Raw genomic sequence first — 55,600 nt, forward strand, 5'->3', positions numbered from 1 at the left:
GTTCATCGAGCGCGGTCTGAGCGGCACGGGGTTCGCGCCGATCGAACCTGCGGAGAAGGCCCAGCTGTTCGAGAACGACACCTGGAACAACAGCCAGAACTTCAGCCGGTACCCCGACTTCCGCGACACCGCCGATGTGGTCTCGCGGCTGTGGACCGACGTGAGCGGATCCCCGGTGCAGGGCGTCATCAGCCTGGATCCCGTGGCCCTGTCGTACATGCTGCGCGTCACCGGGCCGGTGACCGTAGACGGCGAGGACGAGCAGATCACCGCGGACAACGCCGTCCAGCTGCTCCTGAGCGACACCTACGAGCGCTTCGGAGCGGACGGCCTGGCGGCCAGCTGGTACTTCGGCAAGACGGCATCGGCCATCTTCGACAAGATCTCGGCGGGCGGATGGGATCCCCTCGCGATGCTGGATCAGCTCAAGGCCGGCGCCGCGGAGCAGCGGATCTACCTCTGGTTCCCGGACGAGGCCTCCCAGGCGATGGCGCACGAGCTGAACCTCGACGGTGCCATCACCGGCGACAACTCGCAGACCGTCCAGACGGGCATCTACCTCAACGACACGTCGTACTCGAAGCTCGAGTACTGGCTGGGCACCACGATGGCGATCAGCTGCAACGCGGATGCCCGCACCGTCACCACCAGCGTGTCGATGACCAACAGCATCCCCGACTCGATCGGCAGCACCTACACGCTGGGACGGCGCAACACGCAGTGGGGCTACACCAGCAACACCATCACGCTGGACGTGCTGGGTATGGCGATTCCGGGTGGCGAGCTGGTCGGCACCGATCCGGGTGAAGGCGACATCAGCTACAACGACCGCTCCGGCGTGTACAACGGACGCCAGACGCAGAGCCTGACGGCGGCCATCCGTCAGGGGGAGACGCGCACGTTCTCCTTCACGTCCTCTGTGCCGGCGGATGCCACCACACCGCTCAGCGTGCGGTGGACGCCCACCACCTCCAAGACCCCGGTCACCATCGAGGAGAGCTGCATGTCGATGTTCCCGGGAACGACGACCCCCGCGGGCTGACTGTGAACCTGCTATGTCCCTCTGTGTCGGCTCTGTTGCTGAACGCCCTGGACGTAGCAGAATGAACGCGGCTCGCATGGGCCGTGAAACCAATCCGGAGGGGAGCACCCATGGGTATCGAAGACGTGGTGAACAAGGGCAAGGACGCCGTCAGCGAGGGCGTTGACAAGGCCAAGGACCTCTACGAGCAGAACAAGGAGAAGGTCGACGAGGCCCTCCACTCGGAGCAGGCCGAGGGCATCAGCGACTCGATCCTCGACGGTGTGGCGGGCTTCGCGAAGAAGGTCGCTCCCGGCGCTGCAGACAAGATCGACGAGATCCGCGACAACGTGGACAAGCAGATCGGCAACGACTGAGTCACAGACTCGGAAGAACGCCCGGCCCTGAGGGGCCGGGCGTTCTTCGTTGCCGGGGTCCGGCTGCGGGGCTTGCTGACGAACCTGGGAGGGCCCTGGGTGCAGGGTCGGGCGTGTCGGGTTAGGTTGGAAGACGGCCACCCGAGGCCGAAGCGCTTTACCCCAAGCAAGAGCCCCGATTCCGAACCGTGGGCTCGTCCCCCGGAGATATCCCCGTGTCTTTTGTGCGCTCGCATACCCCTGCCCCGATGACCCTGCGAACCTGGTTCGCGCGACTGGTGATGGTGGTGGTGACCGCACTGGTGGCGGGCCTCGCCATCGCGCCGGCCGCCTCTGCGACGGTGCCGGTCACGGTTCCGGGAGGGACCACCCCCACCACGCTGGGGCTCACGGTCGAGAGCGAGCAGCTCCTGGCCGGTGAGAAGGCGAACATCACCGTCACTGCGACGAACACCAGCGGGCCGGACCAGTACAACGCCACAGCGGTGGCCGTTCTGCCCCCGGGCGTGAGTTTCGTGGGCCCCGCCGTCGATGGACAGGGCCGGGAGCTGCCGGCACCCGTGTCCACGCCGTGGTGCGCGGTGGCGAACGACCCCGCCTCGTGTGGCGTCGTGCTCTCCTGGCCCAACATCTCGGACCTCGTGACCGGTTCCAGCCTGACCGTGTCGTTCGACGTCGCAGCCGATGACGCACGACACCCGGTGGGCTCGGAGTTCAACGTCGGCGTCGGGATCTACGCCAACGCCAATGAGCGCACGGTTCCGGCGGTGCAGGTTCCCGCGGTGGGCGCGCCGACGGTGACCGGTGCCACGAGCAGCGGCGTCAAGGACCAGCCCGTCATGGTGGTTCCGCTGAAGCTCACGAAGGCCACCACCAACACGCCCGAAGACGAGGCCCTGCGTGGTCAGCCGGTGAACTACCAGCTGACCGTCCGCAACGCCGCGGCGAACGCCGGCACCGAGAACGTCGTGGTGGTCGACAAGCTTCCGGGCGTGATGGTGTTCGACGGCTGCGGTGGCGCGTATCCCTGCACCACCGCGGTGATCGAGGAGAACGGCCAGGTCTTCACACAGATCACGTGGGACCTCGGCACGCTCGGCGCGGGCGACGAGATCGTGCTGGAGTACACCGCACACGTCGATCTCCGTCACGTGGCCGCAGACGGCAGCCTCACCGGCGGCGCCACGCGCCCGGTGGGGTCGGAGCCCGTCGATGGCTACTGGAGCGAGAACACGGCGCACGCCGCGGGTCGGTACCTCGGCAACGTCAAGGACGAGGCCTCGCGCCTGGTGGATGTGCAGGACAGCCACAGCGTGCAGGTGCTGGATCTCAGCATCCTCAAGAGCGGCGACAGCGGCGTGTTCCAGGAGGGCGCCGTTCGCGCGTACACCCTTACGGTGCGCACCAGCGAGTACGTCAGCGCCGCCGGCATCACCGTGACCGACACCCTTCCGGACGGACTGTGCCCCGTGATCCCGGAGGGCGGTCCGGCCATCAGCCTGCCCGCCTCGTGCGACAACGACGCGGCCCCGTACACACTGCCTGCCGGCGTGACGCTGACTTCCGTCACCACCAACGCTGACGGCCTCTACGTGCTGACCTTCACGCTGTCGGACATGGCCGCATCGTCGGAGACCACCTTCAGCTACCACGTGATGCAGCGCGCCGACTACGGCAGCACCGCCCGGGACACCCTCCCGACGGTGTCGGGTGACTCGTTCACCAACAACGTGCGCGTCGACGGCACCACCACCCCCATCGCGGGCAACACCGTGGATCAGGGACCGGTGGACTCCACCAACACCTCCTCGCACACGCTGGAGACCGCCGAGGTCACCATCGTCAAGCAGGCGTGGACCAACCCGAACCGCACCCCGATCGGAGACGCGGGCGACTGCGACCTGAGCGACGCCGCCAACTGGTCCTCGACCGGCGGCCCGGTCGCCCGCTTCGGTGACCTGATCTGCTTCCGCATCGCCATCGACTTCCCCGCGGGCGTCGACACCCGCAACGCGCGGCTCACCGACTTCATCCCGCCGCGTACGACCGCGGTCGAGGTGGTTCCGACCGCCGCGAACAACGTCGCCGTCCCCGGGGTGACCAACACCACCTGGCAGCAGGGCGACAGCCTGAACTGGCTGCTGGGCACTCCCGCCAACGGTGCGTCCTATGTGAAGCCGGGTGCTCACCTCGAGCTCCTCGTCGTCGCGAAGATCACCGAGACGAACCTCACCACCAAGCCCGACCTGCTCGGCAACCTCGCCAAGCTGCGCTACCAGAACACCGATGGTGAGGTGTTCTCGTCCCGCGCGTCGGCCGACTTCTCCATCGCCCCGGTCGTGCCGCTGAGTCTCGACAAGAACGTGGCCCCGGTGAGCGGCAACGCCGACGCCACGCAGGGCAAGGCGTTCCGCTACACGATCGACGTGAAGAACGAGGGCACGGCGGCGAACGCCACCGATCAGCCGGTGAGCAAGATCACCGTGCGTGACGCACTTCCGCCGGGAATCGCCATCGACAACGTCACGAACGTGACACCGGGCAACTTCGTCGCTGAGGTCGCGCCCGCGGGTGCGCCGTTCGCAGGACAGACGATCATCACGTGGGTGATCCCGGGCCCGCTCGCCCCCGGTGCGACGACGCGGATCTCGTATGACATGACCATGCCCGCCACCGTGGGCCAGGGAACGTCACACACCAACACGGCCGGCATGACGTCGTACTTCGTCGACAGCACGGACAGCGACACCACGCAGGAGCAGATGTTCCCGCAGAACAACCCGTTCGCGGACTCCAGCTACAAGCCCAACGCGCCGGCGGCCAACGACACCGCCACGATCACCACCCCGAAGGCGGACATCATCAAGTCCACCCTGGCAACGGGGATCACGGCGACAGGCAACAACCTCGCCTCCCAGGCGACGCCGGGCGAGTGGGTGAAGTTCGCGTACACGGTCACCGTTCCGGCGCAGACCACCATCTACGGCGGCATTGCGCGTGACACGCTCTCGGCCGGCCTGGTGCAGGATGCCTCGCAGCCGGTGAGCGCCACGGGCCCTGAGGGCGTCGTCGTCGCAGCATCCGACTCCGTCTGCGCCAGCGCGGTCGATGACGTCACACTCTGCCCGGACGGCACCCTGCGATTCCCCGAGACGTGGCGCAACACGTCCGACTCTCCGGCGACCTTCGTGGTCACATACTTCGCCGTCGTGAAGTCGGCCGCCGCCGCGATCGAGCAGAACACTGCACGACTGCTCGCGGCCCCGGCCGAGGGAGGCACGCCGGCCACCGTCAAGACCGCCACGGCGAACGTTCAGATCGTGCAGCCGACGCCCGAGCTGAAGAAGGCGATCACCACACCGGCGAACGGCGTCGTGGTCCCCGGCGGTACGGCGACCTTCACGCTCACCGCAACCAACAAGTCCGGCTCCGTGCTGTACGACTGGTCGGTGCTGGACTGCATCCCGAGTGAGCTGGTCGCCTCCGACCCGCAGTTCTCCACGTCCTCCGGTGCAGCCGGGGTGACCTTCGCCACGCAGGGCTCCTGCGCGGCGGGAACCACGGCGTACACCTGGAAGGGCGAGGCTCCCCTCACTGCCGGCCAGACCGTGACGCTCACCTACACGGTCCAGGTGCCGAACACGGCCGCGGCGGGAGCGGTGTACACCAACACCGCGAAGCTCACCGGCTTCAGCCACCCGGACGGTGCGGAGCGCCGCACCTACACGGCGGATGCCAACGCGACCGCCAAGGTCGCCCCGGCCTCGCTGACCAAGCGGACCACGCAGAAGAACGTGGTGGCCGGTGAGACGGTCGAGTGGACGGTCTCCGCCGTGCTGCCCGCCGATGCCTGGCTCTACAACGCCATCCTGACCGACACCCCGGCCGCCGGTCTCGGCGGTACCAGCGGGCTGGTCTGGGACGCGAACAGCCTGTCCTGCACGGTGCAGGGCACGGGCGCAGCCACCGACTGCGGCTTCACGCTCGGAGCGGTGTCTGCCGCCGGTGGCACCAGCACGGTGCAGCTCGTCGGCACGCACGCGTCTGGGCACATCGAGCCGTCCAGCGACATCCGTGTCGTGACGGTCAAGGTGCGCACCACCATCCCGGCGGGCTCCACGCTGGCGAACAACACGACCCTCGGCAACAGCGCGAGCATCGCGTGGAACTTCACTCCGAAGTCGGGCTCGGCACGTGACACCAGTGCCACCGCCACCGACACCACCGTCTTCCGTACCCCCATCGTGACGGTGCAGAAGAGCGTGAGCACGTCCACCCCGCAGCCCGGTCAGGTCTTCACCTACACCGTGCGCGCGAACTCGACCGGAGTGGTCCCTGCCTACGACGTCGTCCTCGAGGACACGCTGCCCGCGGGCGTCGTGCTGGTGAACGCGGACGGCAGCCCGATCACCGGCACCACCACCGTGAGCCCGAACGCGGGCGAGCAGGCGGGCCAGGTCTCCGGCAACAAGATCACGTGGAACGTCGGGACCGTTGCCCCGAACACGAACACCACCCGGACCTTCTATGTGAAGCTCGCGCCCTCCACCTCGCTCGGTGCCGGCGCGATCACCAACACGCTCCGGGCGGCGAGCTGGAACTCCCTCGCGGGCGGCGCGGGCAAGCAGTACGGCCCGAGCAGCAACGCCACGGCGAACGTGACGCCGCGCACTCCGAAGGTGAACGCGACGAAGACGGTCATCGACCCGGTGCCCACCATCGGTGCCGATGGCGTCGCGCTGCTGAACCAGCCGGTGACGTTCCGGGTGACCCTCACCAACAGCGGATCGGGTGACGCGCTCACCGCCGGTGCGAAGGACCTGCTGCCGTCCGGCTGGGCGTATGTCGCCGGCTCTGTGCAGGGCGCCGGTGAGCCGGCCGTCGCCGGTGCTGCGCTGACGTGGAACAGCATTGCCCTGCCAGGTGGCCGTCTCACCCCGGGCCAGAGCGTGACGTTCACGTACCAGGCGAAGCCGGTGCGCAGCGTGCTCGTCAACAACGCCGACAACCTCGGCCTGAGCGTCCGCCACCTCAACACCGCGAGCCCCATCGCGGTGACCGACAACGCCGGGTACGACCACTTCGGCTCCGACCAGAACGCGTATCTGGGAACGAGCGGCACCGCCGGTGTGCGCATCCCCAAGTCCGACCTGTCCGTGGACAAGGCCGTAGCCGACGTCCCGAACAACTTCGTCGCCGGGGGCACCGGAACGTGGACCGTGACGGTGACCAACAACGGCCCCGATGCGGTGAGCGGCGTGCTCCTGCAGGACACGCTGGACAGTGTGCCCGGCGTGACGCTGCGCAGCCTTCCGGATGCCGCGGCGCAGGGATGGAACTGCACGCTCGATGGCAACACCTACTCCTGCACGCGCACCGACGGTGCCGCGCTGGGCAACGGTGAGAGCTGGAAGCTGACGGTCGTCGCGGACATCGCCGCCGACGTGACCGATGGCACGGATGTGCGCAACACCGCCACGGTGTCCACGCCCGCCGCGCCCGGATCCGACATCTATCCCTACGACCCGAACCCGGACAACAACACGGACTCGGCGACGGGGACGGTGAGCACGAAGGCAGACCTCGCGATCACGAAGACGGGTCCGGCTTCGTCGACCGCCGGACAGGCGGCCACGTGGACCATCACTGTCACCAACCAGGGCCCGTCGGTCTCGCGCGGTTCGGCGGCTCAGCCGATTCGCGTGACGGACGCTCTCCCCGCGGGCCTGACCATGGAGAACGTCGCCACGGTCAGCGGCGTCAGCTGCGAGAACTCGACCGCGACGAACCTGACGTGTGACATCGCGCGGGACCTGGCCCCGAACGAGTCGGTCACGATCACGCTTCAGACGCGCGTGGCGGCCTCGGTGACCTCGGGCACCACGATCACCAACACCGCGACGGTGACGGCGGGTGTGACCCCCGACCCGAACACCGGGAACAACACCGGCTCCGCGCAGACCGTCATCGGCACCGCCGACAAGCTGAGCATCAGCAAGAAGATCACGGATCCCGCCGAGGCGAACGGTGTCGTCACGGTCACCCCGGGCGAGACGATGACGTACGAGGTCACCGTGCGCGCCCAGGGACCGTCCGACTCGCGCAACGTGGTGGTCACGGATGTCCTTCCCGAGGGCACGACATTCGAGAGACTGAGCACCGGGATGGACCACTGGTCCGCATCCGCCAACGGCCGCAACGTCACGTTCGTCTACGGCGACCTCGCCGCGAACAGCAGCGCGACGCTGAGCTACGTGGTCAAGATCGACCCGGCCACCACCGGTACGATCACCGACCCCGACACGCTGGCGAAGATCGTCAACTCCGCGCAGGCACGTTCGGATGGCGACCGCACGAACGTCGTCGAGGCGCCCGCGGGCGTGCAGGCGAAGATCGACATGTCGGTCACCTGGACCGATGTGCCCGAGAAGGCTGTGCCCGGCGGTGACCCGTTCGATGTGACGCTGAACATCGCGAACGCCGGCCCGTCCACCTCGCACGACGGCGTCACCGTGGTCACCCTGCCCGCAGGGACTACGCTCGCCGGCGACGTGAAGGACGGCGACGTGGTCGACGGCTGGACCGTCAGCACGGTCGACGGCAAGCAGACGCTCACGCGTCCCACGCCGTACGCGCCGGGGGAGTCGCATGACTTCACGCTGACGCTGCAGGTGGCACCCGACGCGAACGGCACGATCGAGCTCGCCGCCGAGGTGTCGACCTCGAACGACACGAAGCTCGAGAACAACGTGTCGTTCGCGCCCATCGAGCTGACGCCGAAGGCGACGCTGTCCGTCGCGAAGACGCCGGACGCCACCACGGTGGTGTCGGGGACCGACGTGACGTGGACCATCGTCGTCACCAACAACGGTCCGTCCACCGCGTACGACGCACAGCTCACCGATCAGATGCCGTTCGGCCTGACCATCACGGACGTCGCCCTCGGCGATGCACCCGCCGGCAGCCGCGTGATCGGCTTCGATGCCGCCAGCATGGACGTCTCGTTCGCTGACATTCCGCTGCACGGCACCGCGACCGTCCTCGTGACCACGCGCGTGAGCGCAGGCATCTCCGATGCCACCAGCATCACCAACACCGCCGTCGCCACCACGTCGTCGTCCGTCGACGACACCACGGGCGAGCGCGTTCCCTACCCGGGCAGCGGAACCATCGTGACGGATGCGGTCAGCGGCCTGGAGATCCACAAGAAGGCCGTCACGCCGACGATCGATGCGGGTGACTACGCCACCTGGCAGATCGTGGTGGAGAACCACGGTCCGTCGGACGCGGCCGTTCCGGTCACGATCACGGACGTGATCCCTGCCGGCCTGGCCTTCGTGCGAGCCGACTCGGGTTCGGGCCCCATCTCCTGGGACTGCCAGGTGACCGACGGCACCCTCACGTGCGTCCTGCTGGGCGTCGACGGGCAGCCGACGCCCCTCCCGGCCAACACGTCCGCTCCGTTCCTCACTCTGGTGACTTCGACGGCGCCCAGCCTGGACGCCCAGACCATCACCAACACGGCATCGGTCACGTCGCCCAGCGACGTGGGTGACGAGGATTCGGACGACGTCACGGTGATCACGCGTGCAGATCTGCGGATCAGCAAGACGCACGATGCCGATGCCGAGGCGATCGCCGGTACCCCGTTCACCTGGAACCTCACGGTCACCAACGAGGGCGTCAGCGACTCGCGTGCCGATGCCGCGACCCCGATCACCGTCACCGACGTGCTGCCTGCGGGCGTCACGCTGGCGCCGGAGGCCGAGGGATGCACCGTCACGGGTGACCAGGACGGCCGGCAGATCGTCACGTGCCTGATCACCTCGACCATGGCCCCGGGCGACTCCGTGTCGTTCGAGCTTCCGGTGCTGCTGGCAGCCGGTCTGGAGGGTGAGGTCGTGAACACCGCGTCCGTTACTCCGGGCATCACCCCGCTGCCGGATGACGAGCCGCGTGAGAGCACGGACACCATCACGGTGGCAGCTGAGGCCGATCTGTCGGTCGTGAAGTCGGCGAACGCCGAGTCCGCCGTTGCGGGCGAGGAGTTCTCCTGGACGATCGCCGTCACCAACCACGGTCCGTCCGTGTCCCACGCGGACGCGGAGAACCCGATCACGATCACCGACCTGCTTCCTGCCGGAGTGTCCTTCGTCTCCGCGACGGGCGAGGGCTGGAACTGTGACGTCGATCTGCTCGGTCTGCTGGTGTGCAAGCTCGCTACGGACCTGCCGGTGGGCGATGCCGCGCCGATTACCGTCACGGGACTCGTCGCGAGCGACGTGACCGCCGACATCGTGAACACCGCCGCCGTCGCGCCGGGCCGTACGCCGCAGCCCGCGGAGAACACGCAGCCCGACTCGTCGACCGTCACCACGCCGGTGGAGACGATCGCCGACCTGTCGATCGTCAAGACCGTACTCGAGTCGTTCACGGCCGGTGTCGACGGGGCGTACCGCTTCGTCGTCAGCAACGCCGGTCCGTCCGACGCGGTGAACGCGGTCATCACCGACGAACTGCCCGCCGGTCTCACCTTCGCCGGTTCGGACGCCGACTGCTCGGCCAAGGGCCAGCTCGTCACGTGCGTGCTCGGCACCGTCGCCGCCGGGGCGGAGGTCGTCGTGGACATCACGGTGAGCGCGTCCGCGTCCGTCACCGGCGACATCGTCAACACGGCCACCGTCGGCTCCGACACCACCGATCCCGACCCGTCGAACAACACCGACACGGTCACGGGCAACGTGGCAGAGGTCGCAGACCTGCAGATCGTGAAGTCGCACGATCCCGAGGCTCGCGTCATCGCCGGGCAGCCGTTCGCGTGGACGCTCCAGGTGACCAACAACGGTCCGAGCGATTCGCGTGCCACCGAGGCCCACCCCATCGTGGTCACCGACGTGCTGCCCGCCGGGGTCACGCTGTCCCCGGATGCCGTGGACTGCGCCGTGACGGGTGAGCAGGACGGTCGTCAGATCGTCACGTGCCCGATCACATCGACCCTCGTTCCGGGGGCCTCGGTGTCGTTCACCGTTCCCGTGCAGCTGGCCGCCGACCTCGAGGGCGACATCGTCAACACCGCATCGGTGGTTCCCGGAATCACCCCGCTGCCGGACGACGAACCCCGCGAGAGCACCGACACCGTCACGGTGTCCGCGGAAGCTGATCTGTCGATTGTGAAGACGGCCACTGCCGAGACCGCGACGGCCGGTGAGGACTTCTCGTGGACCATCCAGGTCACCAACCACGGGCCTTCCGTGTCGCACGCCGACGCCGAGCACCCGATCACCGTGACCGACGCGCTGCCCGCGGGCGTGACGTTCGTCGCGGCGGAGGGTGACGGCTGGACGTGCACGACGACGGCCGACGGCACGATCGTCTGCGAGCTGGCCCAGGACCTCGCCGTCGGCGCTGCGGCGCCGATCACGGTCACCGGCCACGTGGCCGCGGGCGTGACGGGTGAGCTGGTCAACACGGCCAGCGTCACGCCCGGCCGCACCCCGCAGCCCGAGGGCGGCGAGGGCCCGGATTCGTCCACGACGGTCACCCCGGTGATCACGGTGGCCGACCTCTCCATCGTCAAGACCGTCTCCCAGAGCTTCACCGCGGGGACGGAGGGCGCGTACCGGTTCACCGTGACCAACCTCGGTCCGTCGGACGCGGTGGGCGTGGCGATTACCGACGAGCTGCCCGCGGGACTCACGTTCGTGAGCTCCGACGGCTCCTGCGACGCGGACGGCCAGCTGGTCACCTGCGCCCTGGGGACGCTGGCGAGCGGGGCGGTCGCGGTCGTCGAGATCCGCGTGCAGGCATCCGCATCGCTGAGCGGCGACGTGGTGAACACGGCCGTCGTCAGCTCCGAGACCACCGATCCGGACCTGTCGAACAACACCTCGACGGTGACGGGGACGGTGGCCGAGGTGGCCGACCTGTCCATCGTGAAGACCGCGACCGACGCGAAGATCGGTGAGCGCATCACCTACACGCTCGAGGTCACGAACGCCGGTCCGTCCGTTGCGCGCGGCGTCGTCGTCACCGACGCGGTGCCGGCGTCACTCACCGGGGTCAGCGCCGCGGGCGAGGGCTGGAGCTGCGTGGTCGGCGATGGCGGTGTGGTCACGTGCCAGCTGCCGGAGCTCGCCGTCGGCGCGACCGCCAGCGTCACCGTGACGGCCACTGTGTCGGCCGCCGCCTACCCGTCGGTGGAGAACACCGCGACGGTGACCTCGGCCACGCCGGAGGACCCGAGCACGCGGGGCGACAACACCTCCACGGTGACGTCGCCGGTGCCCGCCCTCAGCACGCTCACCATCGAGAAGCGTCTCGTCGGTCAGCTGGTGACCGGTCGCACCGCGACTTACGAGATCACCGTCGGCAACAGCGGACCCACCGAGGACCTCGGTCCCGTCACGGTGACCGACGAGCTGCCCGCGGGCCTGACCTTCGCGTCGGCGTCGGCGGACGGCATCACGGACGCCTGCACCGCGCAGGGCCGCACGATCACCTGTGTTCTTCCGGGCCTCGCGGTCGGGGAGGAGCGCGTGATCACGGTCACCGCCACGGTCGACCGCGGAGCGCGCGGCGAGCTGGTCAACACCGCGACGGTGTCGTCCGACTCGATGAGCAACGACAAGGCGCCCACCGCCTCGGCTCGCGGCACGGTCACGGTCGAGGAGCTCTCGGTCACCGGTGTCTCGCTCGGCTACGGTGCCCCGATCGCCCTCATGCTGCTCGCCGCCGGCGCCGCCCTGCTGGTGCTGCGCCGCCGCACGCAGGCACGTCGATGAGGTGAGCCGCTTCACGGTGTGAAGTAAGTCAATGCCCCTCCGGAGCCCCGCTGCGGAGGGGCATTGCGGCATCATCCTGCTTTCGGCCACCGCGAAACGAGGACATTTCACCCAACGGAGGATCAAAACGTCGAATGCGAGCCGCGGAGCGTGAAATCTCCTCCGTTCGGATCACCCCCGCGGTGGCGTGGATTCCCGTCCCGGCTCAGCGGGGTCGGACGTGGCGTCGTTGGGCGACGGCGCGAGCCACGGTCCGGTAGACCGCCGGCCAGTCGTGGAGGACCTGCGCGTAGGTGAAGCGGAGGACGGTGTAGCCCCGCAGCGCCAGCTCGGCGTCGTGTCTGACGTCACGAGTGCGCGCCGCCGATGACGAGTGGAACTCGTGGCCATCGACCTGAACGATAAGCCAGTCGCCGAGGAGCGCGTCGACCCGGTGGCCGGCGACCAAGGCCTGCGGCCGCAGGCGACAGTTGAGCGGGGCCAGGCCGCGCATGAGGACTGTCTCCAAGCCGGAATCGGCGAGACCGGTGACCTCTGTAGCCAGTCGTCGCGCCGCCGGCGCCGCCCACGCGATGAGCCGCAACGACGCCGCTGACAGATTCTCGGTGCGGCACGCCGATTCCCAGATGATGAGTGCGCTCTCGGGGCTGCAGCACGTCGCGATGTGCTGCAGTGAATCCTCGACCGACTCGATGAGTGCGCCGCGAGGTACTGCGACGAGCGGCCGATTGCGATGCAGGTGGGCGGACGTTTCGGCGGGGGAGGAGTGAGGATTCACATGGAGGTGGCGACCCCGTGGGATCGAATCGGGCAGCCACCAGCCGCGCAACGCCGCCGCGGTGACGCAGGCCGCGCGCCCATTCGCCTGCGCTGCGGCGATGAGGTCGGCACCGGTCTCCCGCGAAGCGACCCAGTTCCGCCCTATGGTGGTCACCTCGTGCATAGCCACTGCGTGCCGGATGCGGCGGGCGTCGAATCCAGCCTCCTGCGCTTGCTTCCGATGCGCGATCCCGCCCCGCTGCCGGAGCCATGTCAGGAGGTTCATGGCCGAATCCTCCGCATGCATCCGGGCGCCGCGGGGTCGCGCGGGCAATGTCGGGGTGAATCCGCCTGTGGCCGGCCATGTGGAGGAACGGACGACAGCTGCGGAGCGCGGCAAATGGCTGTCTCGAACGGAGGACATTTCACACTGATAGGACCTATTCGGCAGACCTCGTCCTCGTCTGGCGGAAATGTCCTCGTTTGGCTCCAACTCCCTGCCTCCATACTGCGAGCCATGGAGGAGGCGCACGCCCCGGGATCACGCCCGAAACCGGGAATCACCCGAGCGCGACACGCCCGGGTTTGCAGTCACGTTCCCGGGGTGGCAAACTAGTCAGGTTCCACATTTCTGCGTGCCGTCATGTCCTCATGACCTGCGCGGGATCACTACCACGGCAGTGCACAGGCGGCGCGACAGCGTCAGGTTCTGGGCCGCGGGTAGCAGAACGCAATCCGATACTCGCATGAGGGCCCTGCTTTCGTGCGGCCATCGGAGGCCGGCTCACGCCGGTGATGACAGCAGAACAGTGGTGCAGCATCGCACGGTCACCAACCGTGTGCGAGTGCCAGAGGCGCAATCCGCGCCCCGTGCGTCCAATGCCCCAGAGGTACGACGCGGAAAGAGAGACAAAGATGGCGGGACAGAAGATCCGCATCCGACTGAAGTCGTATGACCACGAGGTCATCGACTCTTCGGCGCGCAAGATCGTCGACACCGTGACCCGGGCGGGCGCTACCGTCGTGGGTCCGGTTCCACTCCCCACGGAGAAGAACGTGGTGGCGGTCATCCGCTCGCCCCACAAGTACAAGGACAGCCGCGAGCACTTCGAGATGCGCACCCACAAGCGCCTCATCGACATCATCGACCCGACGCCCAAGGCCGTCGACTCGCTGATGCGCCTCGACCTGCCTGCCGATGTCAACATCGAGATCAAGCTGTAAGGCCGGTATCGAACATGACTGACATCAACACCAAGGTTTCCAAGGGACTGCTGGGCACCAAGCTCGGCATGACCCAGGTCTGGAACGAGAACGGCAAGCTCATCCCGGTCACCGTGATCGAGCTCGCACCCAACGTGGTCACCCAGGTCCGCTCGGCCGAGCGTGACGGCTACAACGCCGTCCAGATCGCCGCCGGCCAGATCGACCCGCGCAAGGTCACCAAGCCCCTCACCGGTCACTTCGAGGCTGCCGGCGTCACGCCGCGTCGTCACGTGACGGAGATCCGCACCGCTGACGCTGCCGAGTACACGCTCGGTCAGGAGCTCACGGTCGACGGCGTCTTCGAGGCCGGTCAGCTGGTCGACGTCGTCGGCACCAGCAAGGGCAAGGGCACCGCGGGTGTCATGAAGCGCCACAACTTCAAGGGCGTTTCGGCATCGCACGGTGCTCACCGCAACCACCGCAAGCCCGGTTCCATCGGTGCTTCCTCGACCCCGAGCCGTGTCTTCAAGGGCATGCGCATGGCCGGTCGTATGGGTGGCGAGCGCGTGACCGTCCTCAACCTCACGGTGCACGCCATCGACGCCGAGAAGGGACTCATGCTCGTCAAGGGCGCCGTCCCCGGTGCACGTGGCCGCATCGTCTACGTCCGCAACGCAGTGAAGGGCGCGTGAGCATGGCTGACACGACTCTCAAGCTCGACGTTCAGAGCGCTGCAGGCAAGAAGGCCGGTTCGGTCGACCTGCCCGCCGAGCTCTTCGACGTCAAGACCAACGTTCCGCTGATCCACCAGGTCGTCGTCGCGCAGCAGGCTGCCGCGCGTCAGGGCACCCACTCGACCAAGCGTCGCGGTGAGGTCTCCGGTGCCGGCCGCAAGCCGTTCAAGCAGAAGGGCACCGGTAACGCTCGTCAGGGCTCCATCCGTGCTCCTCACATGACCGGTGGTGGCATCGTCCACGGACCGAAGCCGCGCGACTACTCGCAGCGCACCCCCAAGAAGATGATCGCCGCCGCCCTGCTGGGTGCGCTGAGCGACCGTGTTCGTGGCGAGCGCGTGCACGTCGTGGACAGCTTCGGCATCGAGGGCACCCCCTCGACCAAGAAGGCTGCCGCGCTGCTGGCTTCGTTCCCCGGCAAGAACACGCTCGTCGTGCTCACCCGTGACGACGAGATCAGCGCCCTGTCGGTTCGCAACCTCGCCAACCTGCACGCGCTGTACTTCGACCAGCTCAACGCTTACGACGTGCTCGTCTCCGACGACATCGTCTTCACCAAGGCCGCTTTCGACGCGTTCGTCGCTTCGAAGTCCGCCGCTGAGGAGGTCTCGGCATGACCGCGATCAACAAGGACCCGCGCGACATCATCCTGAAGCCGGTCGTCTCGGAGAAGTCCTACGGACTCATCGACGAGGGCAAGTACACCTTCGAGGTGGACCCCCGTGCGTCGAAGACCGAGATCAAGCTGGCGATCGAGAAGATCTTCTCGGTCAAGGTGGCGTCGGTCAACACGCTCAACCGCGTCGGCAAGGCCCGTCGCACCCGCTTCGGCACGGGCAAGCGCAAGGACACCAAGCGCGCCATCGTGACCCTGAAGTCCGGCACCATCGACATCTTCACGGCTGTCGGCTGAGGACCGGAGGAGTAGAGAAACATGGCTATTCGCAAGTACAAGCCCACGACCCCGGGTCGTCGCGGTTCGTCGGTGGCCGACTTCGCTGAGATCACCCGATCGACGCCCGAGAAGTCGCTGCTTCGTCCGCTGTCGAAGACCGGTGGCCGTAACAACCAGGGCCGCATCACGACCCGTCACATCGGTGGTGGCCACAAGCGTCAGTACCGCGTCATCGACTTCCGTCGCAATGACAAGGACGGCGTGAACGCCAAGGTCGCTCACATCGAGTACGACCCCAACCGCACCGCTCGTATCGCGCTGCTCCACTACGTGGACGGCACCAAGCGCTACATCCTGGCTCCGAACAAGATCCAGCAGGGCGACATCATCGAGTCGGGTCCCTCGGCTGACATCAAGCCGGGTAACAACCTGCCGCTGAAGAACATCCCCACCGGTACGGTCATCCACGCCATCGAGCTCCGTCCCGGCGGCGGCGCGAAGATCGCGCGTTCGGCTGGTGTCTCGGTGCGTCTCGTCGCCAAGGACGGCCCCTACGCCCAGCTGCGTATGCCCTCCGGTGAGATCCGCAACGTCGACGTCCGCTGCCGCGCGACGATCGGCGAGGTCGGCAACGCCGAGCAGTCGAACATCAACTGGGGTAAGGCCGGCCGTATGCGCTGGAAGGGCGTTCGCCCGACCGTGCGTGGTGTCGCCATGAACCCGGTCGACCACCCGCACGGTGGTGGTGAGGGTAAGACCTCCGGTGGACGTAACCCTGTGACCCCGTGGGGTCAGAAGGAAGGCCGTACGCGTCACGCCAACAAGGAAAGTGACAAGTACATCGTCCGTCGCCGCAATGCTGGCAAGAAGCGTAAGTAGGAGTCAAGAAGATGCCTCGCAGTCTTAAGAAGGGCCCCTTCGTCGACGAGCACCTGCTTCGCAAGGTTGTCTCGCAGAACGAAGCTGGGACGAAGAACGTCATCAAGACGTGGTCGCGCCGCTCGATGATTGTGCCGAACATGCTCGGTCACACCATCGCCGTGCACGACGGCCGCAAGCACATCCCGGTGTTCGTCACCGAGTCGATGGTCGGTCACAAGCTGGGCGAGTTCGCGCCCACCCGCACCTTCCGCGGTCACGTGAAGGACGACAAGAAGGGCCGTCGCCGCTAAGGCGACGCAGAGGAGAGAAAAATGGTGGAGTCCATCGCACGTGTGCGACACATCCGCGTGACCCCTCAGAAGGCTCGTCGTGTCGTTGCACTGATCAAGGGCAAGCAGGCCGAAGAGGCGCTGGCGATCCTCAAGTTCGCAGCGCAGTCGGCTTCTGACCCGATCTACAAGCTCGTCGCGTCGGCTATGGCCAACGCACGGGTCACCGCCGACAAGAACGGCGAGTTCCTGGACGAGCGCGACCTGTACGTGAAGAACGCGTACGTCGACGAGGGCACGACGCTCAAGCGTTTCCAGCCCCGTGCACAGGGTCGCGCCTTCCAGATCAAGAAGCGCACGAGCCACATCACGGTCGTGCTCTCGACGCCGGAGGCCGCTGACACGGCTGCCGGCTCCAGCAAGAAGGCGAGCAAGTAATGGGACAGAAGGTCAACCCGTACGGCTTCCGCCTCGGAATCACGACCGACCACGTGTCGCGTTGGTTCTCGGACTCGACGAAGCCCGGCCAGCGTTACGCCGACTACGTCGCCGAGGACATCCGCATCCGCAAGCTTCTGCAGACGCAGCTGGACCGTGCCGGCGTCAGCAACATCGAGATCGAGCGCACCCGCGACCGCGTGCGTGTGGACATCCACACCGCGCGCCCGGGTATCGTCATCGGTCGTCGTGGTGCTGAGGCCGAGCGCATCCGCGCTGACCTCGAGAAGCTCACCGGCAAGCAGATCCAGCTGAACATCCTCGAGGTGCGCAACCCCGAGGCCGACGCTCAGCTGGTCGCGCAGGGCATCGCCGAGCAGCTCTCTGCTCGCGTGGCGTTCCGTCGCGCGATGCGCAAGGGTCTGCAGGGCGCTCAGCGCGCCGGCGCCAAGGGCATCCGCATCCAGGTCTCCGGCCGCCTCGGCGGCGCCGAGATGAGCCGTTCGGAGTTCTACCGCGAGGGTCGTGTGCCGCTGCACACGCTGCGCGCGAACATCGACTACGGCTTCTACGAGGCGAAGACCACCTTCGGCCGCATCGGCGTGAAGGTCTGGATCTACAAGGGCGACCTCACCAACAAGGAACTCGCACGCGAGCAGGCCAACGCGCCCAAGTCTCGTCGTGACGACCGTGGCGACCGCCGTCGTGGCCCGCGTAACAACGCAGCCGCTGAGGCACCGGTCGCGGAAGGAGCTTCGGCGTAATGCTCATCCCCCGCAAGGTCAAGTACCGCAAGCAGCACCACCCGGGTCGCTCGGGTCACGCCACCGGTGGCACCAAGGTGTCCTTCGGTGAGTTCGGCATCCAGGCGATCACCCCGGCCTACGTGACCAACCGTCAGATCGAGGCAGCTCGTATCGCGATGACGCGTCACATCAAGCGTGGTGGAAAGGTGTGGATCAACATCTACCCCGACCGTCCGCTGACCAAGAAGCCGGCCGAAACCCGCATGGGTTCCGGTAAGGGTTCGCCCGAGTGGTGGGTCGCCAACGTCAAGCCGGGTCGCGTCCTCTTCGAGGTCGCGGGTGTGAACGAGGAGCTCGCACGCGAGGCCCTCACCCGTGCCATCCACAAGCTGCCCCTGAAGGCACGCATCATCAAGCGCGAGGAAGGCGACGCATAATGGCGATCGGTACCAAGCAGCTCGCCACGAGCGAGCTCGACACTTTCGAAGACCAGCGCCTCCTCGAGGAGGTCCGTAAGGCCAAGGAAGAGCTGTTCAACCTGCGCTTCCAGTCCGCCACGGGTCAGCTCGAGAGCCACGGCCGCATCCGCGCCGTCAAGCGCGACATCGCGCGTCTGTACACCGTGATCCGTGAGCGCGAGCTCGGCATTCGTGCCACGCCCGCTCCCGTCGAGGCGGCCCCCAAGGCCAAGAAGGCGACGAAGGCGAAGAAGGCTGAGGCTGACGCGCCGAAGGAGGAGGCCGAGTAATGGCTGACAAGAAGGACGAGACGGTGGCCCCCGAGCTCGAGCGCGGTTACCGCAAGGCTCGTCGTGGCTACGTCGTCAGCGACAAGATGGACAAGACCATCGTCGTCGAGGTCGAGGACCGCGTGAAGCACCCCCTCTACGGCAAGGTCATCCGCCGCACCTCGAAGGTCAAGGCGCACGACGAGACCAACAGCGCCGGCATCGGCGACCTGGTTCTCATCAACGAGACCCGTCCGCTGAGCGCCACCAAGCGCTGGCGCCTGGTCGAGATCCTCGAGAAGGCCAAGTAAGCCCTCGGCTTGCTTGGAATCCAAGGAGTAACAAGTGATTCAGACTGAATCCCGCCTCAAGGTCGCCGACAACACCGGTGCCAAGGAGCTGCTCACCATCCGCGTTCTCGGTGGCTCCAGCCGTCGTTACGCGGGTCTCGGTGACATCATCGTGGCCACCGTCAAGGACGCCATCCCGGGCGGAAACGTGAAGAAGGGTGACGTGGTCAAGGCCGTCGTCGTCCGCACGAAGAAGCAGACGCGCCGTCCTGACGGTTCGTACATCAAGTTCGACGAGAACGCTGCCGTCATCCTGAAGAGCGACGGGGAGCCCCGCGGCACCCGCATCTTCGGACCGGTCGGTCGCGAGCTTCGTGACAAGAAGTTCATGAAGATCGTCTCGCTGGCACCGGAGGTCATCTGATCATGGCGAAGATCAAGAAGGGTGACCTGGTTCAGGTCATCACGGGTCGCAAGCAGGACAAGGGCGGCGACCGCGGCAAGCAGGGCAAGGTCCTCGCGGTCCTGGCCGAGTCGAACCGCGTGGTCGTCGAGGGTGTGAACTACTCGACGCGCCACACGCGTGTCGGCCAGTCGCAGCGCGGCACCAAGACGGGTGGCATCGAGACCATCGAGGCCCCCATCCACATTTCGAACGTCGCCCTCGTGGACCCCTCGACGAAGAAGCCGACCAAGGTCGGTCACCGCGTCGAGGAGCAGACGAAGGACGGCGTGAAGCGCACCGTTCGCGTGCGCTACGCAAAGAAGAGCGGTAAGGACCTCTGATGGCAACGGCTGAGCCCCGCCTGAAGGCGAAGTACAAGTCCGAGATCGCACCGGCACTGCAGAAGGAGTTCGGTTACGCGAACGTCATGCAGATCCCCGGTCTGGTCAAGATCGTCGTCAACACCGGTGTCGGTGAGGCGGCTCGCGACTCCAAGGTGATCGAGGGTGCGGTCGCAGACCTCACCGCGATCACGGGTCAGAAGCCCGTCGTCACCAAGGCCCGCAAGTCCATCGCGCAGTTCAAGCTGCGTGAGGGCCAGGCCATCGGTGCTCACGTCACCCTCCGCGGTGACCGCGCCTGGGAGTTCATGGACCGTCTGGTCTCGCTCGCCCTGCCGCGTATCCGCGACTTCCGCGGCCTCTCGGACAAGCAGTTCGACGGCAACGGAAACTACACGTTCGGTCTACAGGAGCAGTCGGTCTTCCACGAGATCGACCAGGACAAGATCGACCGCGTTCGCGGTTTCGACATCACTGTCGTCACCACCGCGAAGACGGATGACGAGGGACGCGCGCTGCTGAAGCAGTTCGGGTTCCCGTTCAAGTCGGACGACGCTCAGGCGTAATCCGGCGGGAACGCCCACCCGAGATCACCTCTCTGCCGACTCCCTGCGTTTTGTGCGCGGGGAGTCGGCATGAGAGGATGACTCTTTGGGTATCTCCACCACAGGTCGGCCCGCTTTGCCGCGGCGTCGAAACCTGGTGAACGAAGGAAAATTCATATGACAATGACAGACCCGGTCGCAGATATGCTGACCCGTCTGCGCAACGCCAACTCGGCGCACCACGACTCCGTGTCGATGCCGTCGAGCAAGCTGAAGACGCACATCGCCGAGATCCTCCAGAAGGAGGGTTACATCGCCGGATGGAACGTCGAGGATGCACGCGTCGGCAAGACGCTGACCCTCTCGCTCAAGTACGGACCCAACCGTGAGCGCTCCATCGCCGGCATCAAGCGCGTGTCGAAGCCCGGTCTGCGCGTGTACGCACGCTCCACCGAGCTGCCCACCGTCCTCGGCGGCCTGGGCATCGCGATCCTGTCCACCTCGTCTGGCCTCCTCACGGACCGCCAGGCCGACCAGAAGGGCGTGGGTGGGGAAGTCCTCGCCTACGTGTGGTGACCCGCGATGTCTCGTATCGGTCGTCTTCCCATCGACATCCCCTCGAACGTCACTGTGACCATCGAGGGCTCTGAGGTCGCCGTCAAGGGCCCCAAGGGTGAGCTCGTGCTCTCCGTGGCCAGCCCCATCGAGGTCAAGGTCGAGGAGAACCAGATTCTGGTCACTCGTCCCGACGACGAGCGCGCTTCGCGCTCGCTGCACGGCCTGACGCGCACCCTCATCAGCAACAACATCATCGGCGTGACCGAGGGCTACACCAAGGGCCTCGAGGTCGTCGGCACCGGTTACCGCGTGGCGCAGAAGGGCAGCTCCATCGAGTTCGCCCTCGGCTTCTCGCACCCCGTCCTGGTGGACCCGCCCGCGGGCATCACCTTCACGGTCGAGGGCAACAACAAGGTCACCGTGTCGGGTATCGACAAGCAGGCCGTCGGTGAGACTGCTGCCAACATCCGCAAGATCCGCAAGCCCGAGCCGTACAAGGGCAAGGGTGTGCGCTACGCCGGCGAGGTCGTGCGTCGCAAGGCCGGAAAGGCTGGTAAGTAATCATGGCTGTGAAGAGCAAGTCCGACGCCCGCGCGCGTCGTCACGCCCGTCTTCGCAAGCGCATCGTTGGCACCGCCGAGCGTCCGCGCCTGGTCGTGACGCGTTCCGCCCGCCACGTGTTCGTCCAGATCGTGGACGACAGCAAGGGTCACACCGTTGCCTCCGCTTCGACGCTCGAGGCGGACTTCCGTGCGGCTACCGAGGACAAGACCGCCAAGGCGCGCAAGGTCGGCGAGCTCGTCGCCGAGCGTGCGAAGGCAGCAGGCATCACCGAGGTCGTTTTCGACCGCGGTGGCAACCGCTACGCGGGTCGCGTCGCAGCTATCGCTGACGGCGCCCGTGAGGGAGGTCTGAGCCTGTGAGCGACAACAAGGAGACCGAAGTGACCGAGACCGCAGCCCCCGCGGCTGAGGCGGCGACCACCGAGCGCGAGCGCGAGCCGCGTCGCGGTGGACGCGAGCGCAACCCGAACCGCGACCGCGGTTCGCGTGACCGCGCCGAGAGCCAGTTCCTCGAGCGCGTCGTCACGATCAACCGCGTGTCGAAGGTCGTCAAGGGTGGACGCCGCTTCAGCTTCACGGCCCTCGTGGTCGTGGGCGACGGCAACGGCCTCGTCGGCGTCGGCTACGGCAAGGCGCGCGAGGTTCCGCTGGCGATCTCGAAGGGTGTCGAGGAGGCGAAGCGCAACTTCTTCCGCGTTCCCCGCATCCTCAAGACGATCCCGCACCCCGTTCAGGGTGAGGCCGCTGCAGGCGTCGTCCTGCTGCGTCCGGCTGCTGCCGGTACCGGTGTTATCGCCGGCGGTCCGGTTCGCGCCGTCCTCGAGTGCGCTGGTATCCACGACGTCCTGTCGAAGTCCCTCGGTTCGTCGAACACGATCAACATCGTGCACGCGACCGTTGCGGCACTGAAGCAGCTCGAGGAGCCGCGCGCCGTGGCCGCCCGTCGTGGCCTGGACTACGACCAGGTCGCTCCCGCGAAGATCCTCAAGGCGGAGGCCCAGGCCGCTGCCGATGCTGCAGCTGAGAAGGTTGGTGCCTGATGGCCTCGCGTCTCAAGGTGACCCAGATCAAGTCCAAGGTCAGCGAGAAGCAGAACCAGCGCGACACGCTGCGTTCGCTCGGTCTGAAGCGGATCGGCGACTCGGTCGTCCGTCCGGACGACGCGCAGACGCGCGGTTACGTCAAGACCGTCGCTCACCTCGTCAAGGTTGAGGAGATCGACTAATGGCAGAGAAGAAGGACGAGACCGTGGAGACGGTCGACGCCCCGAAGAAGGCTGCCGCCAAGAAGCCGGCCGCCAAGAAGGCTCCCGCGAAGGCCGAGGCTCCCGCCGCGCGCCCGCAGGTGCTGAAGGTCCACCACCTGCGTCCCGTCCCGGGCGCTCACACCGCCAAGACCCGTGTCGGTCGCGGTGAGGGCTCCAAGGGTAAGACCGCGGGTCGCGGTACCAAGGGTACGAAGGCGCGCTACTCGGTGCGTCCCGGCTTCGAGGGTGGCCAGATGCCGCTGCACATGCGCACCCCGAAGCTGCGCGGGTTCAAGAACCCGTTCCGCGTGGAGTACCAGGTCGTGAACCTGGACAAGCTCTCGGAGCTGTACCCGGCCGGTGGCGATGTGACCATCGCCGACCTGGTCGCCAAGGGTGCCGTGCGCAAGAACGAGAAGGTGAAGGTTCTCGGCAACGGTGACATCACCGTTAAGCTGAACGTCCAGGTGGACAAGGTCTCGAGCTCTGCTGAGCAGAAGATCGTCGCCGCCGGTGGTTCGGTAGGCTGAGGCTCAGAGCCTGAGTCGTGAAACGGGCGGCCGGGGTCGAAACCCCGGCCGCCCGTTCCCGCTTATAGACGTTTCGTCAGGAGGACGAGTTTGTTCAGCGCAATCGCGCGGATCTTCCGCACCCCGGATCTTCGGCGCAAGATCGGCTTCACTCTGCTGATCATCGCCATCTATCGACTGGGTGCGCACATCCCGGCGCCGTTCGTGGACTTCCCGAACGTGCAGGCGTGTGTCGCCAGTGCATCGACCTCCGAAGGTCTGCTCTCGCTCGTCAACCTGTTCTCCGGCGGCGCGCTGCTCCAGCTGTCGATCTTCGCCCTCGGCGTCATGCCATACATCACGGCGACGATCATCACGCAGCTGCTGCGCGTGGTCATCCCGCACTTCGAAGCGCTCTACAAGGAGGGCCAGGCCGGTCAGGCCAAGCTCACCCAGTACACGCGCTACCTGACGATCGCACTCGCCCTCCTGCAGTCGACCACCCTCGTCACGGTGGCGCGCACCGGCCAGCTCTTCGGCACCGGCGGTCCCGCCGCGTGCGAGAACCTGCTGACCAACACGGCCTGGTGGGCACAGCTGATGATGATCATCACGCTGACCGCCGGCACCGGCCTGATCATGTGGTTCGCCGAGCTCGTCACCGAGCGCGGCATCGGCAACGGCATGTCGCTGCTCATCTTCACCTCCATCGCCGCCGGCTTCCCGGCCTCGATGTGGGCCATCTGGACCGCCAAGAGCCCCGAGGTCTTCTTCCTCGTGCTGGCTGTCGGCATCCTCGTCGTCGCGCTCGTGGTGTTCGTCGAACAGTCCCAGCGCCGCATCCCGGTCCAGTACGCCAAGCGCATGGTGGGCCGTCGCACGTACGGCGGCACCAACACCTACATCCCGATCAAGGTCAATATGGCCGGTGTCGTGCCGGTCATCTTCGCCTCGTCGCTGCTGTACATCCCGGCCCTCATCGCGCAGTTCAACCAGAACCCCGACAAGGACGGCAACATCCCGGGCTGGGTCGTGTGGATTCAGACGTACCTCGTCAAGGGCGATCACCCGCTCTACATGATTCTGTACTTCCTGCTGATCGTCGGATTCACCTTCTTCTACGTGGCCATCACGTTCAACCCCGTCGAGGTCGCGGACAACATGAAGAAGTACGGCGGCTTCATCCCGGGCATCCGCGCCGGCAAGCCGACCTCGGACTACCTCGAGTACGTGATCAACCGCATCACCACGCCGGGCGCCATCTACCTCGGTCTCGTGGCTCTGCTTCCGCTCGTCGCACTGGCGACCGTCGGTGCCAACCAGAACTTCCCGTTCGGCGGCGCTTCGATCCTCATCATCGTCGGTGTGGGTCTGGAGACCGTCAAGCAGATCGACGCGCAGCTTCAGCAGCGCCACTACGAAGGGCTCCTCCGATGACGAACTCCTCTGCACGCTTCCTGATCGTCGGCCCGCAGGGCTCCGGAAAGGGAACGCAGGGGGTCCGCATCGCGGACGCGTTCGGCATCCCGGTGGTCTCCACCGGAGACATCTTCCGTGCCAACATCAAGCAGGGGACGGACCTCGGCAAGAAGGTCCAGGCCATCACCGCCGCGGGCGACCTCGTTTCCGACGAACTCACCGGCGAACTGGTGAGCGACCGGCTCTCGCAGGAGGACGCGGCGGGCGGGTTCCTGCTCGACGGGTACCCGCGTAACCGTGCGCAGGTCGGCCACCTGGATGAGATCCTGAGCGGTCAGGGGGTCGCGCTCGACGCCGTGATCGCGCTGGACGTGCCCCGTGAAGAGTCGATCTCTCGTATCGCCCTGCGCGCGCAGGAGCAGGGACGCGAGGACGACACCCCGGAAGCCATCGCGCATCGCCTGGACATCTACGAGCGCGAGACGGCGCCGATCCTCGCCGTGTACGAGGAGCGCGGGGTGGTGGACACCATCGATGGCGTCGGCACGCTCGATGAGATCACCGAGCGCATCTTCGCAGCGCTGGCCGCTCGCGGTCTCGCGCCCGTCGCGGTCTGATGCGGCTCTTTCCCCGTTCGCAGTACAAGACGCCCGCCCAGCTGCGCCAGATGGTCGTGGCTGGGCGGATCACCTGCGCCATGCTGGACGCGGTCGCCGCGACCATCCGGCCCGGCATCACCACCCTCGACCTCGACGCAGCCGCGGAAGCGGAGATGCTCCGGCACGGGGCGAAGAGCAACTTCAAGATGGTGAAGGGGTATCACCACACGACGTGCGTGTCGGTGAACGAGCAGGTCGTGCACGGCATCCCCGGGTCCCTGGTTCTGCAGCCGGGCGACATCGTCTCGGTCGACGTGGGGGCGGAGTTCGACGGATGGAACGGCGATTCCGCCCGGACGTTCGTCATTCCCGACCCGTCGCGCCCGGAGCTCGTCGCTCATCGCGAGGAGCTCTCGCGGGTGACGGAGGCTTCGATGTGGGCGGGAATTGCCGCCATGGCGACGGCAGCGCACACACGCGACATCGGTGTGGCGATCGAGAAGTACATCGTCGAGCATCCCCTGTCGGAGCACGGCCGTCCGGCCGGCATCCTTCGTGACTTCGTCGGGCACGGCATCGGGCGCAAGATGCACGAGAAGCCGAGCATCTTCAACTACGAGACCGGCGGTCTCGGCGCCGAGATCGAGCCGGGACTGTGCGTGGCGATCGAGCCGATGATGACCGCAGGCACCGAGCAGGTCGTGGTCGAAGAGGACGATTGGACCATCAGCACCACAGACGGCTCGATGGGATCGCACTGGGAGCACTCCGTCGCCGTTCACGACGGCGGCATCTGGGTGCTCACGGCGGCAGATGGCGGGGCGGCGGGCCTTGCCCCCTTCGGTGTGGTGCCGGTTCCGGTTCCCTGAGCGTTACGTCATCGTTCCCTCTCACACCGCAGGCTCAGGCAGGTGCAGGGCAAAATGGATTCCAGCGCATTGAATGCGGCTCCGCTCTGGAGCCCACGGCCCTGAACAGAGGAAGACATGGCGAAGGCTGCTGCCCGCAAGACGAACTGGTTCGCAATCTGGACCAGCGTGATCGTCGCTGTCATCGTGATCGGCGCCGGAGTGGCCGTCGTCGTCGGTAACAGCGTCGCGACGAGCTCCGGTACGGCACCGGCCGCCTCGAACCTCGACAAGGACACCGGCGCCCTGCTGTTCGGCGAGGGCGAGAACCGCGTGGAGACGTACGTCGACTTCCAGTGCCCGGCGTGCAACCAGTTCGAGGGCGCTTACGGTGAGCAGCTTGCTGAGCTCGCCGACAACAACGACATCACCCTCGCGGTGCACCCGGTCGCGATTCTGGATCGCTTCTCGATGGGCACCAACTACTCCAGCCGCTCGGCGAACGCCTATTACTGCGTGGCGGACACCGACAGCTCGAAGCTGCAGGACTTCGCCACCACGCTGTTCGCCAACCAGCCCGCCGAGAACACCGAGGGACTCACCGATGATCAGCTCGTCGGCTTCGCGAAGGACCTGGGCGTGGACATCGCGACCTGCCAGCAGGAGGCGAAGTTCTCCAAGTACGTGACGTGGTCGACGAAGAAGCTGCCGACCAACCCGGCGACGGGATCCAGTGCGACGCCGACCATCGTGATCGACGGCGAGTACCAGCAGCTCGCGACCATCGGAGCATCGGCCACCTTCTTCACCGACAAGTTCGGTGCGGCCACGCCGACCGAGTCCCCGGCACCGGACGCGTCGGCCTCGCCGGAGTCCTCCAGCACTGCCACGCCGCCGACCGCGGCCAAGTAACTCATCCCGGCGCTTTGCGCGTGAAGAACGGGTCCGCGCCATCGGCGTGGGCCCGTTCTTCACGCGTCTGGGCGTAGGGTGAGGACACCTGAACGAAGGAGAATCATGACGTCTCCCACGCTGTATCTGTGGTTCCCCGGCACGGCCAGCGATGCACTCGACTTCTACCAGTCCGTCTTCGGCGGAGAGGTCACCCGGTACTCATATGCCGACTTCAACCGCGTTGACGGCCCGTCAGATGCTGTAGCGCACGGCCAGCTGGTCGGAGCCGTGACCATCTACGCCACGGACGCCACGGGGGAGGAGGACGCCCTCGACATGCGCGGCGCGGCCATCGCGCTGCTCGGCACAGCCGATCCGGCCACTCTCACGCGCTGGTTCGATCAGCTGGCGAAGGGTGGGACCGTGCTGGATCCGCTGCACGCGACGGCGTGGGGGTCACACGACGGTCAGGTACGGGACCGGTGGGGTGTCCGGTGGCTCATCGGTTATGAGGGCGATGCTCCGGAGCTCACCCCGTGATGGCGGCAAGTTCCGTCGCGAACCAGCGAACGTAGCGATCCCACGGGTCACGGTCACCGCGAAGCCGGAGGGCGTGCGCTCTGAGCGTCTCGTCGGCGGAGAACCACTCGCCCCCGAGGCGCAGCGGCGCGAACTGCTCGTGCCGTTCCCGCTCGAGGATCCGGTCGCCGCGTTCGAACGCCAGCAGTTCCTCGTGCGTGATCGCGGCCAGCCGCTGGCGCGGATTCGCGCTGGTGCCGATCTTGATGCGGTCCCGCCAGCGCAGGTAGTAGACCACGTCGACGCGCGGGGGAGGGAGGTCAGGGTCAGGGGCATCGCCGAACCGCCAGCCGCAGCGGGCGCACCGGAGCGAGCCGTCGGCGCGTTCCGAACGCCGCCCGCGGCACAACAGGCAGGGCGCGGGCAGCTTGGGCATGCGCTCACGCTACGCCCCGTCTCGGACATCGCCGATCCGCACCGATGCCCCCGCCCGTCCGAACCGACTCAGCGGCCGGCCCCGGCGGAGGGGCGCCGCTGTCGTGTTCACCCTGTACATCGGCGGTCCGGTCGTCCTGGTGGCGCCCGTCGTCCGCGGACGGCGCCACAGCGGTCGTGGCGAGATTCTCGGGAAGCGCTCGACGCGGCGTCTGCCCGGAATCAGATCCGCGACCGCCGCGCGAGAAGCCCCTTCGCCTGCGGGTCGGCTGGGAGAGCGCCGAGGGATCTGGCGACACCCGGCATCAAGCGATATATCGGTATATATCGCTTGATGCGCCGACGTCATCGGCGCGAAGGAGGACGATCATGAACGCGAGCAACTCGATGCCCGGATTCGGCAACCCGATGAACGGTCTGTGGGATGCGATGGAGCAGCTGCGTGACGGCTTCGAGCGCCGGTTCGCGCCGCCGCGGATGGCGCGCGGCGACGTCCGCGCGGCGATTCTGGCGCTGCTCGCCGAACAGCCGATGCACGGCTACCAGATCATCCAGGAGATCGCGGATCGCAGCGACGGCGCGTGGAAGCCGAGCCCGGGGTCCGTCTACCCCACGCTGCAGTTGCTGGCCGATGAAGGCCTGATCGAAGCCGACGAGGCGGAGGGCCGCAAGACGTACTCGCTCACCGACGCCGGACGTGAAGCAGCGGAGGCGAGCGAGGGCGCAGCGCCATGGGAGGGCTCGACGGCCTCGTCCGGTAGCTCTCACCACCTGGCATTGCCGAAAGCCGGTGCAAAGCTGGCGCAGGCCGCCGCTCAGGTCGGCCGCGACGGCAGCCCCGCTCAGGTCGAGGCGGCGATCGCCGTGCTGGAAGACGCCCGGCGCAAGCTCTACGCGATCCTCGCGCAGGAGTGATGGCCGAGGACCGGCGCGATCCTCCCGCAGGATCCGCCGCGGACGCGGTGATGCAGCAGCTCGGTGTGGTGAGCACGGCGACACCGGTGCCTCCGTCGCGCGTTGATCCGGCCTTGCGCGGGCGATACCGCCGCATCATGCGCTTCGCCACGCGGGTGCTGGTGCAGTCGTGGTGGTACGAGCTGGTGCTTCCCGCTGTGGGGTTGCGAGCGCTCGCGAATCGCACGCGCACCCGCCGCATGGTGGGCATCGCCCGCCGCTTCCACCCGCTCGCTGTCGAGCTCGGCGGCCTGATGATCAAGGTGGGCCAGTTTCTGTCCTCCCGGCTGGACGTGCTTCCGCCCGAGGTGACGGCCGAGCTCGCGGATCTACAGGACGAGGCGCCGCCGGTGGCGTTCGACGACATCCGCCGCGCGGCGGAGGTGAGCCTGGGTGTGCCGCTGGAGCGCGCCTTCGAACGCCTGGATCCGATCCCGCTCGCCGCCGCGTCGCTCGGTCAGGCCCACCGGGGAGTGCTGCGGGCCGAGGACGCCGAGATCGCGGGCTTCGCGGATGTGGTGGTGAAGATCCAGCGGCCGGGCATCGATCGGATCGTGGACACCGACCTCGCCGCTCTGGCGCGCATCGGACGGATCCTGGCTCGCGTTCGCATGGTGTCGCGCCGTGTCGACGCTCCCGCTCTCGTCGCCGAGTTCGCGGCGGTCAGCCGTGATGAGATCGACTATCTGCACGAGGCCGCCAGCGCGGAGCGTTTTGCGATGGACACCGCGCAACGGCCGGGAATCAGCGGTCCGCGTGTGGCGTGGGAGCGCACCACACGCACCGTGCTGGTGCTGGAGGACGTGTCCGCCATCAAGATCAGCGACGTTCCGGCGCTGCGCGCGGCCGGCATCGACCCGTCGGCCGTCGCCCATGCCTTCGCCACGGCGATGCTGGACCAGGTCTTCCTCGACGGACCCTTCCACGCCGACCCGCATCCGGGCAACGTGTTCGTCACCCCGGACGCGAGCGTCAAGGGCGGATTCCGCCTCACGTTCATCGACTTCGGGATGATGGGTGAGGTCTCCGGCCAGCTGCGCGAGCATCTGCAGGCAGCGGTGATCGCGGTCGTCTCCCGTGACGGGGCCGGTGTCGTGCGCGCCTTCCGCGATGTGGGAATGCTCCTTCCCTCCGCGGACACCGTCGAGCTCGAGCGGGCACTGACGGCACTGTTCGAGCGCTTCGGGGGAATGGGCTTCGCCGAACTGCAGCAGGTGGATCCCCGGGAGTTCCGCGACTTCGCTCGGGAGTTCGGCGACGTCGTGCGAGAGCTCCCGTTCCAGCTCCCGGAGAACTTCCTGCTGCTCATCCGTGCCGTCTCCCTCACGTCGGGCGTCTGCAGCGCACTGGATCCGGCGTTCAACATCTGGAACGCGGCGGAGCCGTATGCGACGGGCCTGATGAGCAGGCAGGCTGGGGGAGCACTGCGGGGTCTCGGAAAGCAGGCGGCGGAGGTGGCGGGCGTGCTGTCACGGCTGCCCCGCCGTGCGGACGAGCTCATCACCACCTTGGAGCAGGGACGGCTGGTGGTGGACACCTCCCGGCTGGAGCGACGGGTGGATCGGCTGGCTCGCCGGGTGATCGCCGTGGTGATCTTCGCCGGGCTGATCATCGGCGGCGCCGTGGTGCACTCCTCCGACGCCGTGCTGGGTGCGGTGCTGATGATCGGATCGGTCCCGGTGGGCGCGTTCGCCCTCTTCGCCCGCTCCCGCTGAGGGGCTTGCGGGGGCGGCCCGGGCGGAGTGGACTGTGCGCATGAGCGAAGCAAGCGCGCGCGGGCGCATCGTGATCGACCTCTTCAGCACCCTCGACGGTGTCGTGCAGGCACCCGGAGGGCCGGAGGAGGACCCCAGCGACGGATTCCGTTTCGGGGGATGGCAGGCGCCGTTCGAGGATGAGGAGATCGGTGCGGACATCGTCGCCGGACTGCAGTCGATGGACGCGCTCCTGCTGGGCCGGCGCACCTACGACATCTTCGCGGCGTACTGGCCGCATCACGCCGAGGGCCCGGAGGGGATGATCGGCCGCATCATCAATGCGGTGCCGAAATACGTCGCCTCACGGGGGGAGTGGGAGCCCGCCTGGGAGAACACGACGAGGATCGGGAGCGACGTCGCGGCGGAGATCGATGCCCTGCGGGATCGTCACCGCAGCATCCACGTGATCGGCAGCGCCGATCTGGTGCAGACGCTGTTGTCTTCGCAGGTGTACGACGAGCTGAAGCTGTGGACGTATCCCCTCGTGCTGGGCCACGGCAAGCGGGTGTTCCCCGCGGGGAGCACACCGGCGAACCTCCGGCTCCTGGCCCCGGCGACCAGTTCGTCGCGCGGGGTGCTCACCCTCCGGTACGGCCCCGTGGACCTCGCGCCGCAGACCGGAACCGTCGGCGAATAGCGACGCGGTGTCCGTGCCCCGTGCCAGGATGTCCGCATGCACACCACGAACTACGTCGACACCTTCATCGCCGTAGCGCCCGACAGCCGCGCCGTGGCGGCAGAGGCTCCGCCGAGCGATCCCGACAACCCCAGCATCGCGGCCCGGCAGTTCGCGCTGTTGCACGAGCATCCGTATGAGTTCACCTCGGACGATGTGATCTTCACCGTCTATGCCGATCGTGCGGGTATCGCCGAAGAGGATCGCGAACGCGCACGCGAGGAGTTCTTCTCCCGGGGGCAGGCCTGCCTGCGCTCGAGTGCTCTCGGGAAGCGCTACGGCTGGGGCACCCATCACGACGCGCAGGGTCGCGTGGCGCTCGTGCCGATGGGAAGCGACGAATACGCCGAACTGTCGACCTCGCCGCAGCTCAGGCAGACCGCGGCGATGAGGTCGCGTCGCGGCTGAGCGTCACCCTCCGGTGAGGAAGGCCCGCACGACGCTCGAGATGCGCGCGTGCGCCTCGTCAGCCGGCATCGTCGGCGTCCCGTCGCCCGCCTGCGGTCCGTAGGCGCCGAAGGAAGCGTGGCTGCCGCCATCGAGCACGAAGGCCGCGGCATCCGCGGGCAGCAGCGGCCAGGCGGCTTCGATCTTCGCGGGAGTCGACAGCCCGTCCGCGGTGCCCGAGATGCTGAGCACGTCGTACCCGGTCTGGGAGATGTCGTCGGAGCAGTAGCTGGCGAACAAGATCAGACGCTCGACGCCGGCGCTCCCGACCAGCTGGCATGCCTTCACACCGCCGAGCGAGTGGCCACCCACGGCCCAGTCCGACACTTCGGGAACCAGCTCGGTGAAGCGCGACAGCGGACGCAGATCGAGGATCGCGAGGTTCAGCGGGGGCTTGGTGATCACGACGGTGGTGCCGTCGTCCACCAGAGCCTGGAACGTCGCGGCGTATGCCTCGGGCGCGACCTTCGCGCCCGGGATGAACACCAGACCTGTGCCATCGGAGGCGTCGGTGGGGCGCATCACCCAGGCTGTCCCCTCGTCGGCCAGCTCGATGCCGGAGTCGGCGCGAACAGCGGCGAGAGGATCGGGCTGTGCCGCCATCACACCCGTGTTCGCCCAGATCAGGAAGCCGGCGCCGGCGCCCACGAGGAGGGCGAGGATACCGCCGGCTCCCCAGGCGAGTACCCGCCGAACGCGGTGCGGGCGTGAGGAACGCGGGGCGAGGCGCGCGTCGCGGCGCGACGCGCGTCGCTCCGCTGCCGTCCCGGATTCGACCGCAGCGTCAGCGGACGTGGGGGCGGCGTCGGGTGCGGACGAGGCGGGATCGGGTGCGCTCACTCCTCCAGCGTAGACGCGCGGGAGGAGTGAGCGCGGAGGAGATCAGAAGTTCTCCCAGGTGAGCTTCCACTTCTCATCGGACATGTCGACGAGCACGCGGTAGAAGTCGGGGGCGCCGTACACCTCGCACGGTGCGGTGGCGCCGTCCTTCGTGCAGGTGGCTGCGAAGTCCACCGACCCGAAGTCGGTCACCTCCACGCCCACCGTGTCGTAGGAGATGGTGATCGTGGGATCGGCGAGATCGCTGAGCGAGTCCTCATCCATGCTGCGGGTGATGCCGTTCTCGGCCAGGGTCTCTCCGGACGCGGACTCGAGCGAGAGCCCGCAGCCCGCCGCGATCGTCTTCTCCTCCAGGCAAGCCGTGACCGCATCGCTCACGGCCTTGATCACCTTGGCGCGAGCTTCATCGGTGAGCTGGACGTCGCTGGCGCGCGGTAGCTCTGCGTTGAGCGGAGTGACCGCGAACTTCCCGTCGCCCGGGAGCGTGAAGTTCTTGTTCACGCTGCTCAGCTGATACATCCCGAAGAACACATCCGCGGTGTCGCCCGTCACCGGCACCCCGTTGAGCTCCAGATCGAACTGGCTGTCGGACAGGTAGAGGCTCTGCACCGCGTTGTAGGAGGCGAGCTTCGCGCGTCCCTTCTTGTCGACGGAGACGAGGAAGTCCTCCGACACGGCGTTGTCGCCCACCATGAAGTCGACCGTGGCGTACCCGCCGTAGCTGGACACGTCACTCGCGTCGACCTCGACATCGGTGATGGGCGAGAGCTCGTTCGAATACTTCAGCACCTCGTCGGTGAGGAAGGTCTTGTCCAGCCCCGCGGTGTCATCGAGATAACTCAGGGCCTTCTTCGAGTCGGAGGCGATGAGCGCGTCGAAGTACCCCTGAACCGCTTCGGACGCCGCGGACGACGGGTCGCCGTCGCCGGATCCGTCGACCGGGGTGCCGTTGTGGGCCGCGCCGCGGATCGCACCGATCGCCAGCGCGATGATCACCACGATGATCGCGAGCACCGCGACGCCGCCGACGATCAGCCCGATCAGCAGGCCCTTGCCCTTGGGCTTGTCGGCCACCACGGACGAGCCGTATACGGGTCCGCTGGGGCCGGCCGGGCCGGCCGGGCCGCCCGGGTAGCCTGCCGGTGCGCCGTAGGACGGGGCGGGCTGGTTGGGTGCGCCGTAGGGCGGGGTGGGCTGGTTGGGTGCGCCGTAGGGCGGGGTGGGCTGATTGGGTGCGCCGTAGGGCGGGGCGGGCTGGTTGGGTGCGCCGGAGGGCGGGGTGGGCTCGTTGGGTGCGCCGTAGGGCGGGGCGGGCTGATTGGGTGCGCCGTAGGCCGGCGTTGCCTGGTTTGGCGCTCCGTAAGATGCCCCGACCGCGCCACCGGTGTACCCCGGCGCGCCGGAGGGTGGCGTCGGCTCTGCGGGCTCGACGGGAGCCGTCGTGCTCCAGGTGGCGTCCTCGCCCGTCGCCGCGGGAGCTGCCTCCGCAGTCGCGCCGGACGAGTCTGGTTGCGGAACGGACGCCCCCGCCGCGGGCTGGGCCGCACCGTATGCGGGCGGCTGCTGTTCCGGACCCCCGTAGGGGGCGGCCGGCGCATGGTACGTCGGCCCCTGCTCGTAGGCGGGCGGCGGCGTGTAGGTCGGCTGCTGTCCGGAGGACGGCGGCTGCGGTGCCGTCGCCGGCGCGTCCCCGAAATCAATCGTCGGGTCCGGCAGTGGCGTCCCGGACGGATCGGGTGCGTTGTTGTTGGTCGGCTGGTCAGCGCTGTTGTCGCTCATGGCGGGTCCCCCTCAGGACGGGCCGAGCAGCCCGTCGATCGTTGAGGAAGATGGTACAGCGGCTGTCGCGCTCATTCCGAGGGCGAAGTGCTGCCACCCTCGCTCGCGCGCCGACGGCGGTCGAGTTCCTCACGCAGCCGCCACTCCTCGATCTCGCGTTCCAGGTCGGCCATCTGCTGCTCGGTCGTACGTGTATCCACCACCCGCGGGGTCGGGTATCCGGGGCGGTCCGTGGCGCGCTGGGCGCGGGGCGCGGGCATGCGCGCGCTGTCATACTCGCGGCCGAGTATCCACCACAACAGGCTTCCGATCAGGGGAAGAAAGATCACGATGAGGATCCAGACGACCTTCGGAAGGTGCTTCACCTTGCTCGAGTCACGCAGGATGATGTCCACCAGGGACGTGACGAACAGCGCCACCGTGAGCAGGGTCATCAACGGGATCATGGTTCTCAATCTATGTGCTGGCCGGGCGGGCGTCGATGGGGTGACGCCTCTGCATGAGAATGTCCTCATGAGGGCTGAACGCCTCACTCTGCGTCAGCAGGAACTGCTCGGGTGGCTGTGGCACGCTGACGGGATGAGTGACCTTCGCGCTGCCCGACCGCGACCTGCGGTGTGGATTCCGGTCGCCCTCGCCGTCGTCCTCGTGGTCGCGGTCGTGGGCGTCCTCGTGCGGGACAGCGCGGCGGTGAACGATGCGGAGCTCTCCTTCCTGCACGACCTCAGCGCGATGCACACCTCGCTGCTCACGCCGATCGCGCTGGCCGTCAACATTGGGTTCGGGCCGGTGGGCGCGGTGATTATCTCGCTCATCGTCGCCGTGGTGATCGGGATGAGCGCACGGGCGGCGTGGCCTGCGGTGCGATTCGGACTGCTGGTGGCCGTGCCCTGGCTCGTGGTCGACGTCATCAAGGCGGTGGTCTCCCGGCCGCGGCCGGATGCCGGCGTTCTGGTGGAGCAGCTCATCCGCGAGCCCGCGTCGGCCAGCTATCCCAGTGGTCACACCGCATTCGCCGCCGCACTAGGGGTCGCTCTGGTATGGACGGTGGTGAGCCGGACCCACCGTGCGGCACCGGTCGTCGTCGCCGCCGCGGTCGCCGCCGTGCTGGCTCTGGTGACTGCGTGGTCGCGCATGTACCTCGGGGTGCATCACCCCACGGACGTGACCGCGTCTCTGCTCGTGGTGCCCGTGGTCTCGACCGCGGTGTTCGCCGTCGCCGAGCGCGCGGTCTCAGCGCGCGGACCGCGCTCCGTGGCCGCTGCGGACGACCCGCTGTGATGACCGCCGGTGACTTCACGATCTGCTGTTCCCCAGGTGGGGGATGCATAATGAGGGACATTCAGTCGTTCCGCGGTCGCGCGAAACGACGGGGCGATCTGGTGATCGCCCGCATGGACTGCTGCCGTCGTCGTGGGGGCGATCGCAGCAGCAGCGGTAACGCTGCAGGCGCCGGAGCTCATCGAGACCGCGCGGGGTGGTCGTCAACGCCGGGGGGCACAAGGCGACCACCCCACTTCCGGCCACGTCCCCGCAACGCTTGGAAGGAGCCGGCATGACCTCGACCCGTGCGGATCGGCACCCGGAGCACGGCGACGGCACAGTACCGGAGCCCGAGCTGTCCGAGTCGGGGAGCAACGTCACGACCTTCTCCCTCGACGGGCGGGAGCTGATCGCCGAAGAGCTGGCCGGACCGGAGTCGCTCACCTTCATCGTGGTCCACGGCTTCGGCCTCGGTCGCTCCGCCTACATCGAGATCGCGCACGGCCTGACAGCCGCCGGACGCGTGATCGCGCTCGACCTGCCGGGGTTCGGAGAAGCGCCCGAGCCGGCGCGGACGCCCACCATGGAAGAACTCGGTGACCTGGTTGCCGCGTTCGTCAGCGACCGCGCACTCGATAACGTCGTCCTCATCGGCCACTCGATGGGCACGCAGATCGTGGCTGAGGCGGTCGCCCGTCATCCCGGGTCCGCGGTGACCGCAGCTGTTCTCGTCGCACCCACCACCGACTCCGGCGCTCGCGGACTCCTGCGGCAGACGCTGCGTCTGGCGCGGGACATCGTCGCGGCCCACCCGCTCACGTTCTACCGGGGCGCGGCGGAGTATCTGAAGGCGGGGCCGCACCTGATGCGCAAGGCACGGGCTACGGTCGTGCACCGGCCCGAAGCGACATACCCGCGCATGGAGATCCCGGTGCTCGTGCTGCGCGGGGCGAACGACCACGTCGTGCCGAAGAAGTGGAGCGAGAAAGTGCTCGCCCTCCTCCCGGACGGCGCGCTCACCGAGCTTCCGGGTCGCGGGCATGCCGCGCTGATCGTGCGACCGGAGGCGTCGGTCATCCGCATCGAGCAGTTCCTGCTGGAGCGCAAGCTGCGATGATCGCTGGTCAGCTCCGGGGGGAGAGGATGCCGGAGCGCTCCGGGTGGTCACGGAACCAGTCCGCCACATACCAGCACACCGGAAGCACCACGCGGTCGCCCTCGGCCTCCAGTTCCGCCACGGCCCGGTCGACCAGCACCGCCGCATAGGCGTGACCGCGATGCGCGGGGAGCGTGTACGCCCGTGCGAGGGCGACGGTGCGCCCGTCGTCGCGATAGTCCAGCACGCTCAGCAGCTCATCGCCGCGGCGCAACGCGAAGCGCGCCGCATCCCGCTCGCGTGCGAACTCCAGATCGGTCATCGGCACAGCGTACGCCTGTCGCCCGCCTGCGGTGGTCCGCTGCGCGTGATACGCAGCGGACCGTCAGCGGAGGTCCCCGATCCCACCCTCGTCGACGACCCGGCACGCGGTGATGCGCTGTCCCGGTGCACCTTCACAGGTGCGGTGTGCTGAGCGTGCACCGTGGTGATGGGCTGCTCAGACCCGGACAGTGAGCACATATACCCGTGCTCGTGGGTTGTGTGCCCGCTGCCGTCGACTACCGACTCCGCTCACTCCTCCTGGCTGATGGCTCCCGCCTCGTCCCGGAGGTCGTTCAGCCAGTTGGCCTGCTGGATGCGCCCGTCCAGCTCGCGCAGCCGGCGCGCGACGTCATCCGCGCGGGTGCGAACGACGGCGACATCGAAGGCGGCGATCTGTCGCAGTTCGGAGCGCATCTGGCGAAAGCTCGCGGGGCTCGCGGCGTCGGCTGCGGCGGTCAGCACGGAATGCTGCAGACGCAGCGTGTCCCGGGCGGCCAGCGCCTCGGTCATCGTGCCATCCGTGCCCAGATCGATCGCGGCGTTGGTGGTGTTGATGGCGGAGATCAGCAGCCGCAGCCGCTCCACACACCTCTCCGCCTCCGCCAGCAGCGCGGTGGCGTCCTCGGCGGGCGGCTCGCCCTCCTGGTACCGCGCGTTCTGAACGATCCGGCTCCGCAGCTGTTCGATCCGCCGCTGCAGATCTGCGCGCAGAGCCAATGCTTCAGCGAGTTTCATGCTCCGACCCTAGCCGCCATGCCGGGGCACTGCCACGCGGTCACAGCTCGCTCATAGCATGTCTCAGTTTGACATGGAAGGACTTGTCTCGTCATAATGCCCACATGACCAACAACGCATATCCTGTGTCCGCCTGGGAGGCGAACGGGAGTGCCGGCATGATGATGGCCGGCCGTGTTGGCATGTGTTGCCGAATGTGCCGCTAAACCTGCAGCTCTCGCTCGGTCCGACTCCACGCTCCAATCTGGCGTGAGACGTGTGGACCCCGCGTCGCCGCTCCGCCCCACACCAGGAGGCCCCGAGCGATGGCGCCGGCCGATGACGGCCCCACCTCGCAGCAAGCTCACTCGCCTTTTCGGCAACCCCTCCAAGGACTCCTCATCATCATGTCGAACCTCGCTTTCATCGATGCACCCGCCCGCACCGCCCCCGTCAGCCAGCCGCACCTGCGTGCCGTCTCCCGCACGGAGAACGTCGTGACCACCGGTCCCTCGCCCCGCGGCTTCGCCCTGTACGTCGGCATCGACGAGCTCAAGGCCGCCGCTGACGGTGTCAGCCTGCCGTTGCTCGTCGACGCCCTTCGCCGCACGCTCGCCGAGCTGTCGCCCTCCGCCGAGACCTACGCCACCGTCGCCCTCGCGCCCACCAGCGCAGGCGGACGCGATGTGGACGTGGTCCGTCTTGCTCTGCACGAGCCGAGCGCCGTCGCACGCAACCGTCCCGCCGCCGCAGAGGACGACGAGGCCAGCCGCGTCATTGTCGACATCTCCCGCAAGCGCGTCGTGATCGACGGTGAGTCCGCCGGGTTCACCTACAAGGAGTTCGAGCTGCTGCAGTACCTGGTGCTGCGCGAGGGGCGCACCATCGAGCGCAGCGAGCTGGTCTCGTCGCTGTGGAGCGCCGGGGATGCTGATGCCCCGGGCGAGCGCACGATCGATGTTCACGTGCGTCGGCTGCGCGCCAAGCTCGGCCGGTACGAGGACATCGTGCGCACCGTGCGCGGCGTGGGTTACCGTTTCGACCGGCACGCCGACGTCGTGATCCGCTACGGCTCGGGCACGCCCTCTCCCGACCGCTTCTGAGCGCGCCGCGGTCGTGCAGGCCGTTGTCGGAGGTGCCGCGTAGCGTGAGCCTATGACCTTCTCGCCGGCGCGGACCCTGCCACGCAGGCCCGTCGCGGACCGGTCCGTACGCGTCCCCCCGCGCGTGGAGACACGCTATCGGCCGGCGCACGAGCTGGACCTGATGCGCACCGTGGGTTTTCATCGGCGTGGCGGAACCGACCCCACCATGCACATTGCGGGCGGAGTGATCTGGCGTGCCTTGCGCACATCGGCTGGACCCGCGGTCCTGGCACTGCGCCAGGGCGCCGACGGCGTCCTGGCTGCCGCGTGGGGGAGCGGCGCGGCGGAGGCGCTGGATACGGTGCCGCGTCTGTGCGGCGCGGAAGATCATCCGGAGCGCTTCGATCCCGGCGACAATCCGGTCATCGCCGAGGCCCACCGGCGCCACCCCGGTCTGCGCATCGGCTCCAGCGAAGGTCTGACCGAGGTCATCGTCAGTGCCGTGCTGGAGCAGAAGGTGACCGCCATGCAGGCATACGGCGCCTGGCGCTCCCTGGTCACGCGGTTCGGTGAGACGGTGCCGTCCCCGGCACCGCGTCCCCTGCGGGTGGCACCCACCTGGGACCAGTGGCGGCGGATCCCATCCTGGGCCTGGCATCGTGCGGGAGTCGAGCCCCCGCAATCGCGCACCATCGTGTCGGCCGCATCCCGCGGATCATCGCTGCTCGACGCGGTGCGCAACGCACCTGATGCAGCCGAACGAGAACGCGTCCTCACCTCGCTGACGGGAGTCGGCCCCTGGACGTCGGCCGAGATACGCATCCGGGCTTTCGGCGATCCCGACGCGGTCAGCGTCGGCGATTTCCACCTGGCCCATCACGTGGGTCATGCTCTGGCCGGCCGACGCACGGATGATGCCGGAATGCTGCGTCTTCTCGCGCCGTGGGCGGGACAGCGTCAGCGCGTGATCCGCCTGATCGGCGTGGCCGGTCTGGGCGAACCGCGGCGAGCACCCCGCCTGCATCCGGAGGATCACCGGGGCCGTTGACGGCGGTACCGATGAATCGGCCCGCGGCTCTTGCCGACGAGACGCCGCGGCTCCACACTGTCCTTCGTGCGCATCAGGTCGGTGCGCGGATGGGAGCCTCCTATGTCCACCCTCAACCCCTATCTCTCGTTCCACGACAATGCGCGCGAGGCGATGGAGTTCTACCAGAGCGTCTTCGGCGGGGACCTGCGGGTGATGACCTTCGCCGACATGGGCGGCATGGGGATGCCCGAGGCCGAACAGGGGCTGGTGATGCACTCCCAGCTCACCACGCCGGACGGGTTCGTCCTGATGGGATCCGACACCCCGAGCCACATGGGATGGGTGGCGCCGGCGGGAATCTCGGTCTCCGTGTCGGGGGCGGACGCCGATTCCCTGCGCAGGTACTGGGACGGCCTCGCCGACGGCGCGACCATCACGCAGCCGCTGGAGAAGGCGCCGTGGGGAGGCGAGTTCGGGATGCTCGTCGATCGCTACGGCATCAGCTGGATGGTCTCCATCGACGACGATTTCTGAGTCTCCGCCGCGCTTCCCGTGACGGCCGGTGCCCGCAGGCGCCGGCCGTTCAGCGTGTCCGGGCTGTTGTCGGCTCGCCGCCGCAGCAATGTCGGAGGCCCCTTCTACGGTGAAGACATGCGAATCCTGCACACCTCTGACTGGCACATCGGGCGTACCTTCCACGGCAACCCGACGCTGGCCGCGCTCGGTGAGGTGCTGGAGGCGCTGGTCGAGCAGGTCCGGGTCAACGAGGTCGATGTCGTCATCGTCGCCGGAGACGTCTTCGATTCGTCGACGCCGGCCGCTCCCGCCTACACCCTGCTCACCGACACGCTGCGCGCACTGGCTGACACAGGCGCATCGGTCATCGTCACCAGCGGAAACCACGACTCGGCGGCACGACTCGGATTCCAGTCGGCACTGCTTCGCGAGGGGATCCACGTGGTCACCGATCCGCTCGCGCTGGATCTTCCGCTCACCATCCGGGACGAGCACGGGGAAGTCGACTTCTACGGCATCCCGTATCTCGAGCCGACCATCGTGCGCAACACGTGGGAAGGGGCCGATCTACGTTCCCAGGCGCAGACGATCGGGCACGCGATGAGCCTCGTTCGTGCCTCCATCCAGCGCCGCGGCGTGAGGTCTGTCGCGATCGCGCACTGCTTCGCCGTCGGGGTGGAAGCCACGCCGGGTGTCGAGCGTGAGGTGCGACAGGGAAGCCTCGACATGGTGCCGTTGTCCGCCTTCGACGGGCCCGACTACGTGGCGCTCGGGCACATCCATGGCCGCCAGCAGCTCTCGGACCGCGTCCGCTACAGCGGCGCCCCGCTGCACTACAGCTTCGGGGAGCGTGACAAGCCGCGCGGCTCGTGGCTGGTGGATCTCGACGCGGAGGGCCTGGCGCAGATCGAGTGGCTGCCGCTGCCGGTACCCCGGCGACTCGTCGTGCTGCGGGACACCCTCGAGGCCCTGCTGACCGATCCCGCCTACTCCGGGGTGGAAGACGCCTGGGTGTCGGTCGAGTACACCGACCGCACACCGCAGCGGGACACCATGCGGCGACTGCAGCAGCGCTTTCCGTTCTGCGCGGTGGTTGTGCACGTGCCCCACGGTGCGAAGGTCCAGACGACGGCCACCTATCGTGACCGCCTGCGTACTGCCACCTCGGATGAGGAACGCATCGAGGCATTCCTCGTGCATGTCCGGGCGGAGGAGGGGGCCAGTGCGGCGGAACGCGCGCTGATCCGGGAGATCCTGGATGAGCACGCACGCGCCGAGGCGCTGGTATGAGACTCCACCGGCTGGAGATCGAGGGATTCGGCCCTTTTCGCGAACGGCAGTACGTCGACTTCGATGACTTCGCGGCGGATGGTCTCTTCCTGATCTCCGGTCGGACCGGTGCGGGCAAGTCCAGCATCCTGGACGCCATCACCTTCGCACTCTACGGCTCGATCCCGCGCTACTCCAGCGGTGAGAAGCGGCTGCGCAGCGACCACAGCGCACCCGAGGAGCCGACGGAGGTCGTGCTGGAGTTCAGCGCAGGAGAGCACCGCTACCGGGTGATCCGCAATCCGGAGTACCTCAAACCCAAGCAGCGCGGTGAGGGGATGACCACTCAGGCGGCCGCGGTGCAGCTGGCCCGCTGGGAGGATGGCGAGTGGCGCGGGATGTCGGCGCGCGCTCGCGACGTGGGAAACGACCTCGACGAGATCCTGCAGCTGTCCCGGGAGCAGTTCCTGCAGGTGATCCTGCTCGCACAGAACCGTTTTGCCGAGTTTCTGCTCGCCGGCAACGACGAACGGCGCAAAGTGCTGCAGACGCTGTTCGGCACGCGTCGGTTCCAGGACTACGCCGATGCCTTCGAGGCACGCCGACGAGCCGCGGAGGCCGAACTAGCCGGCCGAGGTACTGCGACGGATGCCCGGCTGGACGCGGCGGAGCGGATCATCCGCGATCTCGGTCTCGACGAGGAACCGGCCGGCACGGAGGCCACGCCGACGCCCGATGACGTGGCCGACGCCGGGGCCTCTGCGGCCGTCGAAGGGTCGCCCGCGCCGGGTGCGACGGCCACGCCGCTGAGCCGTGCTGAACGTCTGGACGTGATCCGAGAAGCGCTGCCGCGCGCGGAGTACCGCCGAGACGTGGCCGCTGAAGAAGCCCAGCGGCTGGTGGCGGAGCAGGATCGACTCGCGAGCATCGCCGCCGAGCTGGAGGTGCAGCGCCAGGCACAGCGGCGCCGCGACGATACTCGCGCACCACTGGCGCGGGCGGAGTCGGCTGTGCCGGAGATGGAACAGGATCGCGCTCGACTGCTTGTGGCTCAGCGGGCGGAGGAGGCGCGCGCGACCCTGGACGCACTGGCGGCGGCGGAACGTCGGCAGCAGGACTGCGATGCCGCGGTGGTCGCCGCGCGCTCGCGCTGGCAGGTCGTGGCGGATGACGAGGCGAGCGGTGCCGCCTCGGCGGCGGAACAGACGGGGTTGGCAGCCGAAGGCGAAGCACTGCGGGCGACGGCATCGCGGGCGTCGGAGATGCTCGGAGCCCTGGCCCACGCGCACAAGCTCGAGCAGGAGGCCGATGAACTGGCCGCCCAGCAGCGTCGAGCTCACGAGGATCTGACGGCCGCCGACGAGCGGATCGCGCAGCTCACCGCCCGCCTCGCGGACATCCCCGGCGAACTGCAGCGGCTCGGCGAACGGCATACGGAGGCCGTGGCCGCCGCCGCCGCGCTCCCCGCGGCCCGAGCCGAACAGGAGCGTCTGGAAGCGGCCCTCACCGCGGCCCGCCTGGTCGACACGATCCGTCCGGAGCTTCGCAGCGCCGAGGAGGCGCAGGCAGCGGCCTCCGAAGCTCGCACCCGGACGAGCGCCGCACTCACGGAGCTGATGCGTCGCCGCCTCGACGGACACGCGTCCGAGCTCGCCCGCGATCTCCAGGACGGGCAGGCCTGTCCCGTGTGCGGCTCGCTCGATCACCCGGCACCGGCGCCCGATGACGGGACCCCCGTGTCGGAGGCGGACATCACGGCCGCGGAGGACGCCGCGGAGCGCGCCGCGACGGCTGCGCAGGCGGCGACCGACGCCGCACGCACGGTGCGAGACAGGCATTCTGCTGCGCTCGCCGCCGCCGGGGGACACGAGACTGCCGCTCTCCGGGAACTCGCCGCCGCTGCACGCACCGCCCGTGAGACGGCCGATGCGGCGCAAGCGCGTGCTGCCCAGCTCGCCGCGCAGATCCAGAACCTCACCGACGTCCGTAACGAACAGCAGGCCGCACTGGCAGATCTCATGCGGGAGCGGACCGAACTGCAGTCGGTCCGCAACGCCATCGACGAGCGGGCCCGCGCGGCGGTTGAGACGATAACCCAGGCGCGCGCCGGAGCGCACAGCGTGGCGGATCGGATCGTGCGGCTCACCGAGGTCCGAGATGCCGCCACGATCCTGGCGGACGCGCTCGATGACAGCGCCGAGCGGCGGGAGGCGCTCACGGAGGCGCGCGCCGTCCTGGCGGACGTGCTCGAGCGCACGGGCATCGAATCGGCGGACGCTGCGCGCGCCGCCCTCCTCCCGCGCGCGGATCGTGACCGTCTCGAGGCGGCGCTGGCCGCCCACGACGCCGCACTCCGGGACCTGCGCGCGGTGCTCTTGCAAGCGGAGCTCGAGATGCTCCCGGAGGAGCCGATCGACGTGCAATCCGCGCACACCGCCGTGGCCGAGGCTCGGGCGGCGGCAGGGAGAACCGCCGCCGAATCCGCTCGCGCGGAATCGGCCGTCCAGCAATTGGCGCGCGCCACGGAGGACGCCGCGGAAGCGCTCCGGGAGATGGGCGATGCGGAAGCGCAGCGCGCAGTGATCGTCCGCCTCGCCGACACCATCGCCGGTCGCGAGCCCAACACCCGCAAGATGTCCCTGGAGACCTTCGTGCTGGCCGCTGAGCTGGAGGACATCGTCGCTGCCGCCAATCTCCGCCTCGCCGAGATGTCCTCGGGCCGCTACACGCTCGCCCACACCGACGAACGGGCGGCGCGCAACGCCGCGTCAGGCCTGGGAATCGAGGTGGTCGATGCCCACACCGGCCGTTCGCGTCCGGCGACGTCGTTGTCCGGCGGAGAGACCTTCCTGGCGTCCCTGGCACTCGCACTCGGCCTGGCCGAGGTCGTCACCTCGCGAGCGGGCGGGGTGCAGCTGGACACGTTGTTCATCGACGAGGGCTTCGGCTCCCTGGATGTGGAGACGCTCGATGTGGCCATGCGCACACTGGACGAGCTGCGTCAGGGCGGTCGCACCGTCGGGGTGATCAGCCACGTGGAGGCGATGCAGGATCAGATTCCCGCACGGCTGCGCGTGAGCGTACGCTCGGATGGCTCCAGCGTGGTCTCTCGCGAGACCGGTGCCCCGCCCGTCTGACCTCCTCGCCGTCCGGGCCTCTCGCCGTCCGCGCTGCGTGCGCGTCCGAGACCGCACTCCCGTCTGCGCCCGTCTGCGCCCGTCTGCGCCCGTGTGCCCGTCTGTGCCCGTGTGCCCGTCTGCGCCCGTGTGCCCGTGTGCCCGTCTGCGCCCGTCTGCGCCCGTGTGCCCGCCCGTGTGCCCGTGTGCCTGTGTACCTGTGTACCTGTGTGCTCGGCCCGCCTGTGCCCGCCGGTGTGGGCAAGCGCTCGGGAACGGGCGATACGGTGAGTGCATGAAGTCTTCGCTCGGAACCTGGATCACCGTGATCGTGGCGGTCGTGATCGCCTGGTTCCTCGTGAACGCGTTGTTCTCCCTCGCCTGGCTGATCGCGAAGATCGCCATCGTGGCGATCGTCGCGGTCGTGGTCTACGGCGTGATCCGCACGATCACCGCGCGCCGCGACGGCTGACCGCACGCGGGCCGATGTCCGAACCCCGCGATAGCGTCGTGGGCAGGAGGAAACATGCGAATTGCTGATGGCGGCCGGGTCATCTGGAGTGCGACCGATCTGAAGAAGGCTGCCGACTGCGAATTCGCCTGGGTGCGCGGCATCGACGCGAAGCTTGGGCGCATCGAGGCCATCGAGGAACCGGAAGACGCCATGATGCGTCGTGCCATCGAGCTCGGCCTGGCGCACGAGAAGCGCGTTCTGGCGGACTACCACCGTCGTTTCCCCGGCGCCGTGGTCGAGATCGAGGACGTCAGCCAGGGCGGTGCGGAGGATCGCGATGCGGCCTTCGCGCGTACGCTCGACGCGCTGCGCGGGACGGACGCGCAGGTGGTCTACCAGGGCGCGTTCACCGCCCCCGACTTCATCGGGTTCGCGGACTTCATCGTGCGCACCCCGGACGGCTGGCTCGTCCAGGACACCAAGCTCGCCCGCACAGCGCGCGTGACGGCGCTGATGCAGCTGGTCGCCTACGTCGACCGTCTGGAGGCCGAGGGCATCCCCGTCGCGCCCACCGTCGAGCTCATCCTCGGCACCGGCGAGATCAGCACGCACCGCATCGAGGACATCCGTCCCGTCTTCCGCCTTCGCCGCGAGCGGCTGCGGGCCCTGATCGCGGATCGCCAGGTGGCCGCAGGCACAGCGGTCGAGGCGGTGGCGTGGGCGGATGAGCGCGGCGAGCTGGGCCTCATCGCCTGCGGCCGCTGCGCCACCTGCGAGTCCGAGTCCGTCGCCCACCGGGATCTGCTGCTCGTGGCGGGCATGCGTCCGCAGCAGCGCCGCCGGCTCCGGGCCGCGGGCATCGTCACCATCGACGATCTCGCCGGGGCCGAGCACACCCCCGACGACATCGCGGCCGACGTGTTCCACGCGCTGCGGATCCAGGCGCAGCTTCAGCTGGCCAGCCCCGCCGGAGTGCCGGTGGTGGGGGAGGACGCACCGGCCCACCCGGTTCCCACCTACGAGGTGATCCTTCCCTCAGCGCTGGCCATCCTGCCGCCGGCGGATCCCGGCGACATGTTCTTCGACTTCGAAGGCGACCCCCTGTACACCGAGGGCGCTGGTGAGCACTGGGGGCTCGATTACCTGTTCGGCTGGGTCGATGACGCAGAGACATACTCGGCCATCTGGGCGCACGACTTCGCGGCCGAGCGGGCGGCGCTGGAGACGTTCCTGCGGACGGTCTCGCTGCTTCGTTCACAGCACCCCCAGATGCACATCTACCACTACGCTCCGTACGAGCCCACGCACCTGGCGGCCATGGCCGCCCGTCATGGGTTCGGTGAGGCCGAGGTGGATCGCCTCCTCGCAGAGGGCGTGTTCGTGGATCTGTATCCGATCGTCAAGCGCGCCGTGCGAGTAGGGTCCCGTTCCTACTCCATCAAGAAGCTCGAACCGCTCTACATGGGTGACGAGGTGCGCACTGCCGAAGTGCAGAAGGGTGACGAGTCGATCGAGCGGTACGTCGAGGCGCGCGCTCTCGCGGCAGACGGCCACACCGCAGCGGCGCAGGACATCCTCGACGATCTGGCCGACTACAACCGGTACGACTGCGTGTCCACTCGGCGCCTGCGGGACTGGTTGCGCGCCCGCGCCGCCGAGGCGGGAGTGGAGCCGGGCCAGCAGATCGAAGCGGAGACCAACGCCTACCACCCCTCGGAACGCTCCACCGCGCTGCTGCATGACGCCGAAGCACTCGCCGCACGCACCCCGGGAACGGAGCGCACGGCCGAGGAGACCGCGTTGCGGCTGGCGGCAGCTGCCATCGACTACCACCCGCGGGAGAGCCGCGCCTTCTGGGCGGGGCACTACCTGCGCCTGCGCGAACCGCTCTCCAGCTGGAACCAGGGACGAGACGTGCTCACCGTGGATCCCGCTCGCTCCTTCGTCGCCCAGCCCTGGTATCTGCCGGAGCGAGCCCACTCGCCCCAGCGCGAGGTCATGCTGCGTGGTGAGATCGCCCCGGGCTCGAGTCTGCGCGATGGCTCCGAGGTCTTCACGATCTATGAACGCCCCGTCCCGTTCCCTGCGCTGAAGTCCTCCCGCTGGATCAACGTTCCGGTGCCGGCGCACATCATCGAGGTCCGCGACGACGGCCTCCTTGTCGCCGAGCGCGGGATGCCCGAGGTGGAGTGGGAGCGCGCGCCGATCGCCGTGGTCCCCGGCCCACCGCCGTCGACGAAGAACATCCAGGAGCGCATCGACCTCTGGGCCGACGGCGTGCTGCGCACCGCGCCCGCTCTGCCGCGCGATGCCGCCACCGATGTGCTGCTGCGCCGGCCGCCGCGCACTCGGTCAGGGCGGCTCACACCGTCCACCGGAGACGACGTCGCCGCTATCGTCGCGAGCATCCGTGACCTCGACTCCAGCTACGTGGCCGTGCAGGGTCCTCCCGGCACCGGGAAGACCTTCGTCGGCTCGCACGTGATCGCCCGTCTCGTTGCAGATCACGGCTATCGCGTCGGCGTGGTGGCACAATCGCACGCCGTGGTGGAGAACCTGCTGACCCGCGTGGTGCAGGCGGGGCTTCCGATCGAGCGGGTGGGCAAGGCGAGCGCCGACAAAGACGCCGAGGACGAGCGCTTCACGCCAGTGCCGCGCGACCGCATCGCACAGTTCCGGGAGGAATTCGATCGGGAGGGGTTCGTGATCGGCGGCACCGCGTGGGACTTCTGCAACGGTCGTCGGGTGCCGCCCGGAAGCCTGGATCTGCTCGTCATCGACGAGGCGGGCCAGTACTCCCTCGCCAACACCATCGCCACCTCCGTGGCGGCGCGCGATCTCCTGCTGCTGGGCGACCCACAGCAGCTGCCACAGGTGAGCCAGGGAACGCATCCCGAGCCCGTGGACACCTCGGCACTCGGCTGGGTGATGGACGGCGACGACGTCATCCGGCCGGAGTTCGGCTACTTCCTCGAACACACCTGGCGCATGCGCCCCGAGGTCGCCGACGTGGTCTCCGCGCTGTCCTATGAGGGCAAGCTCACCGCAGCCGCCGCAGCTCTCGAGCGCACGATCGAGGGCATCGAGCCCGGCGTGCACGCCCTCACCGTCGATCATCGCGGCAATACCTCGCACAGCGACGCCGAGGCCGCGCGCGTGGTGGACCTGGTGCAGGACCTGATCGGGCGGGATTTCGATCCCGGTGAGGGCGCCGCTGTGCGTCCGCTCGAGGCGTCCGACATCATCGTGGTCACCCCGTACAACGCCCAGCAGCAGACCGTGCGCGAGGCGCTCGTCGCTGCGGGTTTCGCCGAGACCCCGGTCGGCACGGTGGACAAGTTCCAGGGACAGGAAGCGGCGGTGGCGGTCGTCTCCCTGGCTGCGTCGAGCGCACGTGAAGCTCCGCGTGGCCTGGAGTTCCTCCTGCTGGAGAACCGCCTCAACGTGGCCATCTCCCGCGCACAGGTCGCCGCGTACGTCCTGTACGCGCCCGGCCTGCTCGATGATCTGCCTCGCACACCGGCGGGCGTGGCCCGGCTCTCCGCGTTCACCCGCATGGTCGGTGCTGAGCCTGCCGGCGAGTGACACCGACGGCTCAGCGGCGCGAACCGCTGCCGCGGCGGCACCACTGAGGCGCGTGCCGGTTCGGTTGGGCCTAACCTGCTGATATGTCGATCAACACACCGCTTCGCCGACCCCGCGACGGCCGATGGGTCGGAGGCGTCTGCCTCGGCGTCGCCGAGCACTTCAACCTCGATGTGACGCTCGTGCGCGTGCTCACCGTCCTGCTCGGAGTCTCCCTCATCGCCTACCTCGTCGCCTGGGCGCTGATCCCCTCCGAGTGACGCGGACACATCCCGAAACGCGAATCGCCCCGCTCAGACAGCGGGGCGATTCGTGCAAGAAATCCGGGATCAGACCGTGCCGTACAGGCGATCGCCCGCATCGCCGAGGCCCGGGACGATGTAGCCGTGCTCGTCGAGACGCTCATCCAGCGCACCCAGCACCAGCGTGACATCACGGCCCGCCACCTGCTTCTCGATCGCCGCAACGCCCTCCGGCGCGCCCAGGATGCACACCGCGGTCACGTCCTGCGCACCGCGCTGGAACAGGAAGTCGATGGCGGCGCCGAGCGAGCCGCCCGTCGCCAGCATCGGATCCAGCACGAAGCACTGGCGCGCGCTCAGGTCCTCGGGCAGCCGCTCAGCGTAGGTCTGCGGCTCCAGGGTCTCCTCGTTGCGTGCCATGCCGAGGAAGCCGACCTCTGCGGTCGGGATCATCGTAGTCATGCCCTCGAGCATGCCGAGACCGGCGCGGAGGATCGGCACGATGAGCGGACGCGGCTCCGAGATGCGCACACCCGTGGTCGTGGTGACCGGGGTCTGGATCTCGTACGGCGTGACCCGGACGTTCCGTGTGGCCTCGTAGGCCAGCAGCGTCATCAGCTCGCTGGTGAGCTGACGGAACACGGGCGACGGCGTGTTCTTGTCACGCAGCACCGTGAGCTTGTGGGTGATCAAGGGGTGATCGGCGACGTGAACACGCATGAGGTACAGAATATCCGCTCGAACGGTCCCACGCTGTGCGGTCGTCGTGCGCGAGAACGCGCGGGTGCTCAGCGACGGCCGCGGAAGAACTCCTGCAGCAGCGCGACCGCATCGGTCTCGCGGACGCCGCCGACCACTTCGGCACGGACTGGAAGACGGCGGTCGCGCAGCACGTCGTAGACCGAGCCGGCCGCACCCGCCTTGTCATCCCACGCGCCGAAGACGACTCGTGAGACACGCGCCTGCAGCGCGGCGCCGGCGCACATCACGCACGGCTCCATCGTGACCACCAGCGTGGTGTCCTGGAGGTTCCAGGATCCGATCGTGCGGGCCGCCGCGCGCATCGCGACGACCTCCGCATGGCCGGTGGGATCGGCCGTCTCCTCGCGGTCATTTCGTCCGAGGCCCAGCACGTCGCCGTCGCGGCCCAGCACCACGGCGCCCACCGGGATCTCGCCGGCCGCGCCCGCCTCGGCCGCGAGGCCCAGCGCCCGGGCCATCGCGGCGTCCTCTGCCGGGGTCGTGAGCATGTCAGTGCCCGGATGTGCGAGCCAGATCCGGGTTCTCACCGGCCGAGGGGATGGACGATCCCCGCCCCGCGATGCGACGCACCAGCATGACCACGGCCACCACGATCAGACCGATCACGAGCCCCGCAACGGCGGAGATGGCGGTGTCCGCGATCCACACGATCACGCCGCCGAGCGGAGCCAGGGCGTGCTCGACGAGGTGGAGCAGATCCGCCGGCGGGTGGAAGCCGACCTCGCCCAGGTTGGCGATCACGAGGTGACCTCCCACCCACAGCATCGCCACCGTGCCGATGACGCTGATGACGCGGAACACGGCCGGCATCGAGCGGACGATGCGCGTTCCGGTGTGACGCACGCGCTTCTCGTCGCTGCGGACCATCCGCAGGCCGATGTCATCGAGCTTGACCAGGAGCGCAACGGCGCCGTACACGACGCCCGTCATCAGGAGTGCGATGACCACCAGGGCGGCCAGCTCCATCCAGAAACCGAGGTGCTCAGGCAGGTTCGACAGCGAGATCAGCATGATCTCGGTGGACAGGATGAGGTCGGTGCGGATGGCGCCCCACACCAGCTTGTTCTCGTTGCGGTCTTCGGCTTCCTCGTCGCCATGGTGGCCCACACCGAACCACTCCAGCACCTTCTCCGCGCCTTCGAAGCACAGGAACGTCCCACCGATGATCAGCAGCCAGGGCAGGATCCACGGGGCGAACTGGGTCAGCACCAGCGCGATCGGGATGATGATCACGAACTTGTTCGCGATCGAGCCCAGCGCGATCTTTCCCACCACGGGCAGCTCACGGGCGGGCGTGATGCCCTGCACGTACTGCGGGGTGACCGCGGCGTCGTCGATCACGACTCCCGCGGACTTCGCTGACGCCTTCAGCGCCGCGCTCAGGATGTCATCGACGACTGCCAGCAGACCAACGGACATGAATCCCCCTCGAACGCCGTGTGATCGTCCGGCGACCCAGCGATTCTATCGGTCACCCACGTCGGCGGTGGCGAGAGCGATCAGTCCGCCGACTTCAGGACGATGACCTCGGTGGGAGGCCCGCCCACCGGGACGTAGTCGATGCGCGACAGCAGTGCGGCGCGGAAGTCCTCCGGCTCCTCCAGGTGCGGGCAGTGGCCCACGGCGGGGAAGAGCGCGTCGAGGACGTGACCACCCGCGGCCGAGTACGCGTCGAGCACGTCCTTGGTCTGCGTCACCATCGGCTGTGCGGGGGCGGCATCCTCGCCCGGCCAGCCGTCGATGTCACCGTTGCGTCCTCGCACGTTGGTGTCGAAGGCGGATTCGTCCGAGATGATGATGTCGCGTCCGCCGTGCACCCACAGGATCGGGGGCTTGTGCGGCAGATCGACGATGGCGGAGACGTCGAAGTACCGCGGAGACAGCGCATTGAGCACGCCCGTGGTGCCCGGCGCGAATCCGGGCCATGAGGACGACGGGCTCGTGGCGCCGGGGAACGCGTCATCGCCCACCGCCGTGGTGAGCATCGACTCGACCCATACGTCCTCGTTGCGCGAGACGTAGCCGGTGGCGAGGAAGACCGAGCGGAACACGGACCGCGGTGACGTGGCCACCTCCGCCGTCTCGTCCTCCTCGGCGATCCGGGCGACGAAGTCGGGATCGGCCACGCCCGCTCCCGTCCCGGCGGCGTCCTCTGTGAGGAGCGAGCCGTCGCGGCGGGTGCCCCCGAAACCATACGGGGAGACCGGGGATTCCAGCGTCAGCGACAGCACCGGGTGATCGAGCGCGTACTGCAGGACGACACCGCCGCCCAGACCCCAGCCCACCAGGTGCACGGCGCCGAGCTGCAGCGCCTGGAGAGCATCGTGAAGGTCATCGGCGAAGTCGCGGACACCGCGTGTCGCGTCCACGCCGAGGCGTTCGGAGCGGCCGTGGCCGCGCAGGTCCACGGCGATGAGCCGGAGATCGCGGGGGAGGGCGAGCATCGTCTTCTGCCACATCTCCGCGGAGCCGACCACGTTGTGCACGAAGACGATCGTCCGGTCCGCTGGTGCATCCGGGGAGTCCTCGGCGCGCTCGAGCACTCCGACGGCCAGGCGGGGCGTCTGCACCACTCGGGCTGTGATTCCGTCGAAGAGCGTCATGATCATCCTTTGCTCGCCGCGCTTCGCTGCGCGTTTGCCATCGGTTCTCCGATGATAAGCACGCCACCTGGACGGGCGGGGTGCATCGGCTGCGGGTCGCGAGCTCAGCCTCGTCCGCGGCGCGGGAAACGTATCGTCGCCGGCTCGGAGACCGGCCCAGGAATGCGACCCCGTGACGGGACGCGGGCCGGTCCTCGCCCGCTGCTCCGACGTAGGATGGCGGCATGAGCGCACCGGTTCCGTCCCCGTCCATCGCGATCCTCGGAGCAGGCTCGATGGGCGGTGCGATCCTGCAGGGCCTCGTCGCCGGGGGCGTCCGCGGGATCAGCGTGACGAACCGCACGGCGGAGAAGGCCGCAGCGCTCGCCGAACTCGACGGGGTGCACTCCATCGCGCTCGCGGACCAGCCCGACGGGAACCGGACCGCCGCACGCGGTGCGCAGATCGTCGTGATCGGCGTCAAGCCGGCCATGGTGGCCGACCTCCTGCGCGAGATCGCCGACGATCTGGATCCCGACGCCGTGGTGGTGAGCCTCGCGGCAGGCACCACGATCGCCACCATGGAACAGGCGCTGGGAGGCACCCGTCGCATCCTCCGCGCCATGCCGAACACCCCCGCGGTGGTTGGCAAGGCCGTCACCGGCATCGCCGCGAACGCCCACGCCTCGGCCCAGGACGTCGCCGCCGTACGCCGGCTGTTCGAGTACGTCGGCACGGTCATCGAGACCGACGAAGCGGGAATCGACCCCCTGTCGACGATCTCCGGATCCGGACCCGCCTACGTCTTCCTGCTCATCGAGGAGTTCACGAAAGCCGCGGTCGGCAAGGGGTTCAGCCAGGCCGATGCTCGCGTCATGGCCGAGCAGACCTTCATCGGGGCGGCGGCACTGCTCGACGCGAGCGGCGAGGATCCCGCGGAGCTTCGCCGGCGCGTGACCAGCCCGAAGGGCACCACCGAACGCGCCGTGGGGGTGCTGCAGGAGGCGCGCCTCGACGAGGTGTTCGTCCGTGCCACGGACGCCGCGCTGGCGCGTGCGAAGGAGCTCGCGGCCGGAGCGTGAGCGGCGGCCGCGTCAGCGGTCGAGCCCCGCGAACCGCTCGATGTCCGAGTTGGTGCCCGACACGATGATCAGGTCGTGGTTGGTCACCACCGTGGCGGCCTCCGCGTAGCGGAACGGCTTGCCGGGGCTCTTCACCCCGACCACGGTCACGTTGTACTTGCTGCGGACACCCGACTCCATCAGGGGCACGCCACGGATGAAACGGGGCGGATACATCTTCGCCAGCACGAAGTCGTCGTCGAAGCGGATGAAGTCCAGCATGCGGCCCGAGACCAGGTGCGCGACGCGCTCTCCGGCCTCGCGCTCGGGGTAGATGACGTGGTTCGCACCGACGCGGGCGAGGATCTTGCCGTGCGCCTGGGAGACGGCCTTCGCCCAGATCTGCGGCACCTTGAGGTCTACGAGGTTCGCGGTGATCAGCACGGATGCCTCGATGGATGAGCCCACCGCCACCACGGCCACCTGGAAGTCCTGCGCGCCGATCTGCTTCAGCGCCTCGAGGTTGCGGGCATCCGTCTGCACGGCGTGCGTGACGCGCTCGGACCACTTCTGCACCAGTTCGAGGTTGTCGTCGATGGCGAGCACTTCGCGATCCAGCCGGTCCAGTTCGCCGGCGCACGCGGCGCCGAAGCGGCCGAGGCCGATCACGAGGACGGGAGCATCGCTCCGGATCCGTTCAACCAACGATGGGCCTTTCCACGGGCAGCGAGTACAGCTGCGTCTTCGATGAGGCGGCGACCGCCGCGGCGAGAGTCACTGTACCAACGCGGCCCATGAACATGGTGGCCGCCAGCACGTACACGCCGGCATCCGGCAGGTTCTCCGCGATACCCGTGGACAGTCCCACGGTGGCGAATCCGGAGATCACGTCGAACAGGACGTGCTCGACGGGCGCCTTCGTGATCTGGGTCAGGATGATCGTGGAGGCGGCCACGATGGTCGCGCCCCACGCCACGACCGACAGCGCCACCCGCTGCACGTCCGAGGGGATCCGGCGCCCGAAGGCCTGCACGCTCGGGCGTCCCTTCGCCTCGGAGAACACGGCGAGGGCGAGCACGGCGAGGGTCGTCACCTTGATGCCGCCGGCGGTGGAGGCCGAACCTCCGCCGACGAACATCAGCATCGATGCGACGAGCAGCGACGATCCGTGCAGTTCGCCCGGATCCACCACGGAGAAGCCGCCGGAGCGCGTCATCGCGGACATGAAGAACGCCTGGAACGTGGTGTTGCCGGCGTCCATCGACCCGAATGTGGCGGGGTTGTCGTATTCCAGGATCAGGAACATCGCGGCGCCGGCGAAGAACAGGATCACCGTGGTGATGAGGGTGAGCTTCGCGTGCAGCGACCACTTGCGGTAATGCCAGCGCTGCTTGGCGAGCGTGAAGATGACCGGGAAGCCGATCGATCCGAGGAAGACTCCCAGCATCAGCACGAACAGGATCGCGTGGTCGTCGGCGAACGGGGTGAGGCCGCCGGCGTTGGGTGTGAAGCCGGTGTTGGTGAACGCCATCGCGCCGTAGTACGGCGCCTCCCAGAGGGCGATCAGGGGATCGACGCCCGCGATCACCAGCAGCGGGTACAGGATGATCGCGAGGCTCACCTCGATGATGAGCGTCGAGATCGCGACGGTCAGCAGCAGCGAGCCGACCTCTCCCAGACGCACGGTCTGTCCCTCGTTCACCGGACCGCCGTGCACGCGCAGCGGGTTGCTGTCGCCCGCTGCGATCAGCTTCGCCCGCAGGCCGAGGCGCTTGGAGATCACCAGACCGAGGATCGACGCCAGCGTCAGTACGCCGAGGGCTCCCACCTGGACGCCGATGAACACCAGCGCATTGCCGAAGGGCGACCAGTGCGAGTCCATGTCGACGGTCGCGAGTCCCGTCACGCAGATCGTCGACACGGCGGTGAAGAGCGCGTCGGCGAGCGAGGTCCGCTGGCCGGTGGCACTGGCCGCCGGCAGGGAGAACAGCACGGTGAACAG

The 55,600-nt window shown here is 68.3% G+C and carries 56 protein-coding genes (2 of these 56 only partly in view); 43 read left to right on the forward strand and 13 right to left on the reverse strand.

What is annotated here, in order from left to right; all coding sequences use genetic code 11:
* The 3 genes from ACIQJ5_RS13965 to ACIQJ5_RS13975 all read left to right on the forward strand — a co-directional run.
* Nucleotides 1–1,042 carry the 3' portion of a DUF4012 domain-containing protein gene (locus ACIQJ5_RS13965; protein ID WP_402844831.1) on the forward strand. 959 nt of this gene lie to the left of the window's left edge, so the window shows 1,042 of its 2,001 coding nt (coding positions 960–2,001); its start codon lies beyond the left edge, outside the window; it ends in the stop codon at nucleotides 1,040–1,042.
* A gap of 110 nt (nucleotides 1,043–1,152) precedes the next feature.
* Nucleotides 1,153–1,398: a hypothetical protein gene (locus ACIQJ5_RS13970; protein ID WP_402844833.1), complete on the forward strand. Its 246-nt coding sequence runs from the start codon at nucleotides 1,153–1,155 to the stop codon at nucleotides 1,396–1,398.
* 248 nt (nucleotides 1,399–1,646) lie between these two features.
* Nucleotides 1,647–12,179, forward strand: a complete 10,533-nt coding sequence (locus tag ACIQJ5_RS13975; protein ID WP_402844835.1) for a hypothetical protein — start codon at nucleotides 1,647–1,649, stop codon at nucleotides 12,177–12,179.
* A 205-nt stretch (nucleotides 12,180–12,384) separates the two neighbouring features.
* Here ACIQJ5_RS13975 and ACIQJ5_RS13980 read toward each other — a convergent pair whose 3' ends face one another.
* A complete protein-coding gene (locus tag ACIQJ5_RS13980; protein ID WP_402844836.1) occupies nucleotides 12,385–13,224 on the reverse strand; it encodes an endonuclease domain-containing protein in 840 nt (279 codons plus the stop codon).
* Between the two features lie 629 nt (nucleotides 13,225–13,853).
* On the opposite strand from ACIQJ5_RS13980, the gene rpsJ reads away from it, so the two are divergent.
* From rpsJ to ACIQJ5_RS14105, 25 genes are all read left to right on the forward strand, one after another.
* Nucleotides 13,854–14,162 carry a 30S ribosomal protein S10 gene (gene rpsJ / locus ACIQJ5_RS13985; protein ID WP_040162964.1) on the forward strand — a complete coding sequence of 103 codons (309 nt, stop codon included), beginning with the start codon at nucleotides 13,854–13,856 and terminating at the stop codon, nucleotides 14,160–14,162.
* Between the two features lie 14 nt (nucleotides 14,163–14,176).
* Nucleotides 14,177–14,836 carry a 50S ribosomal protein L3 gene (rplC, locus tag ACIQJ5_RS13990; RefSeq protein WP_231091568.1) on the forward strand — a complete coding sequence of 220 codons (660 nt, stop codon included), beginning with the start codon at nucleotides 14,177–14,179 and terminating at the stop codon, nucleotides 14,834–14,836.
* Between the two features lie 2 nt (nucleotides 14,837–14,838).
* On the forward strand, nucleotides 14,839–15,495 hold the full coding sequence (gene rplD / locus ACIQJ5_RS13995; RefSeq protein ID WP_231091569.1) for a 50S ribosomal protein L4: 657 nt from the start codon (nucleotides 14,839–14,841) through the stop codon (nucleotides 15,493–15,495).
* A complete protein-coding gene (gene rplW, locus ACIQJ5_RS14000) occupies nucleotides 15,492–15,791 on the forward strand; it encodes a 50S ribosomal protein L23 (RefSeq protein ID WP_231091570.1) in 300 nt (99 codons plus the stop codon). Before rplD ends, rplW begins: the two co-directional genes overlap by 4 nt.
* 21 nt (nucleotides 15,792–15,812) lie before the next feature.
* Entirely contained in the window at nucleotides 15,813–16,652 is an 840-nt protein-coding gene (rplB, locus tag ACIQJ5_RS14005; RefSeq protein ID WP_231091571.1) for a 50S ribosomal protein L2, read from the forward strand.
* Nucleotides 16,653–16,663: 11 nt separating this feature from the next.
* A complete protein-coding gene (gene rpsS, locus ACIQJ5_RS14010; RefSeq protein WP_040162977.1) occupies nucleotides 16,664–16,945 on the forward strand; it encodes a 30S ribosomal protein S19 in 282 nt (93 codons plus the stop codon).
* A gap of 21 nt (nucleotides 16,946–16,966) precedes the next feature.
* Nucleotides 16,967–17,362, forward strand: a complete 396-nt coding sequence (gene rplV / locus ACIQJ5_RS14015; protein WP_231091572.1) for a 50S ribosomal protein L22 — start codon at nucleotides 16,967–16,969, stop codon at nucleotides 17,360–17,362.
* Nucleotides 17,362–18,126, forward strand: coding sequence for a 30S ribosomal protein S3 (gene rpsC / locus ACIQJ5_RS14020; protein ID WP_231091573.1), 765 nt, complete (start codon nucleotides 17,362–17,364; stop codon nucleotides 18,124–18,126). The genes rplV and rpsC overlap by 1 nt, the downstream gene beginning before the upstream one ends.
* Entirely contained in the window at nucleotides 18,126–18,545 is a 420-nt protein-coding gene (gene rplP, locus ACIQJ5_RS14025; protein WP_231091574.1) for a 50S ribosomal protein L16, read from the forward strand. Before rpsC ends, rplP begins: the two co-directional genes overlap by 1 nt.
* Entirely contained in the window at nucleotides 18,545–18,856 is a 312-nt protein-coding gene (rpmC, locus tag ACIQJ5_RS14030) for a 50S ribosomal protein L29 (protein WP_231091575.1), read from the forward strand. Before rplP ends, rpmC begins: the two co-directional genes overlap by 1 nt.
* Entirely contained in the window at nucleotides 18,856–19,146 is a 291-nt protein-coding gene (gene rpsQ, locus ACIQJ5_RS14035; protein ID WP_269143071.1) for a 30S ribosomal protein S17, read from the forward strand. The genes rpmC and rpsQ overlap by 1 nt, the downstream gene beginning before the upstream one ends.
* A 34-nt stretch (nucleotides 19,147–19,180) precedes the next feature.
* The gene (rplN, locus tag ACIQJ5_RS14040; protein WP_231091576.1) at nucleotides 19,181–19,549 is read left to right on the forward strand and encodes a 50S ribosomal protein L14; all 369 of its coding nucleotides are present in this window, start codon (nucleotides 19,181–19,183) and stop codon (nucleotides 19,547–19,549) included.
* Between the two features lie 2 nt (nucleotides 19,550–19,551).
* Nucleotides 19,552–19,911: a 50S ribosomal protein L24 gene (rplX, locus tag ACIQJ5_RS14045; RefSeq protein ID WP_231091577.1), complete on the forward strand. Its 360-nt coding sequence runs from the start codon at nucleotides 19,552–19,554 to the stop codon at nucleotides 19,909–19,911.
* Nucleotides 19,911–20,477, forward strand: a complete 567-nt coding sequence (rplE, locus tag ACIQJ5_RS14050; RefSeq protein ID WP_231091578.1) for a 50S ribosomal protein L5 — start codon at nucleotides 19,911–19,913, stop codon at nucleotides 20,475–20,477. Before rplX ends, rplE begins: the two co-directional genes overlap by 1 nt.
* Nucleotides 20,478–20,633: 156 nt before the next feature.
* The gene (gene rpsH, locus ACIQJ5_RS14055) at nucleotides 20,634–21,032 is read left to right on the forward strand and encodes a 30S ribosomal protein S8 (RefSeq protein ID WP_231091579.1); all 399 of its coding nucleotides are present in this window, start codon (nucleotides 20,634–20,636) and stop codon (nucleotides 21,030–21,032) included.
* A gap of 6 nt (nucleotides 21,033–21,038) precedes the next feature.
* On the forward strand, nucleotides 21,039–21,575 hold the full coding sequence (gene rplF / locus ACIQJ5_RS14060) for a 50S ribosomal protein L6 (RefSeq protein WP_402844843.1): 537 nt from the start codon (nucleotides 21,039–21,041) through the stop codon (nucleotides 21,573–21,575).
* Nucleotides 21,576–21,577: 2 nt separating this feature from the next.
* The gene (rplR, locus tag ACIQJ5_RS14065) at nucleotides 21,578–21,937 is read left to right on the forward strand and encodes a 50S ribosomal protein L18 (protein WP_231091581.1); all 360 of its coding nucleotides are present in this window, start codon (nucleotides 21,578–21,580) and stop codon (nucleotides 21,935–21,937) included.
* A complete protein-coding gene (rpsE, locus tag ACIQJ5_RS14070; RefSeq protein WP_372459797.1) occupies nucleotides 21,934–22,617 on the forward strand; it encodes a 30S ribosomal protein S5 in 684 nt (227 codons plus the stop codon). The genes rplR and rpsE overlap by 4 nt, the downstream gene beginning before the upstream one ends.
* Nucleotides 22,617–22,802 (forward strand): 50S ribosomal protein L30, encoded by a 186-nt coding sequence (gene rpmD, locus ACIQJ5_RS14075; protein WP_167038504.1) that lies wholly within the window; start codon nucleotides 22,617–22,619, stop codon nucleotides 22,800–22,802. Before rpsE ends, rpmD begins: the two co-directional genes overlap by 1 nt.
* Complete coding sequence (gene rplO / locus ACIQJ5_RS14080; RefSeq protein WP_231091583.1) at nucleotides 22,802–23,353, forward strand: 50S ribosomal protein L15; 552 nt, start codon at nucleotides 22,802–22,804, stop codon at nucleotides 23,351–23,353. The genes rpmD and rplO overlap by 1 nt, the downstream gene beginning before the upstream one ends.
* 90 nt (nucleotides 23,354–23,443) lie before the next feature.
* On the forward strand, nucleotides 23,444–24,769 hold the full coding sequence (gene secY, locus ACIQJ5_RS14085) for a preprotein translocase subunit SecY (RefSeq protein ID WP_231091584.1): 1,326 nt from the start codon (nucleotides 23,444–23,446) through the stop codon (nucleotides 24,767–24,769).
* Nucleotides 24,766–25,368: an adenylate kinase gene (locus ACIQJ5_RS14090; RefSeq protein ID WP_402844848.1), complete on the forward strand. Its 603-nt coding sequence runs from the start codon at nucleotides 24,766–24,768 to the stop codon at nucleotides 25,366–25,368. Before secY ends, ACIQJ5_RS14090 begins: the two co-directional genes overlap by 4 nt.
* Nucleotides 25,368–26,219 carry a type I methionyl aminopeptidase gene (gene map / locus ACIQJ5_RS14095; RefSeq protein ID WP_231091586.1) on the forward strand — a complete coding sequence of 284 codons (852 nt, stop codon included), beginning with the start codon at nucleotides 25,368–25,370 and terminating at the stop codon, nucleotides 26,217–26,219. The genes ACIQJ5_RS14090 and map overlap by 1 nt, the downstream gene beginning before the upstream one ends.
* Before the next feature lie 117 nt (nucleotides 26,220–26,336).
* On the forward strand, nucleotides 26,337–27,110 hold the full coding sequence (locus tag ACIQJ5_RS14100) for a thioredoxin domain-containing protein (protein ID WP_231091587.1): 774 nt from the start codon (nucleotides 26,337–26,339) through the stop codon (nucleotides 27,108–27,110).
* A gap of 105 nt (nucleotides 27,111–27,215) precedes the next feature.
* Nucleotides 27,216–27,632, forward strand: coding sequence for a VOC family protein (locus tag ACIQJ5_RS14105; RefSeq protein WP_231091588.1), 417 nt, complete (start codon nucleotides 27,216–27,218; stop codon nucleotides 27,630–27,632).
* Here ACIQJ5_RS14105 and ACIQJ5_RS14110 read toward each other — a convergent pair.
* Nucleotides 27,622–28,047 carry a GIY-YIG nuclease family protein gene (locus tag ACIQJ5_RS14110; RefSeq protein WP_402844851.1) on the reverse strand — a complete coding sequence of 142 codons (426 nt, stop codon included), beginning with the start codon at nucleotides 28,045–28,047 and terminating at the stop codon, nucleotides 27,622–27,624. The two genes, ACIQJ5_RS14105 and ACIQJ5_RS14110, sit on opposite strands and share 11 nt — an antisense overlap.
* Before the next feature lie 368 nt (nucleotides 28,048–28,415).
* On the opposite strand from ACIQJ5_RS14110, the gene ACIQJ5_RS14115 reads away from it, so the two are divergent.
* Genes ACIQJ5_RS14115 through ACIQJ5_RS14130 form a run of 4 tightly spaced genes read left to right on the forward strand, consistent with a single transcriptional unit; the run spans nucleotide 28,416 to nucleotide 31,841 of the window.
* Nucleotides 28,416–28,961: a PadR family transcriptional regulator gene (locus tag ACIQJ5_RS14115; protein WP_231091590.1), complete on the forward strand. Its 546-nt coding sequence runs from the start codon at nucleotides 28,416–28,418 to the stop codon at nucleotides 28,959–28,961.
* A gap of 50 nt (nucleotides 28,962–29,011) precedes the next feature.
* Nucleotides 29,012–30,715 (forward strand): ABC1 kinase family protein, encoded by a 1,704-nt coding sequence (locus ACIQJ5_RS14120; RefSeq protein WP_402844896.1) that lies wholly within the window; start codon nucleotides 29,012–29,014, stop codon nucleotides 30,713–30,715.
* Nucleotides 30,716–30,755: 40 nt separating this feature from the next.
* On the forward strand, nucleotides 30,756–31,394 hold the full coding sequence (locus ACIQJ5_RS14125; protein ID WP_231091591.1) for a dihydrofolate reductase family protein: 639 nt from the start codon (nucleotides 30,756–30,758) through the stop codon (nucleotides 31,392–31,394).
* Nucleotides 31,395–31,430: 36 nt separating this feature from the next.
* On the forward strand, nucleotides 31,431–31,841 hold the full coding sequence (locus ACIQJ5_RS14130; RefSeq protein WP_231091592.1) for a DUF6157 family protein: 411 nt from the start codon (nucleotides 31,431–31,433) through the stop codon (nucleotides 31,839–31,841).
* 3 nt (nucleotides 31,842–31,844) lie between these two features.
* Here ACIQJ5_RS14130 and ACIQJ5_RS14135 read toward each other — a convergent pair whose 3' ends face one another.
* From ACIQJ5_RS14135 to ACIQJ5_RS14145, 3 genes are all read right to left on the reverse strand, one after another.
* Nucleotides 31,845–32,720, reverse strand: a complete 876-nt coding sequence (locus ACIQJ5_RS14135; protein ID WP_231091593.1) for an alpha/beta hydrolase — start codon at nucleotides 32,718–32,720, stop codon at nucleotides 31,845–31,847.
* A gap of 42 nt (nucleotides 32,721–32,762) precedes the next feature.
* Nucleotides 32,763–34,499, reverse strand: coding sequence for a hypothetical protein (locus ACIQJ5_RS14140; RefSeq protein ID WP_402844854.1), 1,737 nt, complete (start codon nucleotides 34,497–34,499; stop codon nucleotides 32,763–32,765).
* Between the two features lie 71 nt (nucleotides 34,500–34,570).
* A complete protein-coding gene (locus ACIQJ5_RS14145; RefSeq protein WP_231091595.1) occupies nucleotides 34,571–34,933 on the reverse strand; it encodes a PLD nuclease N-terminal domain-containing protein in 363 nt (120 codons plus the stop codon).
* Nucleotides 34,934–35,012: 79 nt separating this feature from the next.
* On the opposite strand from ACIQJ5_RS14145, the gene ACIQJ5_RS14150 reads away from it, so the two are divergent.
* Nucleotides 35,013–35,780, forward strand: coding sequence for a phosphatase PAP2 family protein (locus ACIQJ5_RS14150; RefSeq protein WP_402844856.1), 768 nt, complete (start codon nucleotides 35,013–35,015; stop codon nucleotides 35,778–35,780).
* A 274-nt stretch (nucleotides 35,781–36,054) separates the two neighbouring features.
* Entirely contained in the window at nucleotides 36,055–36,879 is an 825-nt protein-coding gene (locus tag ACIQJ5_RS14155; RefSeq protein WP_402844858.1) for an alpha/beta fold hydrolase, read from the forward strand.
* Nucleotides 36,880–36,886: 7 nt separating this feature from the next.
* Here ACIQJ5_RS14155 and ACIQJ5_RS14160 read toward each other — a convergent pair whose 3' ends face one another.
* Together ACIQJ5_RS14160 and ACIQJ5_RS14165 are read right to left on the reverse strand one after the other, a co-directional pair.
* Complete coding sequence (locus tag ACIQJ5_RS14160) at nucleotides 36,887–37,180, reverse strand: GNAT family N-acetyltransferase (protein ID WP_402844860.1); 294 nt, start codon at nucleotides 37,178–37,180, stop codon at nucleotides 36,887–36,889.
* 251 nt (nucleotides 37,181–37,431) lie between these two features.
* On the reverse strand, nucleotides 37,432–37,917 hold the full coding sequence (locus ACIQJ5_RS14165; protein ID WP_231091599.1) for a DIP1984 family protein: 486 nt from the start codon (nucleotides 37,915–37,917) through the stop codon (nucleotides 37,432–37,434).
* A gap of 386 nt (nucleotides 37,918–38,303) precedes the next feature.
* Between ACIQJ5_RS14165 and ACIQJ5_RS14170 the strand changes: the two genes are divergently transcribed.
* The 8 genes from ACIQJ5_RS14170 (at nucleotide 38,304) to ACIQJ5_RS14205 (ending at nucleotide 49,211) form a co-directional block, all read left to right on the forward strand.
* On the forward strand, nucleotides 38,304–38,999 hold the full coding sequence (locus ACIQJ5_RS14170; protein ID WP_231091600.1) for a winged helix-turn-helix domain-containing protein: 696 nt from the start codon (nucleotides 38,304–38,306) through the stop codon (nucleotides 38,997–38,999).
* 52 nt (nucleotides 39,000–39,051) lie between these two features.
* Nucleotides 39,052–40,029 carry a DNA-3-methyladenine glycosylase family protein gene (locus ACIQJ5_RS14175; RefSeq protein ID WP_402844862.1) on the forward strand — a complete coding sequence of 326 codons (978 nt, stop codon included), beginning with the start codon at nucleotides 39,052–39,054 and terminating at the stop codon, nucleotides 40,027–40,029.
* A gap of 102 nt (nucleotides 40,030–40,131) precedes the next feature.
* Nucleotides 40,132–40,545 (forward strand): VOC family protein, encoded by a 414-nt coding sequence (locus tag ACIQJ5_RS14180; RefSeq protein WP_231091602.1) that lies wholly within the window; start codon nucleotides 40,132–40,134, stop codon nucleotides 40,543–40,545.
* 117 nt (nucleotides 40,546–40,662) lie between these two features.
* Complete coding sequence (locus ACIQJ5_RS14185) at nucleotides 40,663–41,817, forward strand: exonuclease SbcCD subunit D (RefSeq protein ID WP_402844864.1); 1,155 nt, start codon at nucleotides 40,663–40,665, stop codon at nucleotides 41,815–41,817.
* Nucleotides 41,814–44,933, forward strand: coding sequence for an AAA family ATPase (locus ACIQJ5_RS14190; RefSeq protein WP_402844866.1), 3,120 nt, complete (start codon nucleotides 41,814–41,816; stop codon nucleotides 44,931–44,933). The genes ACIQJ5_RS14185 and ACIQJ5_RS14190 overlap by 4 nt, the downstream gene beginning before the upstream one ends.
* Nucleotides 44,934–45,207: 274 nt before the next feature.
* Nucleotides 45,208–45,384, forward strand: coding sequence for a hypothetical protein (locus ACIQJ5_RS14195; protein ID WP_231091605.1), 177 nt, complete (start codon nucleotides 45,208–45,210; stop codon nucleotides 45,382–45,384).
* A 54-nt stretch (nucleotides 45,385–45,438) separates the two neighbouring features.
* Nucleotides 45,439–48,951, forward strand: coding sequence for a TM0106 family RecB-like putative nuclease (locus ACIQJ5_RS14200; RefSeq protein WP_402844868.1), 3,513 nt, complete (start codon nucleotides 45,439–45,441; stop codon nucleotides 48,949–48,951).
* A gap of 83 nt (nucleotides 48,952–49,034) precedes the next feature.
* A complete protein-coding gene (locus ACIQJ5_RS14205; protein ID WP_231091607.1) occupies nucleotides 49,035–49,211 on the forward strand; it encodes a PspC domain-containing protein in 177 nt (58 codons plus the stop codon).
* 69 nt (nucleotides 49,212–49,280) lie between these two features.
* Here ACIQJ5_RS14205 and upp read toward each other — a convergent pair whose 3' ends face one another.
* The 4 genes from upp to ACIQJ5_RS14225 all read right to left on the reverse strand — a co-directional run bounded on the left by upp (nucleotide 49,281) and on the right by ACIQJ5_RS14225 (nucleotide 52,558).
* Entirely contained in the window at nucleotides 49,281–49,913 is a 633-nt protein-coding gene (upp, locus tag ACIQJ5_RS14210) for a uracil phosphoribosyltransferase (RefSeq protein ID WP_231091608.1), read from the reverse strand.
* Between the two features lie 68 nt (nucleotides 49,914–49,981).
* Nucleotides 49,982–50,443, reverse strand: coding sequence for a nucleoside deaminase (locus tag ACIQJ5_RS14215; protein ID WP_402844870.1), 462 nt, complete (start codon nucleotides 50,441–50,443; stop codon nucleotides 49,982–49,984).
* A 1-nt stretch (nucleotide 50,444) separates the two neighbouring features.
* A complete protein-coding gene (locus ACIQJ5_RS14220; protein ID WP_231091610.1) occupies nucleotides 50,445–51,374 on the reverse strand; it encodes a DUF808 domain-containing protein in 930 nt (309 codons plus the stop codon).
* 80 nt (nucleotides 51,375–51,454) lie between these two features.
* Nucleotides 51,455–52,558 carry an alpha/beta fold hydrolase gene (locus ACIQJ5_RS14225; protein WP_402844873.1) on the reverse strand — a complete coding sequence of 368 codons (1,104 nt, stop codon included), beginning with the start codon at nucleotides 52,556–52,558 and terminating at the stop codon, nucleotides 51,455–51,457.
* A gap of 224 nt (nucleotides 52,559–52,782) precedes the next feature.
* On the opposite strand from ACIQJ5_RS14225, the gene proC reads away from it, so the two are divergent.
* Nucleotides 52,783–53,619, forward strand: coding sequence for a pyrroline-5-carboxylate reductase (proC, locus tag ACIQJ5_RS14230; RefSeq protein WP_402844875.1), 837 nt, complete (start codon nucleotides 52,783–52,785; stop codon nucleotides 53,617–53,619).
* A 12-nt stretch (nucleotides 53,620–53,631) separates the two neighbouring features.
* On the opposite strand, the gene ACIQJ5_RS14235 is transcribed toward proC, so the two are convergent.
* Together ACIQJ5_RS14235 and ACIQJ5_RS14240 are read right to left on the reverse strand one after the other, a co-directional pair.
* Nucleotides 53,632–54,303 carry a TrkA family potassium uptake protein gene (locus ACIQJ5_RS14235; RefSeq protein ID WP_231091613.1) on the reverse strand — a complete coding sequence of 224 codons (672 nt, stop codon included), beginning with the start codon at nucleotides 54,301–54,303 and terminating at the stop codon, nucleotides 53,632–53,634.
* On the reverse strand, nucleotides 54,296–55,600 hold the 3' portion of the coding sequence (locus tag ACIQJ5_RS14240; RefSeq protein WP_402844898.1) for a TrkH family potassium uptake protein. Its footprint extends 87 nt past the window's final position; the window shows 1,305 of its 1,392 coding nt (coding positions 88–1,392); its start codon lies off the right edge, out of view; it ends in the stop codon at nucleotides 54,296–54,298. Before ACIQJ5_RS14240 ends, ACIQJ5_RS14235 begins: the two co-directional genes overlap by 8 nt.

Origin of the sequence: Microbacterium sp. GXS0129 (genome assembly GCF_044769785.1) — a bacterium.
Lineage (GTDB): Bacteria > Actinomycetota > Actinomycetes > Actinomycetales > Microbacteriaceae > Microbacterium > Microbacterium nymphoidis.

Bases quoted from the DNA above. Each gene is read 5' to 3' on its own strand.
- ACIQJ5_RS14105 (WP_231091588.1), top strand. From the start codon at position 27,216: ATGACGTCTCCCACGCTGTATCTGTGGTTCCCCGGCACGGCCAGCGAT.
- ACIQJ5_RS14130 (WP_231091592.1), top strand. From the start codon at position 31,431: ATGCACACCACGAACTACGTCGACACCTTCATCGCCGTAGCGCCCGAC.
- rplX (WP_231091577.1), top strand. From the start codon at position 19,552: ATGGCGAAGATCAAGAAGGGTGACCTGGTTCAGGTCATCACGGGTCGC.
- rplD (WP_231091569.1), top strand. From the start codon at position 14,839: ATGGCTGACACGACTCTCAAGCTCGACGTTCAGAGCGCTGCAGGCAAG.
- ACIQJ5_RS14165 (WP_231091599.1), bottom strand. From the start codon at position 37,917: ATGAAACTCGCTGAAGCATTGGCTCTGCGCGCAGATCTGCAGCGGCGG.
- ACIQJ5_RS13980 (WP_402844836.1), bottom strand. From the start codon at position 13,224: ATGAACCTCCTGACATGGCTCCGGCAGCGGGGCGGGATCGCGCATCGG.
- rplW (WP_231091570.1), top strand. From the start codon at position 15,492: ATGACCGCGATCAACAAGGACCCGCGCGACATCATCCTGAAGCCGGTC.
- ACIQJ5_RS14220 (WP_231091610.1), bottom strand. From the start codon at position 51,374: ATGTCCGTTGGTCTGCTGGCAGTCGTCGATGACATCCTGAGCGCGGCG.
- rplB (WP_231091571.1), top strand. From the start codon at position 15,813: ATGGCTATTCGCAAGTACAAGCCCACGACCCCGGGTCGTCGCGGTTCG.
- ACIQJ5_RS14110 (WP_402844851.1), bottom strand. From the start codon at position 28,047: ATGCCCAAGCTGCCCGCGCCCTGCCTGTTGTGCCGCGGGCGGCGTTCG.
- rplO (WP_231091583.1), top strand. From the start codon at position 22,802: ATGGCAGAGAAGAAGGACGAGACCGTGGAGACGGTCGACGCCCCGAAG.
- ACIQJ5_RS14120 (WP_402844896.1), top strand. From the start codon at position 29,012: ATGCAGCAGCTCGGTGTGGTGAGCACGGCGACACCGGTGCCTCCGTCG.
- proC (WP_402844875.1), top strand. From the start codon at position 52,783: ATGAGCGCACCGGTTCCGTCCCCGTCCATCGCGATCCTCGGAGCAGGC.
- ACIQJ5_RS14200 (WP_402844868.1), top strand. From the start codon at position 45,439: ATGCGAATTGCTGATGGCGGCCGGGTCATCTGGAGTGCGACCGATCTG.
- ACIQJ5_RS14090 (WP_402844848.1), top strand. From the start codon at position 24,766: ATGACGAACTCCTCTGCACGCTTCCTGATCGTCGGCCCGCAGGGCTCC.
- ACIQJ5_RS14145 (WP_231091595.1), bottom strand. From the start codon at position 34,933: ATGACCCTGCTCACGGTGGCGCTGTTCGTCACGTCCCTGGTGGACATC.
- ACIQJ5_RS14185 (WP_402844864.1), top strand. From the start codon at position 40,663: ATGCGAATCCTGCACACCTCTGACTGGCACATCGGGCGTACCTTCCAC.
- ACIQJ5_RS14180 (WP_231091602.1), top strand. From the start codon at position 40,132: ATGTCCACCCTCAACCCCTATCTCTCGTTCCACGACAATGCGCGCGAG.
- ACIQJ5_RS14125 (WP_231091591.1), top strand. From the start codon at position 30,756: ATGAGCGAAGCAAGCGCGCGCGGGCGCATCGTGATCGACCTCTTCAGC.
- rpsQ (WP_269143071.1), top strand. From the start codon at position 18,856: ATGGCTGACAAGAAGGACGAGACGGTGGCCCCCGAGCTCGAGCGCGGT.
- ACIQJ5_RS14160 (WP_402844860.1), bottom strand. From the start codon at position 37,180: ATGACCGATCTGGAGTTCGCACGCGAGCGGGATGCGGCGCGCTTCGCG.
- rplP (WP_231091574.1), top strand. From the start codon at position 18,126: ATGCTCATCCCCCGCAAGGTCAAGTACCGCAAGCAGCACCACCCGGGT.
- ACIQJ5_RS14115 (WP_231091590.1), top strand. From the start codon at position 28,416: ATGAACGCGAGCAACTCGATGCCCGGATTCGGCAACCCGATGAACGGT.
- ACIQJ5_RS14225 (WP_402844873.1), bottom strand. From the start codon at position 52,558: ATGACGCTCTTCGACGGAATCACAGCCCGAGTGGTGCAGACGCCCCGC.
- ACIQJ5_RS14175 (WP_402844862.1), top strand. From the start codon at position 39,052: ATGACCTTCTCGCCGGCGCGGACCCTGCCACGCAGGCCCGTCGCGGAC.
- ACIQJ5_RS14150 (WP_402844856.1), top strand. From the start codon at position 35,013: ATGAGGGCTGAACGCCTCACTCTGCGTCAGCAGGAACTGCTCGGGTGG.
- ACIQJ5_RS14205 (WP_231091607.1), top strand. From the start codon at position 49,035: ATGTCGATCAACACACCGCTTCGCCGACCCCGCGACGGCCGATGGGTC.
- rplE (WP_231091578.1), top strand. From the start codon at position 19,911: ATGGCAACGGCTGAGCCCCGCCTGAAGGCGAAGTACAAGTCCGAGATC.
- ACIQJ5_RS14170 (WP_231091600.1), top strand. From the start codon at position 38,304: ATGTCGAACCTCGCTTTCATCGATGCACCCGCCCGCACCGCCCCCGTC.
- ACIQJ5_RS13975 (WP_402844835.1), top strand. From the start codon at position 1,647: ATGACCCTGCGAACCTGGTTCGCGCGACTGGTGATGGTGGTGGTGACC.
- rplC (WP_231091568.1), top strand. From the start codon at position 14,177: ATGACTGACATCAACACCAAGGTTTCCAAGGGACTGCTGGGCACCAAG.
- rpmD (WP_167038504.1), top strand. From the start codon at position 22,617: ATGGCCTCGCGTCTCAAGGTGACCCAGATCAAGTCCAAGGTCAGCGAG.
- ACIQJ5_RS14195 (WP_231091605.1), top strand. From the start codon at position 45,208: ATGAAGTCTTCGCTCGGAACCTGGATCACCGTGATCGTGGCGGTCGTG.
- ACIQJ5_RS14100 (WP_231091587.1), top strand. From the start codon at position 26,337: ATGGCGAAGGCTGCTGCCCGCAAGACGAACTGGTTCGCAATCTGGACC.
- ACIQJ5_RS14190 (WP_402844866.1), top strand. From the start codon at position 41,814: ATGAGACTCCACCGGCTGGAGATCGAGGGATTCGGCCCTTTTCGCGAA.
- ACIQJ5_RS14155 (WP_402844858.1), top strand. From the start codon at position 36,055: ATGACCTCGACCCGTGCGGATCGGCACCCGGAGCACGGCGACGGCACA.
- rpsC (WP_231091573.1), top strand. From the start codon at position 17,362: ATGGGACAGAAGGTCAACCCGTACGGCTTCCGCCTCGGAATCACGACC.
- map (WP_231091586.1), top strand. From the start codon at position 25,368: ATGCGGCTCTTTCCCCGTTCGCAGTACAAGACGCCCGCCCAGCTGCGC.
- rpsH (WP_231091579.1), top strand. From the start codon at position 20,634: ATGACAATGACAGACCCGGTCGCAGATATGCTGACCCGTCTGCGCAAC.
- upp (WP_231091608.1), bottom strand. From the start codon at position 49,913: ATGCGTGTTCACGTCGCCGATCACCCCTTGATCACCCACAAGCTCACG.
- rplF (WP_402844843.1), top strand. From the start codon at position 21,039: ATGTCTCGTATCGGTCGTCTTCCCATCGACATCCCCTCGAACGTCACT.
- rpsJ (WP_040162964.1), top strand. From the start codon at position 13,854: ATGGCGGGACAGAAGATCCGCATCCGACTGAAGTCGTATGACCACGAG.
- rplV (WP_231091572.1), top strand. From the start codon at position 16,967: ATGGTGGAGTCCATCGCACGTGTGCGACACATCCGCGTGACCCCTCAG.
- ACIQJ5_RS14215 (WP_402844870.1), bottom strand. From the start codon at position 50,443: ATGCTCACGACCCCGGCAGAGGACGCCGCGATGGCCCGGGCGCTGGGC.
- rpsS (WP_040162977.1), top strand. From the start codon at position 16,664: ATGCCTCGCAGTCTTAAGAAGGGCCCCTTCGTCGACGAGCACCTGCTT.
- rpmC (WP_231091575.1), top strand. From the start codon at position 18,545: ATGGCGATCGGTACCAAGCAGCTCGCCACGAGCGAGCTCGACACTTTC.
- rplR (WP_231091581.1), top strand. From the start codon at position 21,578: ATGGCTGTGAAGAGCAAGTCCGACGCCCGCGCGCGTCGTCACGCCCGT.
- ACIQJ5_RS14140 (WP_402844854.1), bottom strand. From the start codon at position 34,499: ATGAGCGACAACAGCGCTGACCAGCCGACCAACAACAACGCACCCGAT.
- ACIQJ5_RS13970 (WP_402844833.1), top strand. From the start codon at position 1,153: ATGGGTATCGAAGACGTGGTGAACAAGGGCAAGGACGCCGTCAGCGAG.